This is a genomic window from Phyllobacterium sp. T2-21 (genome assembly GCF_055378485.1).
In genome coordinates this window covers 1,290,528-1,345,655 of the sequence record NZ_AP027912.1, presented here as the reverse complement: position 1 = coordinate 1,345,655, position 55,128 = coordinate 1,290,528, and the positions used below count along the sequence as shown (strand labels likewise).

Genomic DNA, 55,128 nt, shown 5'->3' with positions numbered 1-55,128 from the left:
CGTCGGTCATCCCGGCGACCGGCTCATCCACCAGCAGCAATTTCGGGTCCTGCGCGAGCAGCATCCCGATCTCCAGCCATTGCTTCTGGCCGTGCGAGAGACTGGCCGCCAGCCAGTGGCGCTTTTCAAACAGCCGGATCGTGTAGAGGATTTCGTGGATACGGTCGGCTTCATCCTGGCTCTGGCGATGAAACAGCGCTGACAGGGCCGAGCGCGGCCCGGACAGTGCCAGCACCAGATTGTCCTCAACCGTGTGGCTTTCGAAGACGGTCGGCTTCTGGAACTTGCGGCCGATGCCGAGCATGGCAATGTCGGCTTCGTCATGCCCGGTCAGGTCGACCGTGCCGTTGAAATAGACATCGCCGCTGTCCGGCTTGGTCTTGCCGGTGATGATATCCATCATGGTGGTTTTCCCCGCCCCATTCGGACCGATGATGGCGCGCATCTCTCCCGACTGAAGCACGAGCGAAAGGTTGTTGATGGCACGGAATCCATCAAAGGAAACCGAAACGCCGTCGAGATAAAGCAATGTGTCCTTGGCCTTCATGGGGCTACTCCGCAGCCTGGGGTTCAGGTACCGGGGCGAGCTTGCCGCCCTGTTTCACCACCGGCGACAGCACCTCCTCGTCTTTGCGTGCCGCATGGCTGGCTCTGCGGGCTTGCCACGAGCCGTAGAGCCCGAGAATGCCCTTGGGCAGGAACAACGTGACGAGGATGAACAGCGCACCGAGGGCAAACAGCCAAATCTCCGGAAACGCCGCGGTAAAGTAGGTCTTGCCGAAATTGACGAGGATCGCGCCGATGATCGGACCGATGATCGTGCCACGCCCGCCGACCGCCACCCAGATGACCGCTTCGATGGAATTGGCGGGTTCGAACTCGGACGGGTTGATAATGCCCACCTGCGGCACATAAAGCGCCCCGGCAATGCCCGCCATCATGGCAGAGACCGTCCAGACGAACAGCTTGTACCGGTCAACGCGATAGCCGAGGAAGCGCATGCGGCTTTCCGCGTCACGCACACCGACCAGCACCTTGCCGAGCTTCGAGCGAATGATGAAACTGGACACAAGAACGGCCAGCGCCAGAAACAGGGCGGTTGCTGCGAACAGCGCTGAACGGGTCGTTCCCGCCTGCACATTGAAGCCGAGAATATCCTTGAAATCCGTGAGGCCATTATTGCCGCCAAAGCCCATGTCGTTGCGGAAGAAGGCGAGCAGCAGCGCATAGGTCAAGGCCTGGGTGATGATGGAGAGGTAGACACCCGTCACACGCGAGCGGAAGGCCAGCCAGCCGAAGCCGAAGGCCAGCACCCCCGGCACCAGCACGACCATCAGGGCCGCGAACCAGAAATTGTCGAAACCGTACCAGAACCACGGCAGTTCCTTCCAGTTGAGGAACACCATGAAATCCGGCAGGACCGGATCCGCATAGACACCGCGCGGGCCGATCTGGCGCATCAGATACATGCCCATGGCATAGCCGCCGAGCGCAAAGAACGCGCCATGGCCAAGCGAAAGAATGCCGCAGAAACCCCAGACCAGATCAAGCGCCACGGCGAGCAGCGCATAGGTCAGGTATTTGCCGAGCAGCGAAACCAAATAGGTCGGGATATGCAGGGGCGAGGTGTCCGGTACCAGCAGATTGAGGACGGGCACGAGACAGGCAACCGCCACCAGAATGATGACCGCAATCCGGCTGCGCCGGTCGCCATGTCTGAAAAACCATTGGGTGATCATGCCTCGATGGCCCTTCCCTTGAGTGCGAAGAGACCGCGCGGACGCTTCTGAATGAACAGGATGATGAGCACCAGCACGAGAATTTTGCCAAGGACGGCTCCGGCAAAGGGCTCGAGGAACTTGTTGGCAATGCCGAGCGACATGGCGCCGACCAGCGTTCCCCAGAGATTGCCGACACCGCCAAAGACCACGACCATGAAACTGTCGATGATATAGCCTTGGCCCAGATTGGGACTGACATTGTCGATCTGGCTGAGCGCAACGCCGGCAATGCCGGCAATACCGGAACCAAGACCGAAGGTGAGCGCGTCGACCCATGGCGTGCGGATGCCCATGGAGGACGCCATGCGCCGGTTCTGCGTGACCGCCCGCATGCGCAGGCCGAGCATGGTTTTCTTCAGCACCAGTTGCAGCACGGCAAAGACCGACAAGGCGAACACGATGATCCAGAGGCGTGACCATGTCAGCGTGAGCATGCCGACATCGAAGGAGCCCGACATCCATGACGGGCTGCTGACCTGAACATTCGAGGCACCGAACCACGACCGCGTCGCCTGCTGCAGCACCAGCGATATACCCCAGGTGGCCAACAGGGTCTCCAGCGGCCTGCCATAGAGAAAGCGGATGATCCCGCGCTCAATGACGACGCCGATGGCGCCGGAGACGAGAAAAGCGGCGGGCAAGGCAAACAGAAGCGAATATTCGAACAACCCCGGCATCGATGTGCGGATGATCTGCTGCACCACGAAGGTCGTGTAGGCGCCGATCATCACCATTTCGCCATGGGCCATGTTGATGACACCCATGACACCGAATGTGATCGCAAGGCCGATAGCCGCGAGCAGCAGGACCGAGCCAAGCGACAGGCCGTAAATGACATTCTGGATACCGTTCCAGATTTCGAGTTCTGCGTTGATGCTGGATATGGCGGCACTGGCGGCTTCGCCGACCGGCCCCGGAACACCGGCGAGCGGCGTCAACAGACCGAGCGCCTCGCGCCCGTTCCCGGATTTGATTGCGGCGATGGCGGCGATCTTCACATCGTCTGCCGCGCTGGAACTGAGAACAGCAGCAGCCTTGGCCCGCTGCATCAGCGCCTTGATCCCCGCATCCTTCTCCGCCGACAGGGCCTGGTCCAGCAACGGAATGGATTCAGGATCGCGGTTCTTCAGGATTGCTTCGGCAGCGGACCGGCGCTCTGCCGCGTCGGTGCTCATCAGTGTCAGGCCGCCGATGGCAGCGGCGATATCGCGGCGCAGCCGGTTGTTGACCTTGATCTTGTCGGCCGTATTGCGCGGAACGGGAGGCAGTTTTGCACCGCTCAGCGGATCCGTTGCGGCATAATCCGCGCCATCGCGCGTACCGATAAACACCGCTTTGTCAGCCTTCGAAACATAGAGATCGCCGGCACTCAATGCGTTGAGAATGGCAGCGGCGCGCGGCGTACCGCTTTTGGCAAGTTCTGAAACGGCCTTGCTCGTCTCGTCGAAATTATCACCGGCCAGCGCCTGCACCAGCGATGTGAGTTTGGCGTCGTCCATGCCTTGCGCACCGGCGGCCGCAGGAAACAGGCAAAGCCCGAGTATCGCGATGATGGACAGGAAGCGGCTCAATGACATTCAACAATCCTGCATTTGAAATTCCTGGGAGGAGCTCCATCCCCGCCACGCGACGGGGATGGAGTTGGCTTCGGTGTTGTCGCCCCCGACCCGAAGCCGGAGCCTGATTTTAGCGCTTAGTTCGTCTTGGTCGCGCCGCCGCACTTGCCGGTGACAACGTTGAAATTGCCGCACGACATCGGCTTGCGCCAATCGGAGATCAGGTCCTTCGAGCCTGGCAGATAGTCGGACCATTCATCGCCGACGACGAGGCCCGGCGTCCTGTAGACGATGTCGAACTGGCCATCGGCCTGCACTTCGCCGATGAGGACCGGCTTGGTGATATGATGGTTCGGCATCATCGCCGCGTAACCGCCGGACAGGTTCGGGACGGAGACGCCGACGATCGAATCGATGACGGCATCCGACTTGGTGGTGCCGGCGGCTTCGACGGCCTTCACCCACATGTTGAAACCGATGAACGTTGCTTCCATCGGATCATTGGTCACGCGCTTGTCGTTCTTGATATAGGCATGCCATTTTTTGATGAAGTCGGCATTGGCGTCGGAATCGACGGATTCGAAGTAATTCCAGGCGGCGAGATGGCCGACCAGCGGCTTGGTGTCGAGACCGGCCAGCTCTTCCTCGCCCACCGAGAAGGCGACAACGGGAATGTCTTCGGCCTTGATGCCCTGGTTGGCGAGTTCCTTGTAGAACGGCACATTGGCATCGCCATTGATGGTGGAAACAACGGCGGTCTTCTTGCCGGCCGAGCCGAACTTCTTGATGTCGGACACGATCGTCTGCCAGTCGGAATGACCGAATGGCGTGTAGTTGATCATGATGTCCTCATCCTTCACGCCCTTGGCGTTGAGGTAGGCCTTCAGGATCTTGTTGGTGGTCTGCGGATAGACATAGTCGGTACCAGCGAGAACCCAGCGCTCCACACCTTCCTGTTTGGCGAGATAATCCACGGCGGGAATAGCCTGCTGGTTCGGTGCAGCACCCGTGTAGAAGACGTTGCGCGAGCTTTCCTCGCCTTCATACTGAACCGGGTAGAACAGCAGGGAATTCAGTTCTTCGAAAACCGGAAGCACGGATTTGCGCGAGGACGATGTCCAGCAGCCGAAAACCGCCGCGACCTTGTCCTGTTCGATCAACTGACGGGCTTTTTCTGCAAACAGCGGCCAATCCGACGCCGGATCGACAACGACGGCTTCAAGCTTCTTGCCGAGAACCCCGCCCTTCTTGTTCTGCTCGTCGATGAGGAAGAGCATCGTATCCTTGAGCGTGGTTTCGGAAATCGCCATCGTACCGGACAATGAATGCAGAATACCGACCTTGATTGTGTCCTCGGCTGCCTTTGCCGGTGCAAGGGTCAGTGTCGCTCCCACGGCGGCGGCCGCCAAGGTTCCAATAAATCTGGCTGTTAGACTGAACATTCAGGTAAACCCCTCTTTATGGTTGTTTGTACCGAGGGAATACTATGCAACGACCGTGCCAACTGCGGATTGCAGCGCCCTGCTCGTGTGAAATCTTTGGATTAGCCCGAGATTACAACGGTCAAGCGCCACAGGCCTTGAATATTACGAAGACCGCAGCGGCGGAAACAAGGGTGCGGCCGGCACCGTTTCGGCAATCAAATGCCTATATTATTATCAATTAGTCGCATATGCCTATTTATGGAGCAATGCTCGCAATTTGCGGCCCCGATCAATCGGCTTTGATGTGGCATTGGTCAGCGTTTGATGTATGGTGCTGCCACCAATCACATTCTCAAGGAAAGAAAATGGATATCCGTCAGATTGACGAAGGCTTTGCCGTGACCGGGCAGATTTCACCCGACGATGTACGCGATATTGCTGCGGCAGGCTACCAGACCCTGATCTGCAACCGCCCGGATGGTGAATCACCGGATCAGCCGGAATTTGCCGAAATCGCCAAGGTCGCCGAAAAGGCAGGCATCCCGATCTACTACGTCCCCGTGGTTTCAGGCCAGCTGACCCAGGACGACGTGGATGCAATGGCCGCCGCACTCGAAGAAGCGGACGGCCCGGTGCTAGCCTATTGCCGCTCCGGCGCCCGTTCGACCAATATTTACGGCATCGTTCAGCAGCAGAAAGGCTGACCATGCAAGGGCGGCTGCGGACCCCGCAGCCGTCTTACCGTTGACCTCCCCAAGCCTATAGACAACAGAGCTGACCTTCCCATGAGCCGTATTGCCGATCTGAACAGTGACGATTTCGCCGCCCTGCGCCAAAAGACTTTGAAGGAATACGAGGCCTTCCGTGCCCGTGGACTGAAAATCGACATGACCCGCGGCAAACCGAGCCCCGAGCAATTGGCGCTCGCCAACGGCATGTTGACCCTGCCCGGCAATGGCGATCACTTCAGCGAAGCCGGTGAAGATGCCCGCAATTACGGCAATCTGCAGGGACTGGCGGAAGTGCGCACGCTGTTCGCGCCAACGCTCGGCACGTCGCCGGATCGGATCGTTGTCGGCGACAATTCCAGTCTGGCGCTGATGCACGACTGCCTGCTCTGGGCCTGGGTCAAGGGCGTTCCTGGCGGCATTGAACCCTGGCAGAAGACGGAAGCCCCGGCTTTCATCTGCCCGGTGCCCGGCTATGACCGGCATTTCTCCATTCTGGAGGAATACGGCATCCGCATGCTGCCCGTACCGCTCAAGGGCGATGGGCCTGACATGGACATGGTCGAGAAACTCGCTGCCGATCCGAGCGTCAAGGGCATGTGGTGCGTGCCGAAATACTCGAACCCCTCCGGCGAGACCTATTCCGATGCGGTGATCGAACGTCTTGCCGCGATGAAAACCGGTGCTCCTGATTTCCGTCTGTTCTGGGATAATGCCTATGCGGTGCATCATCTCACGGAAACCGAGCATCAGATCCCCGATATTCTCGACCTGTGCGAAAAGGCCGGACATCCCGACCGGGCCTTTGTCTTCGCCTCCACGTCCAAGGTAACGCTGGCGGGTGCCGGCCTTGCCTTCTTCGCCTCGTCAGCAGCCAATGTGCGCTGGTACCTTGCCAGCGCCAGCAAGCGGACAATCGGACCCGACAAGCTGAACCAGTTGCGGCACGTACGGTTCCTCAAGAACGAGCACGGCATACGCAAGCACATGGCGGCGCATCGCGCCCTGATCGCGCCGAAATTCGACATGGTCAACGCTGCCCTGGAAAAGCGCCTCGCCGGCACGGGCGTCGCCGAATGGTCGAAGCCGCAGGGCGGCTATTTCATCTGCGTCGATGCCATGGAAGGCACGGCCAAGCATGTGGTCGAACTGGCCAAGCAGGCAGGGGTGACCTTGACGCCGGCAGGATCGACCTCACCGCACGGCAAGGACCCGCACGACCGCACTTTGCGGCTGGCGCCGACATTCCCTTCCCTGCAGGAAGTGGAACTGGCCTCGCAGGGTATCGCGCTGTGCATTCTGCTGGCGGCACTGGAAAAGCTGCATTCGGCCCGGAATGGCTGATGTCTAGAGCGGGATGACCAGACCGTCGCGACCGACGGTCAATCGGCCATCCCACTTGCCATCCAGAGCTTTTACCCAGTCGGCTTCGCCGAATTGCGGATCGTCGGCAGGAATGAGGTGATGCAGCACAAGATGCTTCACCTCAGCGGCCACCGCGATCCGCGCGGCATCTTCAACCAGCGTATGGCTGGCGAGAAGATGTTCTTTGAGGCGTGCGCCGTTGCCCGTCCGCGCGACGAGACGGTCCACGCCTTCCGGCAGCATCGCTTCATGCACGAGAAGATCGCTCTCCCGGGCAAAACCGGACAACGGCGGGAAATAGGCCGTATCCGCCGAAAAGACGATGGATTTGCCTGCCGCTTCGATCTTCAGCGCAAAACAATCGACAACCGGCGGATGATCGACGCGCAAGGCGGTGATCGTCAGGCTCGCGTCCTGATAGACCAAACCATCGGCATAGACCTTCAGATCGACAAGATCGCGCAGATCGGGCCGACCCTCGTCCTCGATGCGCAGATCAATGTCGTAGCGCATGGATTGCAGGAAGCCTGACCAGTAGTCTTCAATTCCGGCCGGGCCGTAGACCGTGACTTTGTGCGAAAGCCCCGACGTCCATGCCGTATGCATGAGCGGGCCGAGTTCGAGCACATGGTCGGAATGCAGATGCGTGATCAGGATCATATCGAGATCCTTCAGTGACAGATCCGCGTTGACCAGCGCGCGAGTCACACCAAGACCGCAATCGATGACGATCCGCCGTCCTGATATGTCCAGCAAGGACGACGTGGGCGACGGGCCGCCCGGACGGATTGCCGGGCCACCCTTGGTTCCAAGCAGGACGAGCCTGTCGGCCATTCCTAGAAGAATGCCTGAATGCCGGTCTGGGCGCGCCCGAGAATGAGCGCGTGCACATCGTGCGTGCCCTCATAGGTGTTGACCGTTTCAAGGTTCTGCGCATGGCGCATGACGTGATAGCCGATCTGGATGCCGTTGCCGCCATGCATGTCACGGGCAACGCGGGCAATATCCAGCGCCTTGCCGCAATTGTTGCGCTTGACCAGACTGATCATCTCCGGCGCCATCCGGTCTTCATCCATGAGACGCCCGACCCGCAGGCTCGCCTGCAGGCCCAATGTGATTTCCGTCTGCATGTCGGCGAATTTCTTCTGGAACAGCTGGGTAGCCGCCAGCGGCTTGCCGAACTGCTTGCGGTCGAGACCGTATTGCACGGTGCGCTGCCAGCAATCTTCCGCGGCCCCCATCACACCCCAGGAAATGCCGTATCGGGCACGGTTCAAGCAACCGAACGGGCCCTTGAGGCCTGAAACATTGGGAAGAAGGTGTTCTTCGCCAACGACAACGCCGTCCATGACGACTTCGCCGGTGATAGACGCGCGCAGCGAAAGTTTGCCGCCGATCTTTGGAGCGGAAAGCCCCTTCATGCCCTTCTCGAGCACGAAGCCGCGAATCTGGCCGTCATGCGCATCGGACTTGGCCCAGATTACGAAGACATCCGCGATGGGTGAATTGGAAATCCACATTTTCGAGCCGGAAATCCGGTACCCGTCGGCAACCTTTTCGGCGCGCGTTTTCATCCCGGCCGGATCGGAACCGGCATCGGGCTCGGTCAGGCCGAAGCAGCCGATCCACTCGCCCGAAGCCAGCTTCGGCAGATATTTCTTGCGCTGTTCTTCCGAGCCATAGGCGTAGATCGGATACATGACCAGCGAGGACTGCACGCTCATCATCGAGCGATAGCCACTGTCGACGCGCTCGACTTCGCGCGCAACCAGACCATAGGCGACATAGGACGCACCGGCGGTGCCATACTCTTCCGGCAGCGTCACTCCGAGAAGCCCGGCCTCGCCCATCATGCGGAAAAGCGCCGGATCGGTCTTTTCCTCGAGATAGGCTTCCTCGATACGCGGTGCCAGCTCTCCCTGCGCGAAGGCGCGCGCACTGTCCCGGATCATCCGTTCGTCTTCGGTCAACTGATCTTCCAGCAGAAACGGATCCGTCCAGACAAAGGAAGCTTTGGAATGCGCCATGTAATTTCCTCCATAATGCTTTTCCCAGACCTAGCACCAAAATCGCGTCGATGGCCAGATAGTTTTGGCTTAAAATATATTCCGGTGCGCTTTGGCAGCGAACAATTTCCGTCGCCGGACGAATCCCCTATATGTATGGCATGGCCATCAAACAGCTTACCGAAACCATCATCAACCAGATCGCTGCGGGTGAAGTCATCGAACGCCCCGCAAGCGTGGTGAAGGAGCTTGTCGAAAACGCCATCGATGCCGGGGCAACCCGCATCGAAGTGGTGACGGCGGGCGGCGGCAAGAACCTCATCCGCATCACCGACAATGGATCGGGCATCCCTTCGGATGAACTGACGCTGGCCGTTTCGCGCCATTGCACATCGAAACTGACGGATGACGTGCATGATATCCGGGCGCTGGGTTTTCGCGGCGAGGCCCTGCCCTCCATCGGTTCGGTCTCGCGGCTGTCGGTCAAATCCCGCACGGCACAGGCCGATTCCGGTTTCGAGATCAGCGTGCATGGTGGCCACATGGACGGACCGCGCCCGGCGGCGATGAACAACGGCACGATCGCCGAGGTGCGCGATCTGTTCTTTGCTACACCCGCACGCCTGAAATTCATGAAGACCGACCGGGCTGAGGCCTCTGCCATCAGCGATATCGTCAAGCGGGTTGCCATTGCCTTCCCGCATATCCGCTTTTCCCTGGCGGGCAGCGACCGTACGCCGCTCGAGCTTGCGGCGACGGGCATTGGCTCCGCCAGCATGCTGGAACGGATTTCGCAGGTGCTGGGCAGGGAATTCCCGGAGAACGCGCTTGCCATCGATGCGGAGCGTGACGGGGTGCGCCTGACCGGGTTTGCCGGGATACCGGCCTTCAACCGCGCCAACAGCCTGCATCAGTTTGCCTATGTCAACGGGCGGCCGGTGCGCGACAAGCAGATATGGGGCGCCATCCGCGGCGCCTATGCGGATGTTATCTCGCGCGACCGGCACCCGGTCGTGGTGCTGTTCCTCAACCTCGATCCGGCGCTGGTCGACGTCAATGTGCATCCGGCCAAGGCCGATGTGCGCTTCCGCGATCCGGGTCTGGTGCGCGGGCTGATCGTCGGTGCAATCCGCCAGGCGCTCGGCCAGTCCGGCATTCGCGCCGCCACCAGCGGAGCGGAAGCCATGCTGCAGTCCTTCCGGCTCGGCGGAGCGGAGCCTTTGCGCCCGGCCCAACCGGCACAGCACTGGCAGGGTTCGCCAACGGTCAACCAGAACTATACAACCCAGCAGTCTGCCTTTCGTCCCGTCACACCGGACCCGGCGCCATTCCATGCGGGCAACGGATTTGCGGAACCGCCACGCGGCTTCCTGGCTGAAGCGGACGTGCTGGCTACCGATACGCGGGCCAGCACAACGGAGGTGCCGCAAGCCCTGCTGGCCGCACCGCTCGGCGCTGCACGCGCGCAGATACATGCGAACTACATCGTCTCGCAGACGGAAGACAGTCTCATCATCGTCGACCAGCACGCGGCACATGAGCGGCTTGTCTACGAGGCATTGAAGACGGCGCTGCATTCAAGACCCCTGCCCGCGCAGATGCTGCTCATTCCCGAGATCGTCGATCTGCCGGAAGAGGACGTGGAGCGGCTGGTGGCGCATGCGGAGACCCTGTTGCGCTTCGGTCTGGGCGTGGAGGCCTTCGGTCCCGGTGCGGTCGCCGTGCGGGAAACCCCGTCCATGCTGGGCGAGATCGACGTGCAGCAGCTCATCCGCGACCTTGCAGACGAGATTGCCGAACACGATACATCCGACGGTTTGAAGGCCATTCTCGACCATGTTGCCGCCACGATGGCCTGCCATGGCTCCGTGCGTTCCGGCCGGCGGCTGAAGCCGGACGAGATGAACGCACTGTTGCGCCAGATGGAAGACACGCCCGGCTCAGGCACGTGCAATCACGGCCGGCCCACCTACATCGAACTGAAGCTCACGGATATCGAGCGGCTTTTCGGCAGGCGCTGACGTCTTGACCCGCGGGGCATCTGCCGCCTAAATGAGCTGACGAAAAGAATTGGAAACCACCGGACAATGAACAGGTTTGAAGGCCCCGGCTCACGCGAAGCCAAGATACGCTACCTCGACGGCGACTTTCAGGTCCTGTCGCCGGGCTCCTATGTGCTGTGCGCCGTGACGTCGGAAAAAATCGCGCTGGATGAGCTGCGGTACTGGAGCGTTGCCCGCCAGGAAGCCTATGCGGATGCAACGATTTCGCTTGAGCGCGAGCTTGAAATGAACCCGTCGCTGCGCCAGCGCAGCAAGGCCTGACCGGTGATCAATCGCCGGTCCACGCTTTTGGCCCTTGCCGCGACCGCGCTTCTGGCCGGCGGCTGCACCACGGTGGGCGCCAAACGCGAACCGGCCTATAGCGGACCGACCAAGACGATCAAGGGCTATCTGCGCGGCTCGCCGCTGGCACGGCTTTCACCAAGCTCCGTCGTTTACATCACCGCCTATGATGCGACCAACGGCAACTCGAAACCCATGCCGGTGATCGGCGAGACAAGCTTCACGCTGGGCCGCAGCGGCTATTTCCCCATTGCCTACGAGATTGAAATCCCGGCGGCGAAATCGGCGCCAAAGGTAGCCCTGTCCGTGCAGATCGGCACGCCAGGACGAATTCTCTTTTCCAACGACCGGCAATACAGCCAAACAACCGGCCGCTCCATGGATATACCCATGGGTGAAACGCCGCCGCGCATACGCAACTTCCGCCGCGGACTATAGGCGCCGGATCATTCGCAGGCGCGCCCTTTCCCGGGTTTCATTGATGACGCGCGATACGGTCCGCGGGTGCGCAAAAACCAGCTCCACATCCAGAACCTGCGTTCTCGCGGCGAATGCCCTGGCGATTTCGCTGCCATCGAGCAGGCGAACATGATCCTTCGCCGTGGTGATCAGGGTCAAACCGTCCGCATCGGCACTTTTGAGGAGATCGGCGATTTCCTCATCCGTATAGGGATGGTGATCCGGAAAGGGGCGTGCCTCTTTGATCGTTCCACCGGCTTCTTCCAGCGTGCGGAAGAATTTGGCGGGATCGCCGATGCCGGCAAAGGCGAGCAGCGTTTTGCCCGCAACCGCAAGCGCCGCCTTGGGCCGGAGCATGGCTTCATATACCGGCTTGGCCGCGCGTGCAGCGTTCCTCACAAGCTGGTCCGCGCCATTGGCCGAACCGATCTTGAGCAGGGCATCGGTGCGCACCAACTGATCCGTCAGCGGCGCGCGCAGCGGGCCGCCGGGAATGACGTGGCCATTGCCGATACCCCGCCCCGCATCGACGACCATGAGCGCATAGTCGAAATGCAGGCGGGCACTCTGGAACCCGTCATCCATGATGATGAAATCGCATCCCGCCGCCTGCAGCGCAGTGGCCCCGGCAAACCGGTCGGCGCATACAACCACCGGCGCATGGCGGGCGAGCAGCATGGGCTCATCGCCGACATGCCGGGCGCTGTCGTGATCGGGATCGACCCGGTGCAGTCCGGAGAAGGCGCCGCCATAACCGCGTGAGACAATGCCGGGTTTCAGACCAGCGGCAACAGCGGCCTGCGCGAAGGCAATGGAGGTGGGCGTCTTGCCCGCGCCGCCGACGGTGAAATTACCGATGCACAGAACGGGAATGGGAACGGCAGGCGGCTTGGCGCGGCGGATGCGCCGTCCGGCAACCATACCGTAAATCTTTGACAGGGGGCTGAGGGCCCGCGCGCGCCAATCCGGCTTTTCCCACCAGAAAGGAGGCGCTTCGCTGGTCATTTCCAGCCACCTTCACGCGCGCTCAACCGCGCCTTCAGCACCAGGGGCTGGATGAAGGGCTCGAGCGCCGTCATGGTCAGATCAAGCGAACCGCGCATGTCCTCAACCGTCTTCGTTCCCGCATCAATCATCACCTGGCGTTCAGCCGGATTGTTGAAGAGGTAGTTGACGGCCCCAGCCAGCATGTCCTTGTCACGGATGAGCTTGGCTGCGCCATTCTTGATCAGGCGCTGGTAGGAATCGCGGAAATTCTGCACGTTGCGGCCCGAAAGGATTGCCGTCTTCAACATGGCGGGTTCCAGCGGATTCTGGCCGCCCTGCGCCATGAGCGACCGCCCGACAAAGGCGATTTCCGTCAGCCGCAGATACAGGCCCATCTCGCCGATCGTATCGCCGAGATAGATGTCGGTATCCGGCGCGATGACATCGCCGCGGCTGCGCAATGCCACCTTCATGCCGAGCTTTTCGATTTCTTCGGCAATTGCCGGGGCGCGGTCGGGATGACGCGGCACGATAATGGTCAGGAGGTCGCGATGCCGGACCTTCAGCATGTGATGAACCTGTGCGACGACATCTTCCTCACCCTGATGGGTGGAAATCGCTGCCCAGGTCTTGCGCTTGCCGATCTGCCTCTGCAGAGCCTCGAGTTCCGACTCCACGACCGGCGGGATTGCGGTGTCGACTTTGAGATTGCCCGATACCGTGACCGGACGGGCCCCGAGCGCGCGGAACCGTTCGCCGTCAATGTCGGACTGGGCCACCACATGGGCGAGATTTTCAAACAGCGCTTCCGCGATGGACGGCCGTTTCTGCCAGGCAGCAAAGGATTTGTCCGACAGGCGGCCATTGACCAGAACCTGCGGCACCCGCCGCAGCCCCAGTTCAAGAATGGTCATCGGCCAGATCTCGGATTCGCAGATAACGGCGAGATCGGGCTGCCAGTGGCTGAGGAACCGGTCGACCGCCGGCTTCAGGTCGAGCGGCACATATTGATGGATGACCCGGTCACCCAGACGTTCCTGCACCATCTTGGCGGAGGTCACGGTCCCGGTGGTGAGAACGACGCTGATTCCCATGTCGACGATGGTTTCAACCAGCGGCGTGACGGCAGAGGTTTCGCCGACGCTCGCCGCATGGACCCAAACCAGCGGTCCCGCCGGCCGTGCAACGCTGGCCACGCCATAACGTTCGCCCTGACGTCCGCGTTCTTCCTTGCCCTTGCTGGCGCGGAAGGCGACATAGGCGCCAACAGCCGGAAAGACCATTGCACCCACCCAGCGATAGGTGCTCAGGACAATGCGCGCCCACCGTTCGCTCATGCCCGGCCATCCACAAGCGCCTGCACCCGTACCGTATTGGCGTTCAGGCTGGCGGTCAATTCGACACGCTTGGCTTCAAGCATTGCATCATCGGCATCCTCGGGGACAAAGATCGGGTCGCCGACAATCAACCCTGACCTGCCGAATGGCAAGGGAATGGTTGTCTTATCCCAGCTCTTCTCGAGAATTTTCCTGCGCGATGTCATATAGCAGATGGGAATGATCGGGCGGCCCGACAGTTTGGCAAGGAGAATGACACCCTGACCGGAATCGCGGGGTGTCCCATGGGGAATATCAGCAATCATTGCCGCCGTCTTACCGTCCTTCAATGCCTTTTTCAGGGCGAGCAAGGCCCTTACCCCACCCTTTTCGATGCTTTTCGTCGGCTCCCGCCCGCCGGAACCGCGGATGATCTCGACACCGAACCGTTCGGCTACCCGCGCGTTGAGTTCCGCATCCTTGCTCTTGGAGAACATGGCGGCGAAGCGCACGCCGCGCGGCATCAGAAAGGGCGCCATCAGATGCTGGCCATGCCAGGCCACGGCAATGAACGGCTCACCGCCCCGCTTCATATCCTCCAGATCGGACGAGCCGGGCAGACGCGGGTTGGTGGCATTCACCAGCCGGAAGAACTGGGTGATCAGCCAGACCACGAGGAAGCGGACGAAACGCGACTTCGCCAGCGGGCCCCGGATGGAACGCCAAAACCGTTTCAGCACCCCGTTCTTCTTGCGGGGCGCCTTGGCGGTTGCTGTGCTGTTATCAATCATGCCGTTGTCAATGCGCGACCGGAGAACCGGTCAGCTTGCCTTGCCCGTGTCGGGATCGAGCAATTTGTGCATGTGCACGATGAAATAGCGCATATGTGCGTTGTCGACGGTCTGCTGGGCCTTGGACTTCCAGGCGCGCTGTGCCGTTTCGAAATTCGGGTAGATGCCGACGATATCCAGCTTTTCCAGATCGCGGAATTCAACACCGCCGAGCTTCTTCAGTTCGCCGCCAAAAACCAGGTGAAGCAACTGCTTCGGTTCTGCTGTATTTTCGCTCATGGTCGCCCATCCGTTCAGTGATCAATCGTTGAATTTTCAGTCTGTTTAGCCGAAGGCGGTTTCGGCGACAACGTCCAACATGTTGTCCATCAATAAACCACTGGCCGCGACAAGCGCGCCATGGCGATAATCGCCCGTCTCGTTGTTGCGCAAACCATAGGTCAGCGGCTTGCCGTTCGCCGTCAGGACATGACCGCCCGCCTCCGCAAGAATGAGATCGGCCGCCGCCAGATCCCAGTCATGGGAATTTGGCCGGACGAAGGTCCCGGCAATATCACCCCGGGCAACCATGGCAATGCGATAGGCCAGCGAAGCGATGTAGGGCGCGGCAATCATGGATTGCTGGAAATGATCCGGCAGCTTCTTCAAGAAAGGCCCCGGGCCCGCCACCTTGAACGGAATGCCGCTGGTGCTGACATGAATGGCTGTGCCGTTCTGTTCAGCCCCCTGCCCTGGAAGCGCTGTGATCGTCTCGCCGCGCGCCGGACATTCCAGCACACCGGCCACCGGACGGCCATCCTCGATAACCGCCACGCTGACGCACCAGACATCCGACCCTTCGATGAAGGCGCGCGTACCGTCGATGGGATCGACGACGAAAAAGCGCCGGCGCGCTGTCGCCACGCGGTCATCGAGGGTTTCCTCGGAAATCCAGCCATAATCGGGCCGGGCCGTCAGAAGCATGTCCTTGAGATATTTGTCCGCCGCAAGATCTGCCTCGCTCACCGGCGAATTGCCGGTCTTCATCCAGACCTGCGGGTCCTGGCGGAAATAGGACAGGGCGATACGCCCGGCGCCTTCCGCCGCTTCCCGGATCAGGGCTAGATCATCGCGATTTTTTTCACTTGCCGGCAAGAGTCATGCCTTCGATCAGGAGTGTCGGACTGGCGACGCCAAAGTTACGGTCAATATCGTTCGCCGCAACCATGTTCAGGAACATATCCTTCAGGTTGGAGGCAAGCGTGACTTCACTGACGGGATAGGCCAGTTCGCCATTTTCAATCCAGTAACCGGATGCGCCACGGCTGTACTGCCCGGTGATCATATCGACGCCCTGGCCAAAAAGCTCCGTGACATAGAAGCCATTGCCGACAGCGCGGATCAGGGCCTCCGGCGTTTCATCCCCCGGCTCGATGGCAAAATTGGTGGACGACGGAACAACGGTCGATCCTGAACGCACACCGCGGCCATTGGTGCTCAGCCCCAATTCCGCAGCCGTTGACGTGGACAGGAACCAGTGCTTCAAAACACCGTTCTCGACCATGGTCAGTGCTTCGCCCTCAATTCCTTCGCCGTCGAAGGGCCGCGAGGACGAGCCGCGGATGCGCAGCGGATCATCCGTGACATTGATGCTGTCCGCGAGAATCTTCTGGCCCATGCGGTCCTTCAGAAAACTGGTCTTGCGCGCAACGGATGCGCCATTGATGGCGCTGGAAAGATGGGACGCGATGCCGCGTGCCACGCGCGGATCATAAACCACATTGACCAGGCCGGTCTTGGCCTGCCGGGCGCCCAGGCGTTTGACCGCGCGCGCGGCGGCAGAACGGCCGATGGCTGCGGGGTCCTCGAGCGCATCGAAATGCTGGCGCGAGGAAAAATCATAGTCGCGTTCCATCCCGGTACCCGTGCCGGCGATGGCGCTGACCGAACGGGAAAAGCGCGACCCCATGTAATGGCCGACAAAACCGCCCGATGTCACCAGAACCATGCCGCCGAGCCCGGCGGAAGCCGACGCACCGCCGGAATTGGTAACGCCGTCAACTTCAAGGGCGGCAGCCTCCGCAGCCAATGCATCTTCGGTCAGCCGCGCTGCCGCAACGACGGTCGGATCATAGAGATCAAGATCACGGATGGTGCGCACCAGTTTGGCCGGATCAGCCAGGCCTTCAAACGCATCGTCCGGCGAAACCCTGGCCATGGCGACGGCGCGCTCGGCCAGAATTTTCGGGTCGGAACCGGCGGTTGCCGATATGCTTGCCACTTTCCTGCCAACAAAGACGCGCAGGGAGAAATCGTCACTTTCCGACGATTCGGTCGCCTCGACCTTGCCAAGCCTGACGCTGACACCCGTGGACCGCGAACGCACGACAACCGCATCGGCGGCGTCGGCTCCGGCCCGGCGGGCGGCTTCGACAAGCGCAGCAGCATTGTCAACGAATTCGCGGGAATTGGCCGGCTCGATCATATTCATCCCTAGAGTTGATTGCATGATAGGATGCAAGGACATATCTGACCAATGATCAGACAATGCACTGCCTCCTATATGGTGCAAATTGGGGTCTATCAAGGCAAACACTGGTAACATTCGCAACAGACTGGGTCAGGCTCATGCTTTCACAAAGCGGCAATCTCTACTTTCAGGCTCTGGCTCTGTTGGCTGGGGCGATCATTGCCGCCCCGTTGTTCAAACGGCTCGGGCTTGGGACGGTGCTGGGTTATCTCGCGGCGGGCCTGCTGATCGGGCCGCTGGCGAATCTCATCACCGATGGCGAACAGGTCCTGCATTTTTCCGAACTGGGCGTGGTTTTCCTGCTGTTCGTGATCGGCCTCGAATTGAAACCCACGCGCCTGTGGAACATGCGCCATGCGATTTTCGGCCTCGGCGCGGCGCAGGTCATTGTTTCCGGTGCGGCATTGACCGGGCTCATCCTCGCCTTCCATCTCGTCAACTGGCAGGCGGCTCTGGTCATCGGCTTCGGCCTTGCCCTGTCGTCCACGGCGTTCGCCATGCAGATCCTGGAAGAGCGCGGCGAGACCAATATGCCGCACGGGCAGACATCCTTCGCCATCCTGCTGTTCCAGGATCTGGCGATCGTTCCCTTGCTGGCCATGATTCCCGTGCTTGCACCCGGTTCCGCCCAGCATCAGGCTGATCCGCTTGGTAAATTCCTCATCGCCGTCGTCTGCATCGGCGCCATCGTTGCGGTGGGCCGCTATCTCCTCAATCCGCTGTTCCGGTTCATCGCCAATACCGGCGCGCGGGAAGTGATGATTGCCGCCGCCCTGTTCGTCGTGCTCGGCGCCGCGCTGCTGATGCAGTTTGCCGGGCTGTCCATGGCCATGGGCGCGTTCATCGCCGGCGTCCTTCTGGCCGAATCGTCCTACCGGCACGAGCTGGAGGCGGACATCGAACCGTTCCGCGGTATTTTCCTCGGCCTGTTCTTCATGGCCGTCGGGCTGTCGATTGACCTCAAGGTCATCCTTGCCGACTGGGAGGCGATTCTTCTTGCGGTGCCCATGTTCATGGCGGTGAAGGCACTTGTCGTCTACATCCTCGCGCGGCTCTTCCGATGCAATCACAATGATGCGACCCGCATCGCCTTCTTCCTGCCGCAGGGCGGTGAGTTCGGCTTCGTCCTGTTCACCACGGCGGCGGCGGCCGGATTGCTCAGCACCTCGACGGCATCGGAGATGATCGCGGTGGTCACGCTGTCCATGGCCGTGATGCCGCTGTCGGTCGCCCTTGGCAACCGCTTCCTTGTCGACGCCCACGCGGAAGAACAGATCGACGAGGATTTCGACGGTGCTGCCGGTGCCGATGTGCTCATGATCGGCTTTTCCCGCTACGGGCAGATCGCAGCGCAGATCCTTTTGGCGGGCGGCACCAGCGTCACGCTGATCGATGCCTCGGCCGACCGCATCCGCGCCGCCTCGAAATTCGGCTTCCGCATCTATTTCGGCGATGGCACGCGCAAGGAAGTGCTGGAGGCAGCCGGTATCCGCCAGGCGAAAATCGTTGCCATCTGCACGCACAAGAAGGAGACCACCGACCGGATCGTCGAGCTCATCCAGTCGGAATATCCCGATATCAAGCTGTTCGTGCGGTCCTATGACCGGGGCCACACGCTGAAACTGCGCGCCCGCGGCGTGCAGTACGAATTGCGCGAGACCTTTGAATCAGGCCTGCTGTTCGGCCGCCGCACGCTTGAAGAGCTCGGAACCAGCGAAGATGTGGCCTACGAGATCATGGAGGACATCCGCCGCCGTGACGAGGATCGGCTGCACATCCAGGCGGCCGAAGGCCTGATGGCGGGCAATGACCTGTTGCTGACACGCCCGGTCACGCCGGAGCCGCTGATCAAGCCGACCCGCGAATCCAAGCGCATCGACACGGAAGAGATGCTTCCCGATCCTGAGCCGGCGGAGTGAGGTCGGTAAGACTACGGATTCTGATAAAACCGTGATCCTGATAAAAAGCGACGAATGTACACTCAGTCAGGCTCATTTATCATGGTGACATTCGCACTTGCAGCCGCCGACAAACCAAAACCCGCCCTGCATCGCGGGTTTTGGACAGGAAAGCGCAACCGTTTTGCCATGGCACTCCTGTGGTATGGTATGGCAGCGCTCGGAATAGGTTTCTGGTGGGCCGTCTATCTCGAGGTATTGTCGTTCCTGTGAATAGACGCGGCCAACGGAACAGGCCACCTCTTGAGTATAAGCCGCTATTCCTGTTCGGCATGTTCCGTATAGGCAATGGCGGCATCAACAGCCCGCTTCAATTCATCCTTGATACCAATCGACTCGTTCAGCACCTGTTCGACCCGCAGAAAATCCAGCACGCCAAACCGGGCAACGCTGGGCCGCAGGAAAATTGCAGGCGGATCGGTCCGCAACCGCGTGGCGATGATCGACTGCATCATCAGCTGGCTCGCGCCGAACATCGCGTCAATCGATGACGGAAACTTGCGGCCGTCGCCTTCCGGGCCGCCGACCACATCGATACCGATGACGAACTGGGCCCTGTCCTTGAGATGATCGAAGGGCACCGGATTGTAGATGCCACCGTCGATCAGCACACGGTCGTCGCGGCGCACCGGACGGAACAGCGCCGGGATGGCCGCGGAAGCGGCTATGGCGCTGAAGAGATCGCCCTGATGGATGGGAATTTCCCGTTGACCGTAAAAATCCGTTGCGGTGACGCTGAGCGGAATGGGCAGTTCCTCGAACGTATCGGGTATCTGTTCCGGCAGGAATGTCTTGAGCAGCTTTTCGATGTTGAACTGGCTGAAGCGGATGCCGCCGCCGAACATTTCGCCAAAGGTCGCCGGGCGCAGGCGCCAGAGCCGCGCGGCGATTTCGGCGCGCCGCGACAATGTTGCCACCGCATAGTCGCGTATGTCCCGGCCGGACATGCCCGCTGCCATGCCCGCGCCCATGATGGCGCCGATGGAGGAACCGGAAATGGCGACCGGCCTGATGCCGAGCTCGTCCAGCGCCTCGATGACGTTGATGTGCGCCAGTCCCCTCGCCCCGCCGCCGCCAAAAGCAATCGCAAAGCTTGGCGAACTGCTGACGACGCCGGTTCCCGCAGAACCGGAAACACTTTCGAGATCGCGTGCGCTCATGTCATATCCCCGGCTGATCAGGATTGGGGCGGCCCGATGATCAGAATGGCCGGATCGGTTTCAAGCAGTTTCCGCGCCGCTGCCTTCACCTGATCCAATGTCACAGCATTGATCAGATCCGCGCGCTTGTCGATATAGTCGCGGCCCAGATGCTCATCCTGCAGGCCGATCAGCGTGCTGGCGACGGCCGATGACGAATCCAGATTGTTGATGGCATAGGAGCCGACGAGATATTTCTTGGCCTCGACCAGTTCCTGCTCGGTCGGACCGTCCTTGGCCATGCGGGCAACCTCATCCTTGAGGATCTGCAGGGTTTCCCCGGACCGGTCGGAGCGGGTTGCCGTGGATATGGTCAGGGCGGCCATGTGATCCCTGCTGATGAGGGCTGAACCGGCGGAATAGGCAAGGCCGCGCTTCTCGCGCACTTCGCTGTAAATTCTCGAGGAGAAGGTACCGCCGCCCAGAATGTGATTCATGATGTAGGCCGGGAAGAAATCCGCATCCTGACGCCGCACGCCCGGATAGACCATGGAAATGGATGTCTGCGGCAGGGGATAGTCGACGCGGGTTGTCTTGCCCAAGGCCAGCTTGGCATCGCCAATCGGATCAAGCTGGGCCTTGTCCGGCAGATCACCAAACACCTTGTCGAGCAGCGGTCCCAGCTGTTCCGGACTGATTGCGCCGACAACACCGACAATAAGATGGTCACGGGCAAAGACCCGCTTGTGATAAGCGGCGAGATCATCACGGGTGATCGATGCCAGGCTGGCTTCGGTGCCCTGCGACTGGCGGCCATAGGGATGATCGCCATACAACGCTTCGGCGAACTTGCGGCCGGCGATGGTGTTCGGATCGCGCTCGGCGGCTTTGATGTTGGCGACCACCTGCTGGCGGATCCGGTCAATCGGCGCCTGATCGAAGCGCGGCTTATTGACGGCGAGCGCCAAGAGATCGACCGCTTCATCGCGCTTGTCGGCAAGCATGCGCATGGCGCCGGAAATGCGGTCGTCCCCGGCACTGAAGCTCATTTCAGCGCCGACATCGTCAAGCTTTTCCTGAAACGTATCGGAATCGAGATCGCCGGCACCTTCATCGAAAAGGCCGGTCATCAGATTGGCGAGGCCTTCCTTGCCCTTGGGATCCTGCGCCGAACCGCCCTGAAAGGAAAACCGCAGGGCAATCAGCGGAACGAAGTCATCCTGCACCAGCCAGGCGCGAATTCCCTTGGGAGAAACGACTTCCTTGATTTCCACGGCATAGACCGGCGCCACGGCGAGGATGACCAGCAGCAAGGCGGCGGCCATCCGGTTGAAAGCGGGTGTCAACAGGCGGATCATTGGATGACTCCCTCGGTCTGTGGTTGCATCGGCGCGGTCTCACCCGTCGACGGCATCTTCTCGTCAGGCTTGCCGTTCTCCGGCATCAGGTAACTGGTCACCGAGCGCGAATCGACGAGATAGCGCTTGGCCACGTCCTGAATATCCTGAACCTTCACCGCCTGGATGCGATCCGGCCATTCCTGAATGTCCTTGATCGTCTGACCGGTCGACAGCGTCGAGCCATAGATGCGGGCCATGCCCGCCTGGCTGTCACGGGCAAAGATAACGCTCTTCAGAAAGCGGTTGCGGGCTTTCTCCAGTTCATCTGCTGTAATGCCGTCCTTGATGATGCGGGCAATCTGCGCATCCACGCCGGCTTCCACCTGCTGCAGGGAGGCTGAACCGCGCGGTGCGCCATAGACGGCAAATGTGCCGTCATCGAGCGCGCCGCCCTGGTAATAGACGCCGGCGCTGGCGGCCAATCCATCCTGCACGACCAGTGCCTGATAGACGCGGCTGCGCGTGGACCCGCCGAGGATTTCGCTCAGGAGGTCAAGCGCCTCGGCTTCACCGGGCTTGGCATTGTTATAGGATGGCACCAGCCATATTTTCTGAAAACTTGGCTGCGATACGCGCGGGTCGGCAAGGGATACGGTGCGCTTGGTGTTCTGTTCCGGTTCCTGCGGCCGCATGCGTTTGCCGGGTTCCGAACGGCGCGGCACCTTGCCATAGGTCTTTTCCGCCAGCGCCTTGACCGCCGCTGCATCGACATCGCCCGAGACAACCAGCGTCGCATTGTTTGGCGTGTAGAATTTTTCGTAGAAGGCGAGCGCATCCTTGAGGTTGAGCTGCTGCATCTCGTGCAACCAGCCGATAACCGGGAAGCGGTAGGGGTGGTTCTGATAGAGCGTCGCGTTGACCTCCTCCGACAGCAGGGCGGCGGGATTGGTATCGGTGCGCGACCGGCGCTCTTCGAGCACCACGTCGCGCTCGGTCTTCACCACATCCTCGTTCAGGATGAGGTTTTCCATGCGGTCCGCCTCATAGGTCATGACCATTTCAAGCGCCTGCGGCGACACCTGCTGGAAGAAGGCGGTGTAATCATAGGAGGTGAACGCATTCTCGCGGCCGCCGATTTCAGCCACCTTGCGGGAGAATTCACCGGCCGGATAGGTCTTGGTGGCCTTGAACATCAGATGTTCGAAGAAATGCGCAATGCCCGACTTGCCCGGGTCTTCGTCGGCTGATCCGACATGATACCAGAGCATATGGGTAACGACCGGCGCGCGATGGTCGGGTATCACCACCACTTCGAGACCATTGTCCAAACGGAAGGACGAGACACCGGCACTATCGGCCTTTTGGACCTCCGCGGTGAGCTGCGCCATCGTCTGGGCATATGCGGGAAGAATGAAACCGGCGGTCGATACTGTTCCGGCCAAAACCAATGCCGCAATGGTACGGCTCACTATTTGCGACATCAATCTTCCTTCGCAATTCTGTTCAAAGCCGGAAGTTTTCCGGTCCGGTCGTTTGCTTAGCCGTTCAACGTGACAAATCGTATGATTGTTCCGCCGTAGTGGCGTTCTTCGGCCACCGAGAATCGCGAATCCAGGTTGATCACGGCCTCGGCTTCTTCTTCAAGCACGAGAAGTGTGTCGGGATTGAGCCAGCCGCCTTCAAGAGCGGATTTGAAGGCGAGTTCGCCCAGGCCCTTGCCATAGGGCGGGTCGGCAAAAACGAGATCGAACGGCTCGATCGTGCCGGCATCGCCGAGTTTGGCGGCATCGCGGCGGAAAATCTTGGTGTTGCCCAGCAAACCGAAGGCTTCGACATTGGTGCGGATCAGGCCGCGCCCTTCCGTCGACTCCTCGATGAAGACGCCATAGCGCGCGCCCCGCGATATGGCTTCAAGCCCCAGGGCGCCCGTGCCGGCGAAAAGGTCCAGCACGCGCGTCGCTTCAAACTTTTCCGGATAATTGTGCACCAGAATGTTGAACAGGCTTTCCCGCGTCCGGTCCGTGGTCGGCCGGATGGCATTGGTATTCGGCGTCGCCAATGCCCGCCCGCGAAATTTGCCGCCGACAATCCGCATCAAGTCCACGCCTATGGCTTGGGCTTGCGTGGCGGACGGCCTGCGCCACCGCCGGAACCGCCGCGCGGGCCTTTGGGAGCGCCCGATGGCGCACCACGCGGTGCCGCGCCTTTCGGTCCGCCATAGGGCCGGTCACCGGAGCGGCCATCCTGCCGGGTTGGGCGGCCACTGGTGCCGTATGGACGTTCGGCGCGATTGGGGCGCTCGGACTGGAAGGACGGCTTGCCGCCGGCGGCTTCCCGCTCCTTCAGTTCGGCGCGTTCGCGCTTGCCCACCCGTGGCGGGCGCGGTGGACGCGGGCCATCGCGAGAACCTTCCGGCCGATCCGATCCGAAGGAACGCTTCGGACGCTCGGCCCGCTCGTCATCGCCGCGAGGCGGGCGCGGGGAATAGCTGCGCGGCTTGTCGCCGCCCGCATAGGCACCGGCAGGACGTTCACGCTGCGGCCGGTCACCCGCAGGACGCGCGGAACCTTCCTCGAAACGGCGCGGCCGTTCCGTGCGTGGTGCATCGGAGTGGCGGCGCTCGCCCCGCGGTTCGCCGGTCTTTGCCTTGGGTTTGCCAACCGGGCGCGCGCCCGGCGCCATCCAGACATTGGCCGAACGGGCACGTGGAGGCGCGGCCTCTTCAGCCTTTGCGCCGCGCGCACCCTTGGGGCCAGCGGCATCGCGCGGCTTGCGGTCGTCCGCACGCGGTGCACGGGCCGGACGTTCGTCGCGGCCGCCGCGTGCGTCGCGCGAGGCTCCTGGCCGTTCGCTGCGATCGGTCGTCAGGCGCGACAGGCCTTCCTCGCGCCTTTCGTCCTTGGACTTGCGCGGGCCACGGCTTTTCGCCACCGGCGCACTCGATATCCATTCGGAGGAACGGCGCGCCGGACGATCGGCAGCCGGCTGCTGTACCGCTTCGCCCTTCACCGCATCGTTGGAAAAGACATTGATGATCGGCGCTTCGAAATCGGCACCGGATTCTTCGATCAGGCGCTCGCCAAGCTGGTCGCGCAGCGTACGGCCGTTCATTTCCCGCACCGAACCCTCGGGCAGATCGCCAAGCTGGAACGGGCCATAGGAAATGCGGATCAGGCGATTGACGGACAGGCCAAGCGCACCGAGCACATTCTTGACTTCGCGGTTCTTACCCTCGCGCAGTCCCATCATGATCCAGACATTGGAGCCCTGCTCGCGTTCGAGCGTGGCTTCGATCGCGCCGTAGAACACGCCTTCGACGGCAATGCCGTCCTTCAGCGTATCGAGCTTTTCCTGGGTCACGCTGCCATGGGCACGCACGCGGTAGCGGCGCAGCCAGCCCGTGGACGGCAGTTCAAGCGCACGCGACAGGCCGCCATCATTGGTCAGCAGCAGAAGACCTTCGGTATTGATATCCAGACGTCCGACGGAAAGGACACGCGGCATATCCTTCGGCAGGGATTCGAAAACCGTCTGGCGTCCTTCCGGATCGCGGTTGGTAGTCACCAGACCGGCCGGCTTGTGGTAGAGCCACAGGCGCGTGCGTTCTTTCTGCGGCAACGGCTTGCCGTCGACTTCGATGCGGTCTTCACGCTTGACATTGATCGCGGGGCTGGCAAGCACCTTGCCATTGACCGAGATACGGCCTGCAGCAATCATTGTCTCGGCTTCGCGGCGCGAGGCTATGCCTGCGCGGGCAAGGCGCTTGGCGATGCGCTCGCTGTCGTCGACCGGCGCTTCCTCATGCGATGATCTGCGCGGACCGCGCGTCGCGGGATCCCGCGCTCCGTCATCGAACTTGCGCGGAGCCGGACGGCCACCGCGGCCGCCATCGGCGCCCTTCTTGTCGAAGCTGCGCTTTTCAAAGGGACGTTTACCGCCCTTTCCGTCATCATTTGAACTGGTCATGGAATGTTTGCCTTTCAGCGGGGCTAACTACCAGCTATGACGGCAGCTTGCGAGTAAATTCTGGACCATGAGTGCAGCGTGAACCAAAAAACTGATCCTATGGGCCCCATGGACCTTGCCCTGGCCGAGGCGAAGGCAGCGGCAAAACGCGGCGAAGTGCCCGTCGGTGCCGTTCTGGTGAAGGACGGCGTGGTTCTGGCCCAGGCCGGAAACCGCACCCGGGAACGCAACGATCCCACCGCCCATGCGGAGATTCTGGTCATCCGGCAGGGCTGCGAAGCGCTGAACGATGAGCGTCTGACGGGTTGCGATCTCTATGTCACGCTCGAGCCGTGCACGATGTGCGCTGCCGCCATTTCCTTCGCCCGTATCCGGCGATTGTACTACGGGGCGCAGGACATCAAGGGCGGCGGCGTGGAAAACGGCGCGCGATTTTTTGCCCAGCCCACCTGCCATCACGCGCCGGAGGTCTATTCCGGCTTCCGCGAACAGGAAGCTGAAACCATCCTCAAGGAATTCTTCCGCGCAAAGCGGCTCTAATTATCGACGCGTATCCGGGCGGTAAAGTCTTCCGCCTTGTCGGCATCCATGGCGCGCTGATTGATCAAAGCCGCCTCGATCTCCGCTTCGAGCGGCTTGCTCCGGTCGATGGCACCAAGATCATAGAGATAACCGGGCAGGTAACCGGAAAGGATGACGCGGTAGTCCAGCGGCACTCCGGGCGTGATTGCCCGGATCATGTCAAAGATCACCGTCGTGCAATTGGCCGTCACCGTGTTGTAGAATTGCGCCTGCTTGGACAGCCGGTTGCCGGTGTCGAGGTAGGACAGAAACAGCGCCTGCCGCATTTCCGGTGTCAGGTTGACCCGATACCGATACACATCCTCCTTGCGGATATTGCTGCGCAGCCGGATGATGTCGCGCTCGTCGGCGGCGATCATCGCCAGCTCGAACTGTTTGAAAAAGCCGCCGATTTCCGAGAACTGCTCGTGCCGCTTCTTGCGGATCTCGGCCGAGAAAACCACCTGATCACCATTGTTGAAACCGAAACTCACCAGCGTATGCGCAATGGCCGGGCTCGACCAGTACGACAGAAACACATCCACCGAAGCCAGATTTTCCAGATCATAGGACCGGACTTCCCAGCGCGGCGTGTAATCCGTCTGGCTGCGCCATTCGAAATTGCGGACATTGGCCAGCGTCACATGATTGCCCACCAGTGTTCCCGTAACGGTCTGCGCCACGTCATCCGCCCAGATGCGATTGAGCGACGGAGTTATGGTGCTCCACCAGAACAGGAGGGCCGCCATGACCGGAATGAGCACAATCAGGGCGCGCCGAACCCGCCCCGTCACCTCGAGCCAAAGAACCACAAGCCCGATCAGGACCCAGACAATCACACCGCCCGTCACACCGGGCAGGTCCAGAGGAAGTTGATACCAGAGCGCAAATCCGCCCCAGAAAAAACCGAAGGCTGTCAGGAGAATGAGAATAATCAATCCGGGAAGACGCAAAAGACGCAAGATCGGTGGCCCTCAACTGACAAGCTGTGACGCAATAGTCTCGGTACATCAAGGCAAAGGCAAGACGCTTTCTGACGTCCCAAAAAAGAAAGGCTCCCTGAAGGAGCCTTTCACGTGTCATGCAGCGGTTCAAATTCCGGTGGCATCAATTCCAGGGAATGAGGTTCTTGAAGCTGAAGCCCTTGTCCTTGCGGGCAGCGGCCTTGCGGTCGCGTTCCTTCTTGGCTTCGTCTTCGCCAAGCTCATCGGCAGCGGCCGTCGCCGCCGGCGCGCGATAGGCCAGCGGCGGCTCGCTCAGATAACGCCGCGTGGTCGCCGAACCGGCGGTCGAAGCAAGGCGGCGGGCGCGGAATTCCGCAGACTGCTTGCTTGCCGTGCTCACGCCCGAGGGAGGCGGGTTTCTGTCGTTGTAGACGCCATGCTCGCCATTATCGACAGCCCGTGTTGCGGGCGGCGTGTCATTTTCGATCTGCGGCACATAGTTGGGATTGTTCTGATTGGCCGTAGCGTCATCACGCAAACGCTTGCGCCGCTGTTCCGGCGATTCCGGCCACTTCGTAGCGTTCGCGGCGACGGCATTTTCCTGCGGCGCAGGCAACTGGCCTGGCTTGCCAGCGACAGGGCGAACGAGATCCGGGCGCGGATTATAGGTTATCGGGTCTTTTTTCTTGGGACTGAACGAAGCGATATTGGAAACGTCGTCCAGCAACTGGCTTCCAGATGTCTTGTTGGTGCCATAGGTTGGTGACGACATGCACCCGGCCAGCGTCAAGGACGCTAGCATTGCACCAAGAACCGTAATACGTCCGTTCAAATCCATACTCGCCACTTTCGCCTCAAGCTCATATTGCCGACTCCGCCGAGTCAATATGCTTGATCAATGCCCTGCCTGTTAAATCAGGCAACTCAATGGCAAGCCTTTTACATGAGGCCCGTCCCAATAAGCAAGCCGAAGCAACCTATTGTTAAGCAAAATGCGGATCATCCAGAGAATGATCCGCATTTATACACTTAAATGGCGAGTTTGCCGAGTTTTGCCAGTTCATGCAGTGCCGCCGCGTCACGGGCCGAGACATCCGGGTAGGCCGGATCGGAGCCAACATCATGGGTATAACGCCATGAACGGGCACATTTTGTACCCGATGCGCGCTCGGGAACGACCGCCACGCCCTTCACGTCCTCGGCAATGAATGCGCCAGCCGGAGCCGCTTCGTTCCTGATCGTGATGGCGCTGGTGATGCAGATTTCGGCCATATCGAGATCGGAAACGGCAGCAAACAGTTCCGGATCGCTGACAAAAACCACCGGCGCCGCCTCGAGCGACGAACCGATGCGCTTGTCCGCGCGCTCCAGTTCCAGTGCACCGGTGACGGCGCGCCGGACGTCCCGCACCTTGCGCCACTTCTCGGCCAGGGCTTCGTTCTTCCATTCGGCCGGCGTCGCACGGAACTGCTCGAGATGAACAGAGACGGCGGCGGGATACTGGTCGAGCCAGGCTTCCTCCGTGGTGAATGGCAGCATGGGCGCAAGCCAGGTCACCAGACGGTCGAACAGGTGACGCACAACCTGCAGGGACGCACGGCGCTTGATGCTGGACGGCGCGTCGCAATACAGCGCATCCTTGCGGATATCGAAATAGAACGCCGACAATTCGACGTTCATGAAATCGATCAGGGAACGCGTGATGCGCTTGAATTCGAAGGCATCATAGCTCGAGCGGACCACCTCATCGAGCTCGGCGAGACGGTGCAGCATCAGCTTTTCCAGTTCCGGCATATCAGCATAGGCGATTTCATCCCCGGCATCGTGGGCCAGGGTGCCAAGCATCCAGCGGATGGTGTTGCGCAGCTTGCGATAGGAATCGATGTTCGTCTGGATGATGTTCTTGCCCAGACGCTGGTCTTCCCAATAATCCGTGGTCATGACCCACAGGCGCAGGATATCGGCGCCGGAATCCTTGATCACATCCTGCGGCGTGACCGTATTGCCGAGCGACTTCGACATTTTGCGCCCCTCCTCGTCCATGGTGAAACCATGGGTGACGAGGGTGTTGTAGGGCGCACGGCCGCGGGTACCGCAGCTTTCCAGCAGCGACGAGTGGAACCAGCCGCGATGCTGGTCGGAGCCTTCCAGATAGACATCGGCAGGCCATTTCAGGTCAGGACGATCTTCCAGCGTGAAGACATGGGTCGAGCCGGAGTCAAACCAGACATCGAGAATGTCGCGCACCTGCACCCACGGCTCGTTTGCCTTTTCGCCAAGGAAACGCGCGCGCGCGCCTTCGGCAAACCAGGCATCGGCGCCTTCCTGTTCGAATGCTTCGAGAATGCGGGCATTGACCGCATCGTCCTTGAGCACGTTGCCATTCTCATCGGCAAACACGCAGATCGGCACACCCCAGGCGCGCTGGCGCGACAGGACCCAGTCGGGACGGTCTTCGATCATGGCACGCAGCCGGTTCTGGCCGCCCGCGGGTACGAAACGGGTCTCGTCGATCGCCGCCAGGGCGCGCGAACGCAATGTGGTCAGATCGCCCAGATCCTTGTCCATATAGACAAACCATTGCGGCGTGTTGCGGAAGATGACCGGCTTCTTCGAACGCCACGAATGCGGATATGAGTGCTTCAGCCGGCCGCGGGCAAACAGTGCACTGCGCGCGATAAGCTCCTCGATAACGGCCTTGTTGGCATCGCCTTTCTTGCCGTTGTCGTCGATGACGCGCGCGGCTCCGCCTTCGCGGTCCGGACCAAAGCCCGGAGCGTCCTTGGTATAGAAACCGGCATCATCAACGGTGAAGGGGATAGCCGGAGAAATACCCTTCGCCTCAAGTTCACGCGCTGCAGCGGTCCAGGCGTCAAAGTCCTCGCGGCCGTGGCTTGGGGCGGTATGCACGAAGCCAGTACCGGCATCGTCGGTGACGTGATCACCGGCAACCAGCGGAACCACAAATTCATAGCCGCCGCCCAGCCCCTTGAAAGGATGCGCCAGGGTCATGGCGGCAAACTCGCCGGCCGCAACGGTCTTGATCCGCTTGAAGGTCAGCTTGGCCTTGGCCGCGGATTCCTCCGCAAGCGCGTCGGCGAAGATCAGCCTTTCGCCCGGCCGGGGTCCAAAATCATTTTCAGCGGTTTCGACCTCGTAAAGCCCATAGGCAATGCGCGGGGAATAGCTGACCGCACGGTTTCCCGGGATGGTCCATGGTGTCGTGGTCCAGATCACCACATGCGCCGCGCCGAGATCGCCCGCGCCATTTGCGACCGGGAATTTCACCCAGATGGTGTCGCTTTCATAGTCCTGATACTCGACCTCGGCTTCCGCCAGCGCCGTGCGCTCGACCACCGACCACATGACCGGCTTCGAACCGCGATAGAGCTGGCCCGACATGGCGAATTTCAGCAATTCCCCGGCGATGCGGCTTTCCGCATGGAAAGCCATCGTCGTATAGGGATTGTCGAAATCGCCCTCGATGCCGAGGCGCTTGAATTCGGCGGACTGGATCTTGATCCAATTGGCGGCGAACTCACGGCACTCCTTGCGGAATTCGTTGATCGGCACGTCGTCCTTGTCCTTGCCCTTGGCGCGGTACTGTTCCTCGATCTTCCATTCGATCGGCAGGCCGTGGCAATCCCAGCCGGGAACATAATTGGAATCGAAACCGCGCATCTGGAACGAGCGGGTGATGACGTCCTTGAGGATCTTGTTCAGCGCATGGCCGATATGGATATTGCCATTGGCATAGGGAGGACCGTCATGCAGCACATAGAGCGGGCGCCCCTTCCCGTCTTCGCGCAATTTCCTGTAGAGATTCATCTCGCCCCAGCGCTTGACGAATTCCGGCTCCTTGGCGGGCAGGCCGGCGCGCATCGGAAAATCGGTCTGCGGCAGATAAAGTGTTTTCGAATAGTCGAGTGGGTTGGCGGTGTCGGTCATTTTTCCAGCTTGTGAACAGGCCCGCGCGTGATCGCAGCAGGCAAAGATGTGACGAAAATCAAAAAAGAGCGCGATGGCGCATCCGGAAAACCCGGACCTTCCGCACCCGCAAGCCTAGGCTTCAGGCAAACCGGAAGGCCGGGCCAGTAATTCGTGGTGTCTGAAGCGGTATGGACTGTGCAAGGGTCCAGGAAACAGTTTTCATGAGCGCGCTTTTAGCAATCACTGCTTCCAGAATAAAGGGGCTGACGCAATAAACTTCGCATCAGCCCGATATATCGGTCAAAGCGCGAAGTCGAAGCGGTAGGTTGCCTGCAGGCCGAAGGTCGCCTGATTGGCCGACCCGCGCTCCTTGACGATGCTGGAATCGGCTGCCGGTCCCATCAGGCGGCTATACTCCGCATAGGCACTGGTTTCGATCTTGTCCGTCGCCTTCCAGGTGATCTGGCCGCCGAGACCAAGCGATTTCAGACCGCCGCCATCGGGACGGTAGGTCGACAGGCCGGATGCAGCCGCTTCCGTCGGGTTCACCCCATAATACTGCTTGAAGTAATCCCGCGACGCCACGGTGGCGCGCGGCCCGGCCGAAACGCGCACGGTCGGCGTCAGGTCCTTGAAGGCATCGACGGCAAAGTCGGCAACGACGCCGTCATGCGAACCGATACCCCGGCGCACCTCGACACGGCCGCGAATATTGTCCGTCGGATAGAATTCGGCGAATCCGCCCACTTCCACACCCCAATCGACATCATGCACGCCCTTGAGATTCGCGTCGCCGCTGTCGCGGCCGGTGATCAGCTTGCCGGTGATACCGGTGCGGAACACGCCCGTATCGATCAGGCCGATCGACGCATTGTCATTGAGGGAGCTGAAACGGGCGGCGGCTCCGGCACGGCCCAGCGAGATAACCGGCGCGGCCCGCAGAAGATAGTCCTTTGCGCCTTCATAGCGCGGGGCGATGAAGCCCTTGGCGCCGAGGGTCAGATACCAGTCACCCGACCACCAATGCTGGCGAGGCGCAGCCGCCGTCTGGTTCTGCTGGCCTTCGTAATAATAATCATCGGCAGAGCCCGGGACGGCACCGGCAAGTATAAGGGCGCCCGAAAGAGCGGCGACGAGACGAACATGCATGAAATCACTCCAAAATTTCGCCTGGGAGGGCGGCAGATTTGAGAATGACGCTAGCGAAGGATAGATAAAATTGGATTTATTCTTATGGTAAACAATTTACCGTTTCATCGAAAATTAATCGTGTCGTCCAGAGCGGATAACGGTTTCACTCCCTGCAACAGAGCACGCGCTTCTTCCTCGTCGCGCCTGATCTGCTGCATCATCGGCTCAAGCCCATCGAACTTTTCCTCGCCGCGCAAATAGCCGAAGAACGAAACCGCGCAGATTTCGCCGTAGAGATTGCCGGTGAAATCGAAGACATAGGTTTCGAGCAGCGGCGCGCCATCGGTATCCACGGTCGGCCTGCGGCCAAAGCTGGCCACACCGTCATGGAGCGTGCCGTCCGCACGGCGAAAACGCACGGCATAAATGCCTTCCTGCAGATGCGTCTCGGGTGGCAGCACCATATTGGCCGTGGGGAAGCCGATCGTGCGGCCAAGCTGCTTGCCATGCACCACTTCCGCGCGAATCCGGTGGCGGTACCCCAGAAGCCCCGACGCTTCGACAATGTCGCCCGCACCCAGAAGTTCGCGAATGCGGCTGGATGAAATGGCCTGTCCGCCCTCGTCACGGAATGCATCGACGAGCGTGACCTGAAAGCCGCGCTTTTCCCCGGCATCCATGAGAAAGGCCGGACCGCCCTGCCGTCCCTTGCCGAAGTGGAAGTCAAACCCCGCCACGATACGGCTCGCTCCAAGACCGGCAACGAGAATCTCGTCCACGAACACATCGGCCGTGAGCTGCGAGAAATCCCGGGTGAAATGGCACTCCACCACGGCGTCGAAACCGAGCGCTTCCAGGATGGAAGCTTTTTCCGCCGCGGGTGTCAGCCGGTCGACCGGCTGATCCGGCACGAAGACGCTGCGCGGATGCGGCTCGAAGGTCAGAACCAGCGAAGGCTTTCCGGCGGCGTGGGCGGCATCAAGCGCCCGCCCCAGAACAGCCTGATGGCCGCGATGCACACCGTCAAAATTACCGATCGCCACCACGGCGCCCTTCAGATGCTGCGGCAGATGCGAAGGGTCGGTCAGGCGTAGAATCGGCATGGTGCGTGTACCTCAGGCGAGAGCCGGCATGGTGGCAACGGGGTTGCTGCCATGCTTCTTGAGAAAGCCGAGCAGCTTTTCCAGATCAAATATGCCGCCTCTCACATAATCGCCGGCGTGAATGCCGCCGGAAATATAGAGCACGTCGATTCCGAAGAGATCGGCGCCCTTCACATCCGTCAGCATGCCGTCACCAATGGCGAGCACGCGCGCGAGGTCGACCGGCTCGCCGCGCACGGCCTCCGCCGCGGCAATGGCCGCTTCGTAAATGGGGCGATGCGGCTTTCCGGCAATGAGCGTGCGCCCGCCCAACTGGCCATAATCGCGCGCGAGGGCACCCGCGCACCAGATCAGCCGGTCGCCGCGCTCGACGACGATGTCGGGATTGGCGCAGATGAACGGCAGGTTGCGCGAGCGAAAGCGCGTGAGCATGTCGGCATAGTCGTCCGGACCTTCGGCATCATCATCGAAGAAGCCGGTGCAGACCACGACATCCGCTTCACGCTCTTCGGTCAGCTCGACATCAAGCCCTTCATACAACGTTTCATCGCGTTCCGGCCCCAGATGGAACACACGGCGCGGCGCGTTGCGGATCAGGTCGCGCGTGACATCGCCCGACGTGACGATGCGGTCATAGGCGGCATCCGGCACACCGAGCATCTTGATCTGCTGGGCCACACCGGCGAAGGGACGCGGCGCATTGGTGATCAGGATCACCGTCTGCCCGGCTTCCCGTGCCCGCTGCAACGCGTTGGACGCGGCCGCGAAGGAATCAATACCATTGTGCAGAACACCCCAGACATCACACAGGAGAACATCATATCGGTCTCTGAGCGCATCGAGACGCTGCAAATGTACCATGTCGGTCATGCCGATCCTTTCAGATTGCCGGAGCGAATAAGATGGCATCGCTTAGCCGATAGCGGCAATCGTGTCACCTGTGATTGTCGCTTCTGGCTCTTCAGTTCATCTGGAATGTGGCAGAACAATCGTGCGTGGTTCGACAAGCTCACCATGAGAGAGGTGGTTTGATTGCAGCCCGCAAACTTCCCTCATGGTGAGCTTGTCGAACCACGCACCTCTGGTAATTACGCTGCAGCCTTGACGTAGCCGCGGCTGGCCAGCCGGTCACCGCATTCGCCGAGCACATCGACCAGCGTCTTGAGATGCCGCCCCTCCTCCGTCAGGCTGTATTCGACACGCACCGGAACCTGCGGGATGATCGTGCGGGTCACGTAACCGGCCTCTTCGAGGGCGCGCAGGTCCAGGGTGAGCATGCGCTGAGAAATTTTCGGCATGTCACGGCGCAGTTCGCTGAAACGCTTCGTTCCCTCCAGCAGATAGTAGATGAGCAGGATGCGCCAGCGCCCGCCCAGCACCAGCATGGCATTTTCGACGGGGCATTCGGAAACCAGGTCTTTCATGACGACCATTCCATCTGATTGTTGGTATAAAATTTGTACCAACATGACATTTTTGTGCCTTCTTTACAATAGTGACCGATATCGCCATCTTCATTTTCACCGCGGTATGACATTCAAAAATGAGGAAATGAAAATGGAACCCGTATTGTTTTATGGCGTGCCGCATGGCTGCTCGTTCGGTTCAATCGTCGCGCTGGAATGGCTCGGCCAACCCTATCGCCTTGCCCGCGTCGACATGCTGGCCAAGTCGAAGAGCGCTATCTATGGCCGCGTCAACAGCATGCACCAGACACCGACGCTGCTTCTGGAAAACGGCAGCAGCCTGCGCGAAAGCTTTGCCATTCTCCACAACATCGCCGCACGCGATCTTGGGAAGCAGCTGGGGTTTGCCCAGGGCACCGAGACGCATGACAGGCTCAACCAGATGCTGGCCTATCTGCACACCAGCTTTCACTCTGCCTTTGCGTCGGCCTGGACCGCCTACAAGCTGAAAGAGGGCGATCCGGCGATCAAGATACTGCGTGACCTGGCACGGGAGAAAGCCGCCTCCTGCTATGCCTATCTGCAATCCCATCTGCAGGGGCGGGATTGGCTTGTCGGCACCAACAGGACGATTGCCGATGCCTACATGATCGGCATCGCCCGCTGGGGCGAGGATCTCGGTCTCTTTGACCTCAAAACGGAGTATCCCGGCCTTCATGCCTATCTGCAGAAGCTGGAAGCCGACAAGGCCGTGATTTTTGCCCATGCCATCGAGGACGAAACTCCGGCTGTCACCAGCGGCCAGTTTCTCGGCCACATCACATTGGATGAGGCTGGAACGCGGCTGGCCGCCTGATCGCGCCGATGACGATCCGCCGGGGCCCTTCCGGCGGACCGAACAAACCACCGTTCGGACGCGCTGCGATTGACATAAAACATATGAACATGTATTTATATGATGTATGTCATCAACGGGACGAGCCGGAACAATGTCGCAGTCGCACGCAGGGCACGACCATGGCCCCAAAATAACCAATGACAATCAGCGCAAGGTGCTGATCGCCTTCATCATCACGTTCTCCTATATGATCATCGAGGTGATCGGCGGCGTAATGTCCGGTTCGCTGGCGCTGATTGCCGATGCGGGACACATGCTGACCGATGCCGGTGCGCTTGCCCTGTCCTATGCCGCGTTCCGCTTTGGCCAGCACGCGGCAGACCAAAGCCGCACCTATGGCTATCTGCGCTTCGAGGTTATTGCCGGCCTCATCAATGCCATCGCGCTCTTCGCCATTGTCGTCTGGATCGCCATCGAAGCGATCAACCGCTTCCGCTCACCCGGTGAAATTCTGGCGGGCCCCATGTTCCTGGTGGCCTTCGTTGGGCTGCTCATCAACATGCTGGTGTTCTGGATCCTGACCCGCGGCGACAAGGAACATGTGAACATCAAGGGCGCCGTCCTGCACGTCATGGGCGACCTTCTCGGCTCCGTCGGCGCCATCAGCGCAGCCATTGTCATCTATTTTACCGGCTGGACGCCCATCGACCCGATTCTCTCCATCCTGGTTTCCGTGCTGATCCTGCGCAGCGCCTGGGCCCTGCTGCGCAATGCGCTGCACATCCTGTTGGAAGGCGCGCCTGAAAATGCCAGGCCGGAAGAAATCCAGACATATCTCATGGGAGCGGTTGCAGGGCTTGCCGCCGTCAGGCACGTGCATGTCTGGCTCATCACGTCAGGCAAGGCGCTTGCAACGCTGCATGTCCAGCCAGAGGACGGAACCGACCCGCGCCGTCTTGTGAAGACTGTCGAGGCCGAGCTCGCCAAACGCTTCGACATCCAGCACGCCACCATCGCCATCGATTGGCCGGATATGCCGCATGACGAAGGCGAAATCGGGCAACAGACCGCATCCGCCTCGGCAGATCACGAGACGGACGGCAATCACGCCGGCCATGATCACAGCCACGCGGGACACAAGCATTGACAGCCATGACGATGCCAACGGAATCCGACACCGCAAGCCTGGCTGAAACCTTCAAACTCCTTGGCGATCCGACCCGCCTGCGCATTCTGTTCTATTGCCTCGATGCGCCGCGATCCGTCGGCGATATCGCGGAGAGCCTTCACCTGTCGCAATCGCTGGTCAGCCATCATTTGCGCCTGTTGCGCAGCGCTCGCATCGTGCGCGGCGACCGGCGTGCCAGGCAAATCTTCTATGCGCTTTCCGACGCGCATGTCAGCGGCATGCTGATGGATATGGCCCATCACGTGCGCGAGGACGGTTGAACGCTCCTGACACAAACCGTCAGGGTCGTCATATTCACTGCAAAGATTTTGCAATAACCTTGTGGCATTGATCCACCACAAGCCTGTTTTCGCCCCATGCAATTCATCACGCTACTCCGCCGACGCTCCATCGGTTTGCTCTGGTCCGGCCTTGCCTTGTCCGCTGTCGGCGACCAGCTCTATACGGTCGCGCTGAGCTGGATTGCCGTTGATATATTCGGCCCGGCCGCCGGTTATATCGCCGCGGTCAAATCGGCGATCATCCTTGCCGTCCTGTTCCTGGGCGGCGCCATGTCGGATCGCTGGGACCGCCGCCGCACGATGATCGGCGCCGACCTTTGCCGCTGCGCCGTGCTGGTTCTCGTGGTTCTCGTCTGGATGATCGAAGGACAACCGGACGCCTGGGTGCTTGCCTTGGCCGTCGCGGTTCTTGCCGCCGGTGAAGCCCTGTTCCTGCCGGCGCTGCAGACCATTCTGCCGCAGCTGATCGCCAATGAACCGGGCCTGCTGGCCGGCACCAATGCGTTGCTTGATGCGACGAACCGGCTGGCGCGATTGCTTGGTCCCGGACTGATTGCATTGGCTGGCGCGATCATTGCCCCCATTCATTTTTTCACCGCCAATGCCCTGAGCTTCCTGCTTTCAGCGGCAGCGATCATGGCATTGCCTTTGTCTTCGACAGCGGTCGCGCCGCCCGTGAGCCAGCGGAAAAAACACCCGCTCGCCAGCCTGTCCTACGGTTATCGCGCCATGCACAGGCAACCGCTGCTCGGCTTCCTGCTCGACAGCAATGCCTTCATCGGCGGCGCATGGTATGTGGCCTTCTTCCTCGCTGTTCCCCTGATCATCTCCAGCCAGTTCGATGCGTCGCTGACAACCGGTTTCGGGCTCTACGGTCTGGTGATCGCGGCATTCGGGGTGAGCAATCTCATCGCCAATCTCGTTGTCGGCAACCGTCCCATGCCGGAACATCCGGCGCGGATGATCTATCTCGGCGTGTGTACAACCGGTACTGGTATCCTGCTGATGGCGCTGGCCGCCCTTGCCCCCATGCCTGTGCACTGGCGTCTCATCGGCTTTGTCATCGCTTCGGGAGTGTCGGGTTTCGGCGGCCCTTTCAAGGACGTCGCCTTTGCAACCCTGCGCCAGACCCTGCTGCCGTCAGCCGATATCGCACCGGCCACACGCATCTATATCGTGACCTCACACGCCGGCATGCTCTTCGGTATGCTGGTGGCCCCGATGATGAGCAGCCGCGTCAGCCCCGGCGATCTCCTCCTCATCTGCGGCGGCACCTATCTTGCGGTGGCCATCATCGGCTGGCTGCGGTTTGCGCGATAACGCTATAGCGGGCAGAGCATGGACGCCCTGCCCGCCGCCGTTGTTTAAAAGCCGGTCAGGACAATCTTGCCGCGGGCTCGCCCGCTTTCAATAAGCGCATGGGCCTTCTTCAGATTGGCGGCTGAAATCGGGCCGAGATCGTCGGCAAGGGTGGTGCGCAGCGTGCCGGCATCCACCAGTTCCGCCACCCTGTTGAGCAGCTTGCGCTGCTCCTCGATATCGGCGGTATCGTAACGCGAGCGGGTGAACATCACTTCCCAGTGGATGGAAACACTTTTCCATTTGAACGGCATGATATCGTAGCTTTTCGGATCATCGATCAGGCCGAACCGGCCCTGCGGCGCAATCAGCGCCGCAATCTCCGTGCGATGCGTATCGGAGTTCGTCGTCGCAAAGACAAAGGCGGGGGCGCCGAGACCGAGCGCTTCCACCTGCGCGGCGAGCGGCTTTGAATGATCGATGACATGGTGTGCGCCCAGTTCCTCCACCCATTGGCGGGTTTCCGGGCGCGAGGCCGTGGCGATCACCGTCAGGTTGGTCAGTTTGCGCGCAAGCTGCACGGCAATCGAACCGACTCCACCGGCACCGCCGATAATCAGAATGGCGTTGGCTGCGCCAACCACCGGAATGTCGATGTGGAGCCGGTGAAACAGCATTTCCCATGCGGTAATCGACGTCAGCGGCAGGGCAGCCGCGGCGCTGAAATCGAGGGATTTCGGCTTCGTGCCAACGATGCGCTCATCGACAAGATGATACTCGGCATTGGTTCCCGAGCGATCCACCGCTCCCGCATAGAACACCTCGTCCCCAACCTTGAAGTGCCGGACATCCGGCCCCACCGCTGTAACGATACCGGCCGCATCCCAGCCGAGAACTCTTGGCTGGCCCGCTTCCGGCTTTGCACCGGCGCGGATTTTCGTATCGACGGGATTGACCGATATGGCTTTCACTTCGACCAGAAGGTCGCGCCCCTGCGCTTCGGGCTTGGGCAGATCGATATCGACGAGTGAAGTTTCCGCAGTGACCGGCTGCGGTTCATAATAGGCGACAGCGCGCATAGGCATTCTCCAGATAAGTTGACGCTGTTCAAATGCGCGCTATGTTCGAACAGTGCAAGAATGCACATAAATTGCATATAGTGTCATAAAGGATACCGTGATGCCGCGCATCCGCCATACGAATTTTGATTGCGCCCCGGGTTGTCCCGTGGAAGGAACGCTCAATCTCATCGGCGGCAAATGGAAGGGCATGATCCTTTTTCACCTGATGTCCGGTACGCTGCGCTTCAACGAAATCCGCCGTCACCTGAACAGCGTTACCCAGCGCATGCTGACCAACCAGCTGCGCGAGCTGGAGGCCGACGGCTTCATCACACGCAAGGTTTATGCACAGGTACCACCCAAGGTGGAATACTCCCTGACGGAACACGGCCGCAGCCTGGAGCCGATCATATCGGCCCTCAAGGTCTGGGGAGATACCCATCTGCGTTCCGAAGCGGCAAAGGCTGCAACGGTGCGGTCGCGGGCCGCATAACCGCGGACGCGTCATCATTGGTTCACAATTGCATGGGATGATTTCGCATGGGCTGAAGACGCGCCAGCGTGCATTGCTTTTCAGTCATTCGCCGAAAATTCGGCAAACCTCTCCCTTGACTCTTCCATGGCTGCCCACTATTTCCGAGCCCAGTTAGCACTCGTCACTTGTGAGTGCTAATAACGCGGACGATCACTCGTTCGCTTCACCGTTTTGACACCAACATCAAGGGTTCTAACCATGGCCAAGACCAAGTTCCGCCCGCTTCACGATCGCGTCGTCGTACGCCGTATCGAATCCGAAGCAAAGACTGCAGGCGGCATCATCATTCCGGATACTGCCAAGGAAAAGCCACAGGAAGGCGAAATCGTCTCCGTCGGTACCGGCGCTCGTGACGAAGCCGGCAAGCTCATCCCGCTCGATGTCAAGGCAGGCGATCATGTCCTGTTCGGCAAGTGGTCGGGCACGGAAGTCAAGATCGGCGGCGAAGATCTGCTGATCATGAAAGAATCCGACATTCTGGGCATCCTCGGCTAATCAGCCGGTTTTCCCTTTAATCAACGAATTTCGATCAAACCGGGTTCAATCCCAGGAGAGATAAAATGGCTGCCAAAGAAGTAAAATTCGGCCGCGACGCGCGTGAGCGCATGCTGCGCGGTGTCAATATCCTTGCGGACGCTGTCAAGGTAACGCTCGGCCCGAAAGGCCGCAACGTCGTTATCGACAAGTCCTTCGGCGCTCCGCGCATCACCAAGGACGGCGTAACCGTTGCCAAGGAAATCGAACTTGAAGACAAGTTCGAAAACATGGGCGCACAGATGGTCCGTGAAGTCGCTTCGAAGACGAACGACATTGCCGGTGACGGCACCACGACTGCGACGGTTCTGGCCCAGGCAATCGTTCAGGAAGGCGGCAAGGCTGTTGCTGCCGGCATGAACCCGATGGACCTGAAGCGCGGCATCGATCTTGCTGTTGCAGAAGTCGTCAAGCAGCTCGGCAAGAGCGCCAAGAAGATCAAGACTTCGGAAGAAGTTGCGCAGGTTGGCACGATCTCTGCCAATGGCGAGACTGAAATCGGTGAAATGATTGCCAAGGCAATGCAGAAGGTCGGCAACGAGGGTGTTATCACCGTCGAAGAAGCCAAGACCGCTGACACCGAACTCGAAGTCGTCGAAGGCATGCAGTTCGACCGCGGCTACCTCAGCCCATACTTCGTCACCAACCCTGAAAAGATGGTTGCTGACCTCGAAGACGCCTACATCCTTCTGCACGAGAAGAAGCTGTCGAACCTCCAGGCTCTCCTGCCGGTTCTCGAAGCTGTCGTCCAGACTTCCAAGCCGCTCGTCATCATCTCCGAAGACGTCGAAGGCGAAGCTCTTGCAACGCTCGTCGTCAACAAGCTGCGCGGCGGTCTGAAGATTGCTGCCGTCAAGGCTCCTGGCTTCGGCGATCGCCGCAAGGCCATGCTGGAAGACATCGCGATCCTCACCGGTGGTCAGGTTATTTCCGAAGATCTCGGCATCAAGCTCGAAAGCGTTACGCTGGACATGCTTGGCCGCGCCAAGAAGGTGTCGATCACCAAGGAAAACACCACGATCGTTGACGGTCATGGCAAGAAGGGCGAAATCAACGCCCGCGTCGGCCAGATCAAGCAGCAGATCGACGAAACCACTTCCGACTACGACCGTGAGAAGCTGCAGGAACGTCTTGCCAAGCTCGCTGGCGGTGTTGCCGTTATCCGCGTTGGCGGTGCAACGGAAGTTGAAGTGAAGGAAAAGAAGGACCGCGTCGACGACGCTCTCAACGCAACACGTGCTGCTGTTGAAGAAGGCATCGTTCCCGGCGGTGGCGTTGCCCTACTCCGCGCTTCGGCAAACCTGACACTCAAGGGTGCAAACTCCGATCAGGACGCTGGCATCAACATCGTTCGTCGTGCGCTGCAGGCTCCGGCTCGCCAGATCGCAACGAACGCAGGTGACGAAGCTTCCATCGTTGTCGGCAAGATCCTTGAGAGCAAGAAGGAAACCTACGGCTACAATGCGGCCAATGGTGAGTATGGCGATCTGATCGTCATGGGCATCGTCGACCCGGTCAAGGTTGTTCGTACGGCTCTGCAGGACGCAGCATCGGTTGCCGGTCTTCTTGTTACGACAGAAGCCATGATCGCCGAAGCTCCGAAGAAGGACAATGGCGGCGCTCCCCAGATGCCAGGCGGCGGAATGGGCGGCATGGGCGGTATGGACTTCTAATCAGTCCACGCCAATCACATACGGAAAAGGCGGGCCTTGGCCCGCCTTTTTTGTTGTCTGTATTTCAAGCAGCGTTCTATCGAAGCGGATTATCGCTCGGTTACGGCCTGTTAAGCTGATAGGAGCTTTACCGACACGCCACTTGCTCCAACGAGAGTGGCAGCAGTTTTATCGAAAGTGACGAATACTTCACCGCCCAATCGCTGCCCTTCGAAGGCGATCACGCCATCGGCAAAGTCACCACCCGCGTCGAGCACCGCAAGACCGGCCTCGACGGCAGCTTTGGTGGATGCCACATTTTCGCTTTGGGTCAATGCACGCACGGCTCGCGCAATATCGCTTCGATCAAACTTATAGCCTCTGGCGAGCACCCAGCAGAATTCACACAGGGATGTCGTGCTGACAGCCACCAATTCAACGTCTCTGAGGAGGTTGGCTGCGGTGGCGGACTGGACCGGATCGTCTTGGACAACGGCCCTGAGGAGAACGTTGGTATCAAGCGTGGCCTTCATTTTTTGAGACCAGCCCATCCGTCAGCAATGATCTCATTGATCTCTTCAACGCTGAGCGGTTTTTGATCCGGGCGGCTTAGAAGTCCGATAAAATTCTCGATAGAACCAGACCGCTTGGCGGCATGAACCTCAACTTTTCCATTAGGCAGAAGCTCCGCCACGATTTTGTCGCCGGGCTGTACACCCAGATGCTGAAGGACATCTTTTCGAAGAGTAACCTGGCCCTTTGCCGTCACTGTCAGTACGCTCATCACATCGCCACCTGTTTAACCCGCAACAAAGTAAGGCATTTTTACCTTACTTTCAAGAGTGGTGGTGAACGCGTTACTCAGCTGCGTGGGCAAATGAGGCGGCGATGTCAGCCACGCCGGTGGCGTTGTCGAACCGAGCCCGCGCATTGGCGATACGTTGCTCGTTCTGAATGGCAAAATCTGCCAGCCCGCGCACCGGCACCAGCAGTTCACGGCCAAGATCGGTCAGCTCGTAGTCCACGCGCGGCGGAATGGTCGGATAGACGGTCCGGGTGACGAAGCCGTCACGCTCAAGCCCGCGCAACGTGCTGGTCAGCATCTTCTGCGAAATCCCGTTGATGGTTCGCTTCAGCTCGTTAAAGCGCATTGAACCATTGCCGAGATAGTTGATAACCAGCACGGTCCATTTGTCACCGACACGGGCCAGAATGTGATTCACCGCCGTACAGGCAGAGGTTACTTGGAAGTGCTTCGGTTTCAAAAAAGTGCCTCCTTGCGGGTATTTTCAACAGTCACTTATATAGCGCCAGTAACCAATAGTTACCACAGCAAAAACCTGAGGAATTCTGAATATGACGAAACTGAAGATCGGCATCATCGTTGGCAGCACGCGCATTGGCCGCTTTGCCGAGTTCCCGGCGAAATGGATCGCCGACGTTGCGGGCAAACGCGACGATGTCGCGGTCGAAATCCTCGATCTCATCGACTATCCGATGGCGTTTTTCGGTGAAGAGCGCACAACCACGGAACAGAGCGAGACGGCGGAACGCTGGAAGAAGAAGCTGCGTGAATTCGATGCCTATGTCGTTACGGTCGCCGAATACAACCACGCGCCAACGGGCGTTCTGAAAAACGCGATCGATCTTGGCGACTTCATCCACAAGCCGGTCGGTTTCGTCGGTTATGGCGGTGTCGGCGGCGCACGGGCCATCGAGCACCTGCGCGGGATTTTCGTCGAGATGAGTGCAGCCTCGGTTAAGACAGGCATCCACATCTCGTTCCCGGAATATCTGAGCGTGGTCAAGGGCGAAAAGACGCTTGGCGATTATGCCCATCTGAATGAGGCAGCCACCAACCAGCTCGATCAGCTCGTCTGGTGGGGCAAGGCTCTGAAGGCAGCGCGCTCCGCATAAATTCCAAAGGGCGGCCGTTTCGACGGTCGCCCTTTTTGCTTGTTCAGCCATCACGAATAGGGAGACCCGCCATGACCAAGAAACTTACCCTGATCAGCCATCTCCTTTGCCCCTACGTGCAGCGCGCGGCGATTGCACTGGCGGAAAAAGGCGTGCCCTTCGAAAAGATCTACATTGATCTCAATGCCAAGCCGGACTGGTTCCTCAAGATATCGCCGCTGGGCAAGGTCCCGCTGCTGAAGGTGGAACAGGACGATGGCTCCGAGGCTGTCCTGTTCGAAAGCACGGTCATTGCCGAATATATCGAAGAGACCGAAGGTGAACCGCGCCTGCATCCGGACAATGCCCTCGAGCGTGCCCGCCATCGTGGCTGGATGGAATTCGGCTCGACCATCCTTTCGGATATCTGGTCGCTGGAAACCACAGGGGATGCGGCGCTGTTCAACGACAAGCTTGCGACACTGAAAGCCAAGTTCGCCCGGCTCGAAGAGGTTCTCGGCGACGGGCCGTTCTTTGCCGGCAAGACATTCAGCCTTGTCGATGCGGTGTTCGCCCCGGTCTTCCGCTATTTCGACACCTTCGACACACTCACGGAACATGGCGTGTTTGCCGCTTACCCGAAGGTCCGGGCGTGGCGCCAGGCCCTGTCGGAGCGTCCGAGCGTCAAGGCGGCGGTCACGCCGGAATATCCGCAGCTGCTGCGCCAGTTCATGGAACGCTACGACGCGCACATGCTGAAACTGGCCGCCTGAACGGCCCGCCTATTTGTCGGACCAGACCGCGAGTTCATAGCCATCCGGGTCGGCGAAGTGAAAGCGCCGCCCGCCCGGGAAATCAAAAACAGGCTTGACGATTTTCCCGCCGGCGCTTTCGACACGTTTCTGGGCATCGGTAAGGTCATCGGCGAACAGAATGACCAGCGGGCCGCCGGTTCGCACGTCACCGCCGGCAGCAAAGCCGCCCGTGAGATTGCCATCGGAAAATTCGCAATACTCCGGACCGTAATCCTTGAAGGTCCAGCCGAACGCCTCGCCATAGAATGCGCGCATGCGGCCGATGTCGCTGACGTTGAATTCGATATAGTCGATCCGCTTGTCCCTGCCCGATTGAGCCATCATCCGTCCTTCATATCTGCTGCGTTTCCAAAACGGCTTTCAATGCCGTCAAATCTCTCAAAACCCACGCGGCGTCTTCCGCAAACTTGCCCTCGCTCATGTCAGGCATGCGGAACAGCGTGAAACTGACCTCGCAGCCGTCATTGTTCGGGATCACGCGCAACGGCACATAGACCTCCTCGCCGGTTTCCGTCACAACCCAATGATCCAGAACCCCATAGGCGTTCAACGGGGCGAAGCGGATGCGTAGTCTCCCGACCGGCCCGTCCGCAAGCCACTCATCTCCGAGCTTTTGCAAACCGGATGCCAGCCCGGATGCCCATTTCGGCACATTCTCCGGATTGGACGCGAAGTCGTAGACCGCATGCCAATCCCGTTCGATGGAAACCTGTAGAGTTCGCGAGTCACGCGTCACCACGGCCTGTCCTCCCCATTTGCATGTTACCTATCGCTTATCGCACCGGCCTGTCTTGAACAAAACGGCCAATCAGGCCGCCATCTGCTGCACGACATCGCCGGGCGATATGCCCGCCAGCGCTTTTACCTCCCGGCTCAAATGCGCCTGATCGGCATAATCCGCCTCAAATGCCAGCATGCCAAGGCTGCTTTCCGGCGTGCACTGTGCCAAACGAAGGAAATGCTGGAAGCGCAGGATGCGTTCGAGTGTTTTCGGACCATAGCCGAAATGTGTCCGGCAGTGCCGCCGCAAGGTGCGTTCGCTCATATCGAGAAGCCTGGCGAGCCGGGAAACGTGCGACCCCTCACCCACCCGGCCGAGCGCCGAAAAGGTACGGGACATGGCCTCATCGGGCTGGTCCATCGAACCCGCCATTGCGGCAATAGCCGTTTCCAGCCGTTGCATTGCCTCTGTCTCCGATTGTGCCGGGCTCAGCGTGTCCACAAGCGCCTCGGCTTTTGCACCCCACAATTCACCGAGATCAACCCGCAATCCCACGAGCTCGGACATGGGCAGGCCGAGCCATTTTGCGGCAGCACCCGGCGCGAAACGCATGCCGACAACGCTCGTAATACCCGGATCAACCACATGGGGTGCGATATCGGGACCGGCCACGCTCAGACGGCCTTGCGACCACAGAATATCGACGCAACCATCGGGAACAACGGTCACCGGCTTTCCCCAGACATGCGGGCTTACATGGCTCCAGACACAGAGAAAATGCGGCCTCAGCGCCGCCTGGGGCACCGACTCACGATACTGTCCCGAGCAATTGGCAAGAACAGGCGTCTCCTGGGGTGAATTCATGGGTAACCTTGCCGAAATTTTCATTTGCGCAGAACGCCGTATAATCGATTTTATCCCATTGCCGAACGATTTCCAGAACAACATTCTCCTGGCAAACCTTGCCTCGCGCGGAGGTTAGCAGTAGTTCTTCCGGCAACTTCCAACAGGATAGAAAGCACGATGAGCAATACCCGCACCGAAACAGATACGTTTGGTCCCATCGAAGTCGCCGCGGACAAATACTGGGGCGCGCAAACCGAGCGCTCGCTGCATAATTTCAAGATCGGCGGCGAAAGAATGCCGATCCCGCTCGTCCGCGCCCTTGGCATCGTCAAGCGCGCTGCCGCAGAGACCAACATGGCGCTCGGCAAGCTCGACGACGTGACCGGCCGCGCCATCACGGTCGCAGCGGAAGAGGTCATCGAAGGCAAGCTGGACGATCATTTTCCGCTCGTCGTCTGGCAGACCGGTTCCGGTACCCAGTCGAACATGAACGCCAATGAAGTCATCTCCAACCGCGCCATCGAGATGCTCGGCGGGGAAAAGGGCTCGAAGAAGCCGGTTCATCCCAACGACCACGTCAACATGAGCCAGTCGTCGAACGATACGTTCCCGACCGCCATCCATATCGCCACTGCCGTCGAGGCGACCAAGCGGCTCTATCCTGCCCTTGACCATCTGACCACCGCCCTGGCGAAGAAGGAAAAGGCCTTTGCCGACATCATCAAGATCGGCCGTACGCATACGCAGGATGCGACACCAGTCACGCTCGGCCAGGAATTCTCCGGCTATCGCGCCGCTTTGGAATATGCCCGCAAGCGCATCGAACAGAGCCTTGCCGATGTGTTCCTGCTGGCACAGGGCGGCACAGCCGTCGGCACCGGCCTCAATGCCCCTGTTGGTTTCGATACGGGTTTTGCCGAAGCCGTGTCGGATATCACCGGTCTCAGCTTCAGGACGGCACCGAACAAGTTCGAAGCGCTTGCCAGCCATGGCGCGCTCGCCAACTTCCACGGCAGCCTGAACGCGCTTGCCACCGACCTCTTCAAGATCGCCAACGACATCCGCTTTTTGGGTTCAGGCCCCCGCTCCGGCCTCGGTGAATTGAAGCTGCCGGAAAACGAACCGGGCTCGTCGATCATGCCGGGCAAGGTCAACCCGACGCAGGCGGAAGCGCTGACGATGGTCGCGGCACAGGTATTCGGCAACCAGACGACAGTTACCGTCGCCGCCAGCCAGGGCCATTTCGAGCTCAACGTGTTCAAGCCGGTCATTGCGCTCAACGTCCTGCAGTCGATCCGCCTGCTTGCGGATTCGATGGTGTCCTTCGCCGACAATTGTGTCGAGGGCATCGAAGCGGACGAAGTGCGCATCAAGGACCTGCTCGAGCGTTCCCTGATGCTGGTCACGGCGCTTGCGCCCGCCATCGGCTACGACAATGCAGCCAAAATCGCCAAGACCGCCCACAAGAATGGCACGACCTTGCGCGAGGAAGCACTGGCCAGCGGCCACGTTTCGGCTGAGGATTATGACCGTCTCGTTCGCCCGGAACGCATGATCGCACCGGAATGAGAAGAGAAAATCATTTCATTGTGAACAATGCGTCGAGAAAATAGTGGCTTTGTTTGACAATCGAATTTAGGTATTCGGTTGTCACGACAAACTCTGGAGAACGATCCCATGTCAGACAACGCACTTGCCAACTCAACAACGTCCAGCAATGCCATCGCCACACTGATCAGCCGCATTCTGCTGACCCTTTTGTTCATCCCGGCGGGATATGGCAAGCTGACCAACCTGGCCGGTACGGCTGAATATTTTGCAGCCAAGAGCCTGCCGCTGCCAACGGTAACAGCTGCTGTCGTCGGTCTCGTCGAACTCGTGGGCGGCCTTGCCGTTCTCTTCGGCTTCCAGACGCGCTACGCAGCCATTCTTCTCGGCCTCTTCACGCTCGGCGCCGCCTATGTCGGTCACTGGGCACCCTTCGAAAGCATCCAGTTCTTCAAGAACCTGGCTATCGCAGGCGGTTTCTTCGTTCTGGCCCAGCATGGTGCAGGCACGCTTTCGGTCGATGCCAAGCTTCGCTGAAATCGATCCAAGTTGCATGGAAAAGGCCGCTTAACGCGGCCTTTTTATTGTCCCGGTTTCCCGTCAGTCTGACGCTTTCGCCTCGCTGACCAGAACAGGTTTGTCCCGGTAGTCCTGTGGGAAGAGTTTGCTGAGGCCCTCGATCTTCGGCAGATCATAATAGGCGATATAGGGCTGCGAAGGATGCAGCGTCGCGTAATCCTGATGATAGCCCTCCGCGGGATAGAACTTGTCCAGAGCGGAAATCTTGGTGACGATCGGTCCCGAATAGGCCTTTGCCTTGTCCAATTGGGCGATATAGGCGCTGGCAATCTTCGCCTGATCCTCATTCGTGGTGAAAATCGCCGAGCGATACTGCGTTCCCGAATCCGGGCCCTGCCGGTTCAACTCTGTCGGATTGTGCACCACGGAGAAATAAACCTGCAGGATCTTGCCGAGGCTGACCACCTTGGGATCGAACGTCACCTCGACGGATTCCGCATGGCCTGTGTTGCCGGAACTGACAATCTCGTAGCTCGCGGTTTCCTTCTTGCCGCCGGAATAGCCGGACACGGCATTGGTGACACCCTTCAGATGCTGGTAGACACCCTGCACGCCCCAGAAGCAGCCGCCGGCGAGAACGATCGTTTCCGTCTTCGCGGTTGCCGTCTGGTCCATGGCGGGTGGCGGAACCATGGTGATGCTTTCGGCAAAGGCAGTGACCGGCGTGAAGATGAGGCAGGAAGCGAGCAGAATTTGACGCAATTTCATATCGATAATCCTTTCCCGGATATCAGGCGGCGGCTGGTTTGAAGGTAAGGGCCACGCCGTTCATGCAATAGCGCAGACCGGTCGGCTGCGGCCCGTCGTCAAAGACATGGCCCAGATGGCCGCCGCAGCGGTGGCAGTTGACGGCGGTGCGTGTCATGCCGAAGGAACTGTCCGACACTTCCGTCACAGCACCCTTGATCGGCGCCCAGAAACTCGGCCAGCCGGTGCCGCTGTCAAATTTGGTGTCGGAATCGAAGAGCGGCAGATCACACCCGGCGCAGGCAAATGTCCCCTTGCGCTTTTCGTGGTTGAGCGGGCTGGTGAACGGGCGCTCCGTGCCTTCCTTGCGCAGCACGTCATATTGGTCTGAGGTGAGCAGCTTCTTCCATTCGGCATCCGTATGCTCGACTTCAAAAGTACCGGCTGCATAGGCTTTGGCCTGGGAGGAAAAGCGCGCGGCGATCAGCGCTCCAAGTCCCAGAACAGCTCCGCCAAAAAGCGATCGGCGTGTCATCATGACAAAGTCTCCCTGAACAGGATGACCGAAACATATCAGTCATCTCGTTGGGAAATACGTATGAGCGGCCGTAAAAGTTACAAAGCCACGTGATATCACGGATAGTTGATGCTTAGCCGCGCGCTATCGCCGCCTGTATGCGTTGCGCCAGAGCCGCACCCCCCGCGGGATCGGCACTGCGGCGCGAGGAAACGAGGCACGCCTCGGATTTGAGGATGATGCCGTCTTCCAGAACCTTCAGGTGATTGGCCTGCAGGGTCGAGCCCGTCGAGGTGATGTCGACGATGATATCCGCAGAACCGGATGCCGGAGCGCCCTCGGTGGCGCCAAGGCTTTCAACGATGCGGTAGACCTGGATACCGTGCATCTGCGAGAAAAACTGCTGGGTCAGGCGCCAGTATTTGGTGGCGATCCGCAAACGCCTGCCGTGACGCTGGCGATACTCGGCAGCCACGTCGTCGAGGTCAGCCATCGTCGACACGTCGTACCAGACCTCGGGCACGGCCACGACCACATCCGCATGACCGAACCCCAGCCGCGCTTCGATCTGCACGCGCTCATCGGCTGCCGACAGGCTCTCACGGATGAGGTCCTCGCCGGTTACCCCGAGATCAACGCTGCCATAGCCAAGCTCACGGGCGATTTCCGAGGCCGACAGGAACAGGATGTCGATCCTGCTGTCACCCTCGACCTGCGCGCGATAGTTGCGCTGATCCTTGGGCAGGATGACTTTCAGCCCGGCTTTTTCAAGTACCTCAAGGGCCTGTTCCTTAAGGCGGCCCTTGGAGGGAAGCGCAAGGGTAATGGTCATCGCGCACCTCCGGCAATTTTCTCCAGCCGGTCGAGCCAGATCGAAAAACCGACGCCGGGAATGGAATCGACGGCGCCAAGCATGGTCAAAAGCCGGTCATAGCGCCCGCCGCCGACAATGGCGCCAAGATCAGGACTGGCGAGCGCGCGGGTCTCGTAGACAAGCCCGGTATAATAATCGAGCGGACGGCCAAAAGCGGCATCGTAGACGATGTTTTCCTGCTCGATCCCCGCTTCGCGCACGGCGACAACCCGGGCTTCGAACTGGTCGAGCGCCGGTCCGAGGTCGAATTCATTGGCCCGCGAGAAAGTGTGCAGGTGTGTTGAAGCCGTCTGCAATGGCACCCGGATGGCCAGGAATGTCTCCAGTGCGGCAAAGGCCTGCGCCGGCAGCTTGACCGAGGCCAGATTGGCTTTTTCGATCAGACGGCGCGCAATTTCCTGCGGACTGCGCCCGGCGCCCGGCGAAATACCGGCGACCTGCATGTCCTGTTCCAGCGCGGCGGCAAGTCCGGTCTCGTTACCGTCCGCTACCAGCGCAGTGAGACGGTCGGGCAGAGAACCGTTCTTCTGGCTGGACGAGAGATCGGCGAGCAGGCTCTTCAATTGGCCCGGATTGCCAAAGGCGCGCGCCAGCTTTTTCTGCCAGCCGCGCGGCAGGCCGAGTGCCGCAAGAACCGCTTCGAATATCGCCTGATCGCCGAGCAGCGTTTCAAGCTCGGCTTTCGGCGCGACAAGCCGGATGGAGGCAATGGCATCGGCCAGCGAACGGGCATCCGCACGGGCGCGGTTGGCATCGCCCAGATCCTCGATCCCGGCCTGAAAGAACTCGTTGCCGCCCTCGCGCCGCTGGCGAAACACTTCCCCCAGATAGGCATAACGCTTGGGCGTGGCGGCATTGAGCTCGATATGGTTGCGGCAGACCGGAATGGTGAATTCCGGGCGCAGGCACAGGCTCTGGCCGTTCTCGTTCTCGGTGAGGAAAATCCGGCGGCGCAAATCTTCGCCCGCCATATCCAGAAACTGGTCAGCTGGTTGAATGACCGGAATATCCACAAGCTCCGCATCCCGCGCGGAAATCAGCGCGGCAAGGTCACGGGCAAAGACAGGAGCGCGGGAACCGGTCATAGCGGATCAGCCAGCCTTCAAGGCGTTGGCGCGATCCTCAGCCTGGGCTTCGAGAATCTTGCGCACTTCCGCGACGAGATCGCTTTCCCTGGCGGTGATCTGCGCCTGACGGCCTTCACGCCACACGGTATTGTCCTCGATCTCGGCCGAAAGACGCGCACCTTCGATCAGGTCCTTGATCTGCACTTCGCCATTGTCGCGTTCCTGCGAACCCTGAATGATCACACAGGGTGCGCCACGCCGATCCGCATATTTCATCTGCGGCTTCATGCCGGAACCGCCGAGATACATTTCGGCGCGAATGCCCGCCTGCCGCAGGTCCGAAACCATCTTCTGGTAGCGGCCGAGGCTTGCCGTATCGCGGTCCATGACCAGCACGACCACCGGCCCGACATTATCCGACGTGTCAAGCTTGCCAAGGTTCTTCAGGGCCGTCATCAGACGCGATACACCGATGGAAAAGCCCGTTGCAGGTGTGGGCTCGCCGCGGAAACGCGACACCAGACCGTCATAACGGCCGCCGCCGCCAACGGAGCCGAAAACGACCTTTTCGCCCTTCTCGTTGGTGACATCAAAGGTCAGTTCGGCTTCAAAGACCGGGCCGGTGTAATATTCGAGACCGCGCACCACGGACGGATCGATGCGGATGCGCGCGCCATAACCGGCAGCCGAGGACAGAGCCTCGATGGTAGCCAGTTCGGCAACGCCTTCGACACCCTTGTCGTTTCCGGCGACAACGGCTTCCAGATTGGCAATGGTCTCACTGCCGTCGGCACCACCGGCTGAGGTAAATGCCAGCACCTTGGCGATCGCCGCCTCGTCAAGGCCCGCGCCCTTGGTGAAGTCGCCACTTTCGTCGAGACGACCTTTACCGAGCAAGAGACGCACGCCATCGACGCCGAACTTGTCGAGCTTGTCGATAGCGCGCAGCACGACCAGACGCTGGCCCATCTTGTCGCCGCCGCCCAGCCCGATGGATTCCAGCACACCGTCCAGCACCTTGCGGTTATTGACGCGGATGACATAATCACCGCGCTTGATGCCGACAGCTTCCATCACGTCAGCCATCATCATGCACATTTCCGCATCCGCCGAGACGGAGGGCGCGCCGACCGTATCGGCATCGAACTGCATGAACTGGCGGAAACGGCCGGGACCCGGCTTCTCGTTGCGGAACACCCAGCCCGCGCGATAGCTGCGATAAGGCTTTGGCAGGCTCTCGAAATTCTCGGCCACAAAGCGCGCCAAAGGCGCCGTCAGATCGTAGCGCAGCGACAGCCACTGCTCGTCATCGTCCTGGAAGGAAAACACGCCCTCGTTCGGCCGGTCCTGGTCGGGCAGGAACTTGCCGAGCGCATCGGTATATTCGACGAGCGGTGTTTCCACAGGCTCGAAACCGTAGAGGTCGTAGACCTTGCGGATGTCGGCCATCATCGTTTCGGCAGCACGCAGATCATCGGGAACCCGATCCACAAAACCGCGCGGCAGCCGCGCCTTCAACCTGTCTGCCTTCGTTGTCATGATTTTGATCCGATGCCTTGAAGTATCAACTTTGAATTGGAGTTTGCTCTAACCGATCAGGGCATGGAGGGCAAGGAATTACCGGCTCGCAATTGCCGCAGCAAAGCAAGCCCGCATGCCGTTTTCAGTTTACTACAGGTGGATTAGACAGGCCGTTTGAAATTGGCGCGGATTTTTTCGATCTCCGCCCGGCACTTGCAGCCTTCCACATGGTCGTTCACCAGCCCCATGGCCTGCATATGCGCATACATGGTGGTGGGTCCGACAAAGCTGAAACCGCGTTTCTTCAAATCCTTGGAGAGGCGCACCGACGCCGGTGTCGTGGGATTGGCCATCAGCGTGCCATAGTCGACAATTCTGGGCCGCTCCTCAACAGGCGGTTCAAAGCTCCAGAAATAGGCGGCAAGCGAACCTTTCTCCGCAAGGAGTTCAAGGACGCGTCTGGCGTTGTTGATGGTCGAGGTGATCTTGCCGCGATGGCGGATGATCCCGGCATTGGCCAGCAGCCGCTCGATATCCTTCTCGCCATAGCGGGCGATGCGCTCGAAATCGAAGCCGTCGAACGCCTCGCGGAAGTTTTCGCGCTTGCGCAGGATGGTCAGCCACGACAATCCCGATTGAAAGCCTTCCAGGCATATCTTTTCAAACAGGCGGCGGTCGTCCGTGACGGGACGTCCCCACTCGTGATCGTGATAGTGGATATATTCCGGCAGCGCTCCGGGCCAGGAACATCTGGTCTCGCCGTCCTCGCCCGTCATCAAACCTGTCTTTACCGGCGCTTCGTCTGTCATCTGCCTGTCCTTCCGGAACATGTTCACCTGGCATTAACCAGTGACCGAAACCATCCGGTAACCACAACAAATAGTTTCCGGAAAGAATCGCTTTTTATTGATCCTCGTTCACTTTTTTCTACCGCCACGCGCGCAAACTCAATCCGAAACCTGACAAATCCTGTCAGGAGCGTTGATTGCCAAGAGAATTGCCCGATGAAGACCGCATTGCTGCTTGTCACCTCCTGCCTGACCGCCTTTACAGTCCACGCCAATGCCAGCGAGCGCTACGCGACCCGGCCGCCGGTGGTGATGAGCCCCGACCTGTCCGCGCCGTGGGTGATGCAGCTGCGGGAACGCCCCGTTGGCACCTCGGTCAATATACGCGACCGCGTTGTCCTGAGCGACCCGCCGGCACGCGGCTCAAGCGTGCATCGCCGCGAGGCACGCCGTCCCGTCCGGACCGAAGAGGCGGCCAACCCGGCCGTGCGCGAAGTGTCGTTCCGCCGCCCGGCAGAACCTGCCGCCGAAGCGCAGCCCAAAAAGCGCGCCATGGACCCGAAATTCCTGCCGCAGACCGTTGCCTATAGTGGCCCGCAGGCACCCGGCACCATCGTTATCGATACGTCCCAGCGGTTCCTATTCCTCGTCGAAGCCGATGGCCAGGCCCGCCGCTATGGCGTTGGCGTCGGCAAGGAAGGCTTTGGCTGGAACGGCACCAACAACATCACCCGCAAGGCGGAATGGCCGGACTGGCGCCCGCCTGCTTCGATGATCGAGCGCGAGAGAGAAAAGGGCAAGATTCTCCCGGTTCACATGGAAGGCGGCCCGGCCAACCCGCTCGGCGCCCGCGCGCTTTATCTGGGCAATACATTGTATCGCATTCACGGCACCAACGCGCCCTGGACGATCGGCCACGCCGTCTCCAGCGGCTGTATCCGCATGCGCAATGAGGATGTCACGGATCTCTACGAACGCGTCAAAGTCGGCACGAAAGTCGTTGTGATGTGAGAGTTAGTGGGGACGGCACCGGGGGCGGTGCCGAAACTGGGCGGTGGTTCCGATGGAGCCACCGCCTTTCTTTTGCCTACTCGGCAGCGCGCAAGACAGGCGCAGGCACACCTTCCGGCCGCGG

Annotated in this window: 58 protein-coding genes (2 of these 58 running past the window's edge); 20 read left to right on the top strand and 38 right to left on the bottom strand. The window is 60.2% G+C overall.

The genetic code is table 11. The features are described 5' to 3' along the window. The 4 genes from urtD to urtA form a co-directional block, all read right to left on the bottom strand. On the bottom strand, window positions 1-547 hold the 5' portion of the coding sequence (urtD, locus tag ACZ5FP_RS06715; protein WP_464662834.1) for an urea ABC transporter ATP-binding protein UrtD. The gene continues 200 nt to the left of window position 1, outside the view; the window shows 547 of its 747 coding nt (coding positions 1-547); its start codon is at window positions 545-547; the stop codon falls past the left edge of the window. 4 nt (window positions 548-551) lie between these two features. Next, complete coding sequence (urtC, locus tag ACZ5FP_RS06710; RefSeq protein ID WP_464662833.1) at window positions 552-1,739, bottom strand: urea ABC transporter permease subunit UrtC; 1,188 nt, start codon at window positions 1,737-1,739, stop codon at window positions 552-554. Then, window positions 1,736-3,358 (bottom strand): urea ABC transporter permease subunit UrtB, encoded by a 1,623-nt coding sequence (gene urtB, locus ACZ5FP_RS06705; protein WP_464662832.1) that lies wholly within the window; start codon window positions 3,356-3,358, stop codon window positions 1,736-1,738. The genes urtC and urtB overlap by 4 nt, the downstream gene beginning before the upstream one ends. Window positions 3,359-3,474: 116 nt before the next feature. Further along, complete coding sequence (urtA, locus tag ACZ5FP_RS06700) at window positions 3,475-4,779, bottom strand: urea ABC transporter substrate-binding protein (protein WP_223611646.1); 1,305 nt, start codon at window positions 4,777-4,779, stop codon at window positions 3,475-3,477. A gap of 347 nt (window positions 4,780-5,126) precedes the next feature. Between urtA and ACZ5FP_RS06695 the strand changes: the two genes are divergently transcribed. Then, entirely contained in the window at window positions 5,127-5,465 is a 339-nt protein-coding gene (locus tag ACZ5FP_RS06695; RefSeq protein WP_130268767.1) for a protein tyrosine phosphatase family protein, read from the top strand. A gap of 81 nt (window positions 5,466-5,546) precedes the next feature. After that, window positions 5,547-6,833 (top strand): aspartate aminotransferase type Ic, encoded by a 1,287-nt coding sequence (locus ACZ5FP_RS06690; protein WP_464662831.1) that lies wholly within the window; start codon window positions 5,547-5,549, stop codon window positions 6,831-6,833. A 3-nt stretch (window positions 6,834-6,836) separates the two neighbouring features. Here the strand turns inward: ACZ5FP_RS06690 and ACZ5FP_RS06685 are convergent, their stop codons facing one another. Together ACZ5FP_RS06685 and ACZ5FP_RS06680 are read right to left on the bottom strand one after the other, a co-directional pair. Continuing rightward, window positions 6,837-7,688 (bottom strand): MBL fold metallo-hydrolase, encoded by an 852-nt coding sequence (locus tag ACZ5FP_RS06685; RefSeq protein WP_464662830.1) that lies wholly within the window; start codon window positions 7,686-7,688, stop codon window positions 6,837-6,839. A gap of 2 nt (window positions 7,689-7,690) precedes the next feature. Continuing rightward, a complete protein-coding gene (locus ACZ5FP_RS06680) occupies window positions 7,691-8,881 on the bottom strand; it encodes an acyl-CoA dehydrogenase (RefSeq protein ID WP_426136772.1) in 1,191 nt (396 codons plus the stop codon). Window positions 8,882-9,021: 140 nt separating this feature from the next. On the opposite strand from ACZ5FP_RS06680, the gene mutL reads away from it, so the two are divergent. The 3 genes from mutL (at window position 9,022) to ACZ5FP_RS06665 (ending at window position 11,643) form a co-directional block, all read left to right on the top strand. Continuing rightward, window positions 9,022-10,881: a DNA mismatch repair endonuclease MutL gene (gene mutL, locus ACZ5FP_RS06675; RefSeq protein ID WP_464662829.1), complete on the top strand. Its 1,860-nt coding sequence runs from the start codon at window positions 9,022-9,024 to the stop codon at window positions 10,879-10,881. Window positions 10,882-10,947: 66 nt separating this feature from the next. Beyond that, window positions 10,948-11,184 (top strand): DUF2093 domain-containing protein, encoded by a 237-nt coding sequence (locus ACZ5FP_RS06670; protein ID WP_223611652.1) that lies wholly within the window; start codon window positions 10,948-10,950, stop codon window positions 11,182-11,184. Window positions 11,185-11,187: 3 nt separating this feature from the next. Further along, window positions 11,188-11,643: a hypothetical protein gene (locus tag ACZ5FP_RS06665; RefSeq protein ID WP_464662828.1), complete on the top strand. Its 456-nt coding sequence runs from the start codon at window positions 11,188-11,190 to the stop codon at window positions 11,641-11,643. Here ACZ5FP_RS06665 and lpxK read toward each other — a convergent pair. The 6 genes from lpxK to ACZ5FP_RS06635 are packed head-to-tail and all read right to left on the bottom strand — an operon-like array spanning window position 11,638 to window position 17,222. Further along, on the bottom strand, window positions 11,638-12,669 hold the full coding sequence (gene lpxK, locus ACZ5FP_RS06660) for a tetraacyldisaccharide 4'-kinase (RefSeq protein WP_464662827.1): 1,032 nt from the start codon (window positions 12,667-12,669) through the stop codon (window positions 11,638-11,640). The two genes, ACZ5FP_RS06665 and lpxK, sit on opposite strands and share 6 nt — an antisense overlap. Beyond that, window positions 12,666-13,988, bottom strand: coding sequence for a lipid IV(A) 3-deoxy-D-manno-octulosonic acid transferase (gene waaA, locus ACZ5FP_RS06655; protein WP_463011663.1), 1,323 nt, complete (start codon window positions 13,986-13,988; stop codon window positions 12,666-12,668). Before waaA ends, lpxK begins: the two co-directional genes overlap by 4 nt. Further along, window positions 13,985-14,758 (bottom strand): lysophospholipid acyltransferase family protein, encoded by a 774-nt coding sequence (locus tag ACZ5FP_RS06650; protein WP_223611656.1) that lies wholly within the window; start codon window positions 14,756-14,758, stop codon window positions 13,985-13,987. Before ACZ5FP_RS06650 ends, waaA begins: the two co-directional genes overlap by 4 nt. 30 nt (window positions 14,759-14,788) lie before the next feature. Next, window positions 14,789-15,037 carry a DUF4170 domain-containing protein gene (locus ACZ5FP_RS06645; protein ID WP_105736221.1) on the bottom strand — a complete coding sequence of 83 codons (249 nt, stop codon included), beginning with the start codon at window positions 15,035-15,037 and terminating at the stop codon, window positions 14,789-14,791. A 45-nt stretch (window positions 15,038-15,082) separates the two neighbouring features. Continuing rightward, window positions 15,083-15,892, bottom strand: a complete 810-nt coding sequence (locus ACZ5FP_RS06640) for a 3'(2'),5'-bisphosphate nucleotidase CysQ (RefSeq protein WP_464662826.1) — start codon at window positions 15,890-15,892, stop codon at window positions 15,083-15,085. Then, on the bottom strand, window positions 15,879-17,222 hold the full coding sequence (locus tag ACZ5FP_RS06635; RefSeq protein WP_464662825.1) for a TldD/PmbA family protein: 1,344 nt from the start codon (window positions 17,220-17,222) through the stop codon (window positions 15,879-15,881). Before ACZ5FP_RS06635 ends, ACZ5FP_RS06640 begins: the two co-directional genes overlap by 14 nt. A 143-nt stretch (window positions 17,223-17,365) precedes the next feature. On the opposite strand from ACZ5FP_RS06635, the gene ACZ5FP_RS06630 reads away from it, so the two are divergent. Continuing rightward, window positions 17,366-19,186, top strand: a complete 1,821-nt coding sequence (locus ACZ5FP_RS06630) for a monovalent cation:proton antiporter-2 (CPA2) family protein (RefSeq protein WP_464662824.1) — start codon at window positions 17,366-17,368, stop codon at window positions 19,184-19,186. Between the two features lie 81 nt (window positions 19,187-19,267). Next, entirely contained in the window at window positions 19,268-19,438 is a 171-nt protein-coding gene (locus tag ACZ5FP_RS06625) for a hypothetical protein (protein ID WP_464662823.1), read from the top strand. A gap of 44 nt (window positions 19,439-19,482) precedes the next feature. Here ACZ5FP_RS06625 and ACZ5FP_RS06620 read toward each other — a convergent pair whose 3' ends face one another. From ACZ5FP_RS06620 to ACZ5FP_RS06600, 5 genes are read right to left on the bottom strand one after another with little or no spacing between them, the layout of a single operon-like run. Further along, window positions 19,483-20,385, bottom strand: coding sequence for a patatin-like phospholipase family protein (locus ACZ5FP_RS06620; RefSeq protein WP_464662822.1), 903 nt, complete (start codon window positions 20,383-20,385; stop codon window positions 19,483-19,485). Between the two features lie 17 nt (window positions 20,386-20,402). Next, complete coding sequence (locus tag ACZ5FP_RS06615; RefSeq protein ID WP_464662821.1) at window positions 20,403-21,722, bottom strand: M16 family metallopeptidase; 1,320 nt, start codon at window positions 21,720-21,722, stop codon at window positions 20,403-20,405. Next, the gene (locus ACZ5FP_RS06610; RefSeq protein WP_464662820.1) at window positions 21,719-23,185 is read right to left on the bottom strand and encodes a M16 family metallopeptidase; all 1,467 of its coding nucleotides are present in this window, start codon (window positions 23,183-23,185) and stop codon (window positions 21,719-21,721) included. Before ACZ5FP_RS06610 ends, ACZ5FP_RS06615 begins: the two co-directional genes overlap by 4 nt. 56 nt (window positions 23,186-23,241) lie before the next feature. Beyond that, complete coding sequence (rsmD, locus tag ACZ5FP_RS06605) at window positions 23,242-23,799, bottom strand: 16S rRNA (guanine(966)-N(2))-methyltransferase RsmD (RefSeq protein ID WP_223611663.1); 558 nt, start codon at window positions 23,797-23,799, stop codon at window positions 23,242-23,244. A gap of 11 nt (window positions 23,800-23,810) precedes the next feature. Continuing rightward, a complete protein-coding gene (locus ACZ5FP_RS06600; protein WP_346307505.1) occupies window positions 23,811-25,670 on the bottom strand; it encodes a pseudouridine synthase in 1,860 nt (619 codons plus the stop codon). Between the two features lie 108 nt (window positions 25,671-25,778). Between ACZ5FP_RS06600 and ACZ5FP_RS06595 the strand changes: the two genes are divergently transcribed. Next, the gene (locus tag ACZ5FP_RS06595; protein ID WP_223612392.1) at window positions 25,779-26,210 is read left to right on the top strand and encodes a nucleoside deaminase; all 432 of its coding nucleotides are present in this window, start codon (window positions 25,779-25,781) and stop codon (window positions 26,208-26,210) included. Here the strand turns inward: ACZ5FP_RS06595 and ACZ5FP_RS06590 are convergent. From ACZ5FP_RS06590 to ACZ5FP_RS06560, 7 genes are all read right to left on the bottom strand, one after another. After that, window positions 26,207-27,193, bottom strand: coding sequence for an Lnb N-terminal periplasmic domain-containing protein (locus tag ACZ5FP_RS06590; RefSeq protein WP_464662819.1), 987 nt, complete (start codon window positions 27,191-27,193; stop codon window positions 26,207-26,209). The two genes, ACZ5FP_RS06595 and ACZ5FP_RS06590, sit on opposite strands and share 4 nt — an antisense overlap. 145 nt (window positions 27,194-27,338) lie before the next feature. Continuing rightward, window positions 27,339-28,013, bottom strand: coding sequence for a hypothetical protein (locus tag ACZ5FP_RS06585; protein ID WP_464663201.1), 675 nt, complete (start codon window positions 28,011-28,013; stop codon window positions 27,339-27,341). 191 nt (window positions 28,014-28,204) lie between these two features. Continuing rightward, the gene (gene ileS / locus ACZ5FP_RS06580) at window positions 28,205-31,123 is read right to left on the bottom strand and encodes an isoleucine--tRNA ligase (RefSeq protein ID WP_464662818.1); all 2,919 of its coding nucleotides are present in this window, start codon (window positions 31,121-31,123) and stop codon (window positions 28,205-28,207) included. A 282-nt stretch (window positions 31,124-31,405) separates the two neighbouring features. Further along, window positions 31,406-32,254, bottom strand: coding sequence for a MipA/OmpV family protein (locus ACZ5FP_RS06575; RefSeq protein ID WP_346307509.1), 849 nt, complete (start codon window positions 32,252-32,254; stop codon window positions 31,406-31,408). A gap of 104 nt (window positions 32,255-32,358) precedes the next feature. After that, window positions 32,359-33,339 (bottom strand): bifunctional riboflavin kinase/FAD synthetase, encoded by a 981-nt coding sequence (locus tag ACZ5FP_RS06570; protein WP_464662817.1) that lies wholly within the window; start codon window positions 33,337-33,339, stop codon window positions 32,359-32,361. 12 nt (window positions 33,340-33,351) lie between these two features. Then, on the bottom strand, window positions 33,352-34,200 hold the full coding sequence (locus tag ACZ5FP_RS06565) for a TIGR01459 family HAD-type hydrolase (protein WP_464663199.1): 849 nt from the start codon (window positions 34,198-34,200) through the stop codon (window positions 33,352-33,354). 227 nt (window positions 34,201-34,427) lie between these two features. Next, window positions 34,428-34,763: a winged helix-turn-helix transcriptional regulator gene (locus ACZ5FP_RS06560; RefSeq protein ID WP_464662816.1), complete on the bottom strand. Its 336-nt coding sequence runs from the start codon at window positions 34,761-34,763 to the stop codon at window positions 34,428-34,430. Between the two features lie 133 nt (window positions 34,764-34,896). Between ACZ5FP_RS06560 and ACZ5FP_RS06555 the strand changes: the two genes are divergently transcribed. The 4 genes from ACZ5FP_RS06555 to ACZ5FP_RS06540 all read left to right on the top strand — a co-directional run bounded on the left by ACZ5FP_RS06555 (window position 34,897) and on the right by ACZ5FP_RS06540 (window position 38,373). After that, on the top strand, window positions 34,897-35,601 hold the full coding sequence (locus ACZ5FP_RS06555) for a glutathione S-transferase family protein (RefSeq protein ID WP_464662815.1): 705 nt from the start codon (window positions 34,897-34,899) through the stop codon (window positions 35,599-35,601). Window positions 35,602-35,734: 133 nt separating this feature from the next. Beyond that, on the top strand, window positions 35,735-36,730 hold the full coding sequence (locus tag ACZ5FP_RS06550) for a cation diffusion facilitator family transporter (protein ID WP_464662814.1): 996 nt from the start codon (window positions 35,735-35,737) through the stop codon (window positions 36,728-36,730). A 5-nt stretch (window positions 36,731-36,735) separates the two neighbouring features. Next, on the top strand, window positions 36,736-37,032 hold the full coding sequence (locus ACZ5FP_RS06545; protein ID WP_464662813.1) for an ArsR/SmtB family transcription factor: 297 nt from the start codon (window positions 36,736-36,738) through the stop codon (window positions 37,030-37,032). Between the two features lie 96 nt (window positions 37,033-37,128). Next, complete coding sequence (locus ACZ5FP_RS06540; protein WP_464662812.1) at window positions 37,129-38,373, top strand: MFS transporter; 1,245 nt, start codon at window positions 37,129-37,131, stop codon at window positions 38,371-38,373. 44 nt (window positions 38,374-38,417) lie between these two features. Here the strand turns inward: ACZ5FP_RS06540 and ACZ5FP_RS06535 are convergent, their stop codons facing one another. Next, a complete protein-coding gene (locus tag ACZ5FP_RS06535) occupies window positions 38,418-39,431 on the bottom strand; it encodes a zinc-binding alcohol dehydrogenase family protein (RefSeq protein WP_464662811.1) in 1,014 nt (337 codons plus the stop codon). 100 nt (window positions 39,432-39,531) lie between these two features. On the opposite strand from ACZ5FP_RS06535, the gene ACZ5FP_RS06530 reads away from it, so the two are divergent. From ACZ5FP_RS06530 to groL, 3 genes are all read left to right on the top strand, one after another. Beyond that, window positions 39,532-39,906 carry a winged helix-turn-helix transcriptional regulator gene (locus ACZ5FP_RS06530; RefSeq protein WP_288191981.1) on the top strand — a complete coding sequence of 125 codons (375 nt, stop codon included), beginning with the start codon at window positions 39,532-39,534 and terminating at the stop codon, window positions 39,904-39,906. Window positions 39,907-40,146: 240 nt separating this feature from the next. Then, window positions 40,147-40,443 carry a co-chaperone GroES gene (gene groES / locus ACZ5FP_RS06525; protein ID WP_105736255.1) on the top strand — a complete coding sequence of 99 codons (297 nt, stop codon included), beginning with the start codon at window positions 40,147-40,149 and terminating at the stop codon, window positions 40,441-40,443. A gap of 65 nt (window positions 40,444-40,508) precedes the next feature. Continuing rightward, on the top strand, window positions 40,509-42,155 hold the full coding sequence (gene groL / locus ACZ5FP_RS06520) for a chaperonin GroEL (RefSeq protein ID WP_105736257.1): 1,647 nt from the start codon (window positions 40,509-40,511) through the stop codon (window positions 42,153-42,155). Window positions 42,156-42,265: 110 nt separating this feature from the next. On the opposite strand, the gene ACZ5FP_RS06515 is transcribed toward groL, so the two are convergent. From ACZ5FP_RS06515 to ACZ5FP_RS06505, 3 genes are all read right to left on the bottom strand, one after another. Then, on the bottom strand, window positions 42,266-42,667 hold the full coding sequence (locus ACZ5FP_RS06515; protein ID WP_464662810.1) for a type II toxin-antitoxin system VapC family toxin: 402 nt from the start codon (window positions 42,665-42,667) through the stop codon (window positions 42,266-42,268). Next, window positions 42,664-42,918 (bottom strand): AbrB/MazE/SpoVT family DNA-binding domain-containing protein, encoded by a 255-nt coding sequence (locus tag ACZ5FP_RS06510; protein ID WP_464662809.1) that lies wholly within the window; start codon window positions 42,916-42,918, stop codon window positions 42,664-42,666. Before ACZ5FP_RS06510 ends, ACZ5FP_RS06515 begins: the two co-directional genes overlap by 4 nt. Window positions 42,919-42,991: 73 nt before the next feature. Next, the gene (locus ACZ5FP_RS06505; protein ID WP_223611684.1) at window positions 42,992-43,399 is read right to left on the bottom strand and encodes a winged helix-turn-helix transcriptional regulator; all 408 of its coding nucleotides are present in this window, start codon (window positions 43,397-43,399) and stop codon (window positions 42,992-42,994) included. Window positions 43,400-43,490: 91 nt separating this feature from the next. Here ACZ5FP_RS06505 and ACZ5FP_RS06500 point away from each other — a divergent pair, with 91 nt between their 5' ends. Together ACZ5FP_RS06500 and ACZ5FP_RS06495 are read left to right on the top strand one after the other, a co-directional pair. After that, the gene (locus tag ACZ5FP_RS06500; RefSeq protein ID WP_464662808.1) at window positions 43,491-44,051 is read left to right on the top strand and encodes an NADPH-dependent FMN reductase; all 561 of its coding nucleotides are present in this window, start codon (window positions 43,491-43,493) and stop codon (window positions 44,049-44,051) included. A 71-nt stretch (window positions 44,052-44,122) separates the two neighbouring features. Continuing rightward, window positions 44,123-44,803, top strand: coding sequence for a glutathione S-transferase family protein (locus ACZ5FP_RS06495; RefSeq protein WP_223611686.1), 681 nt, complete (start codon window positions 44,123-44,125; stop codon window positions 44,801-44,803). A 9-nt stretch (window positions 44,804-44,812) separates the two neighbouring features. On the opposite strand, the gene ACZ5FP_RS06490 is transcribed toward ACZ5FP_RS06495, so the two are convergent. From ACZ5FP_RS06490 to ACZ5FP_RS06480, 3 genes are all read right to left on the bottom strand, one after another. Beyond that, on the bottom strand, window positions 44,813-45,166 hold the full coding sequence (locus tag ACZ5FP_RS06490; RefSeq protein WP_464663197.1) for a VOC family protein: 354 nt from the start codon (window positions 45,164-45,166) through the stop codon (window positions 44,813-44,815). A 10-nt stretch (window positions 45,167-45,176) separates the two neighbouring features. Next, window positions 45,177-45,584, bottom strand: a complete 408-nt coding sequence (locus ACZ5FP_RS06485; RefSeq protein ID WP_464662807.1) for an SRPBCC family protein — start codon at window positions 45,582-45,584, stop codon at window positions 45,177-45,179. Between the two features lie 69 nt (window positions 45,585-45,653). Then, window positions 45,654-46,430 carry a helix-turn-helix domain-containing protein gene (locus ACZ5FP_RS06480; RefSeq protein ID WP_464662806.1) on the bottom strand — a complete coding sequence of 259 codons (777 nt, stop codon included), beginning with the start codon at window positions 46,428-46,430 and terminating at the stop codon, window positions 45,654-45,656. 159 nt (window positions 46,431-46,589) lie between these two features. On the opposite strand from ACZ5FP_RS06480, the gene fumC reads away from it, so the two are divergent. Together fumC and ACZ5FP_RS06470 are read left to right on the top strand one after the other, a co-directional pair. Continuing rightward, window positions 46,590-47,981: a class II fumarate hydratase gene (fumC, locus tag ACZ5FP_RS06475; RefSeq protein ID WP_464662805.1), complete on the top strand. Its 1,392-nt coding sequence runs from the start codon at window positions 46,590-46,592 to the stop codon at window positions 47,979-47,981. Between the two features lie 108 nt (window positions 47,982-48,089). Then, window positions 48,090-48,497, top strand: a complete 408-nt coding sequence (locus tag ACZ5FP_RS06470) for a DoxX family protein (protein WP_464662804.1) — start codon at window positions 48,090-48,092, stop codon at window positions 48,495-48,497. A gap of 63 nt (window positions 48,498-48,560) precedes the next feature. On the opposite strand, the gene msrA is transcribed toward ACZ5FP_RS06470, so the two are convergent. The 6 genes from msrA to ACZ5FP_RS06440 form a co-directional block, all read right to left on the bottom strand. Further along, on the bottom strand, window positions 48,561-49,247 hold the full coding sequence (gene msrA, locus ACZ5FP_RS06465) for a peptide-methionine (S)-S-oxide reductase MsrA (protein ID WP_464662803.1): 687 nt from the start codon (window positions 49,245-49,247) through the stop codon (window positions 48,561-48,563). Window positions 49,248-49,269: 22 nt separating this feature from the next. Then, the gene (gene msrB, locus ACZ5FP_RS06460) at window positions 49,270-49,764 is read right to left on the bottom strand and encodes a peptide-methionine (R)-S-oxide reductase MsrB (protein ID WP_464662802.1); all 495 of its coding nucleotides are present in this window, start codon (window positions 49,762-49,764) and stop codon (window positions 49,270-49,272) included. 112 nt (window positions 49,765-49,876) lie between these two features. Beyond that, a complete protein-coding gene (gene hisG / locus ACZ5FP_RS06455) occupies window positions 49,877-50,575 on the bottom strand; it encodes an ATP phosphoribosyltransferase (protein WP_464662801.1) in 699 nt (232 codons plus the stop codon). Continuing rightward, complete coding sequence (locus ACZ5FP_RS06450) at window positions 50,572-51,702, bottom strand: ATP phosphoribosyltransferase regulatory subunit (RefSeq protein WP_464662800.1); 1,131 nt, start codon at window positions 51,700-51,702, stop codon at window positions 50,572-50,574. Before ACZ5FP_RS06450 ends, hisG begins: the two co-directional genes overlap by 4 nt. 6 nt (window positions 51,703-51,708) lie before the next feature. Continuing rightward, a complete protein-coding gene (gene hisS, locus ACZ5FP_RS06445; RefSeq protein WP_464662799.1) occupies window positions 51,709-53,223 on the bottom strand; it encodes a histidine--tRNA ligase in 1,515 nt (504 codons plus the stop codon). A gap of 143 nt (window positions 53,224-53,366) precedes the next feature. Next, window positions 53,367-54,014 carry a DNA-3-methyladenine glycosylase I gene (locus ACZ5FP_RS06440; RefSeq protein ID WP_464662798.1) on the bottom strand — a complete coding sequence of 216 codons (648 nt, stop codon included), beginning with the start codon at window positions 54,012-54,014 and terminating at the stop codon, window positions 53,367-53,369. A gap of 195 nt (window positions 54,015-54,209) precedes the next feature. Between ACZ5FP_RS06440 and ACZ5FP_RS06435 the strand changes: the two genes are divergently transcribed. Further along, complete coding sequence (locus tag ACZ5FP_RS06435) at window positions 54,210-55,004, top strand: L,D-transpeptidase (protein ID WP_464662797.1); 795 nt, start codon at window positions 54,210-54,212, stop codon at window positions 55,002-55,004. Window positions 55,005-55,080: 76 nt separating this feature from the next. Here ACZ5FP_RS06435 and glcF read toward each other — a convergent pair whose 3' ends face one another. Continuing rightward, a protein-coding gene (gene glcF / locus ACZ5FP_RS06430) for a glycolate oxidase subunit GlcF (RefSeq protein WP_464662796.1) crosses the window boundary here: on the bottom strand, window positions 55,081-55,128 show its end. The gene runs 1,278 nt beyond the window's last position; 48 of the gene's 1,326 nt are visible here — the last part of the coding sequence; its start codon lies off the right edge, out of view; it ends in the stop codon at window positions 55,081-55,083.

Excerpts from the sequence above, each read along its gene's own strand:
- ACZ5FP_RS06625 (WP_464662823.1), top strand. The coding sequence starts at position 19,268 with ATGGTGACATTCGCACTTGCAGCCGCCGACAAACCAAAACCCGCCCTG.
- ACZ5FP_RS06560 (WP_464662816.1), bottom strand. The coding sequence starts at position 34,763 with ATGAAAGACCTGGTTTCCGAATGCCCCGTCGAAAATGCCATGCTGGTG.
- ACZ5FP_RS06490 (WP_464663197.1), bottom strand. The coding sequence starts at position 45,166 with ATGGCTCAATCGGGCAGGGACAAGCGGATCGACTATATCGAATTCAAC.
- ACZ5FP_RS06595 (WP_223612392.1), top strand. The coding sequence starts at position 25,779 with ATGGACCTTGCCCTGGCCGAGGCGAAGGCAGCGGCAAAACGCGGCGAA.
- ACZ5FP_RS06685 (WP_464662830.1), bottom strand. The coding sequence starts at position 7,688 with ATGGCCGACAGGCTCGTCCTGCTTGGAACCAAGGGTGGCCCGGCAATC.
- fumC (WP_464662805.1), top strand. The coding sequence starts at position 46,590 with ATGAGCAATACCCGCACCGAAACAGATACGTTTGGTCCCATCGAAGTC.
- ACZ5FP_RS06545 (WP_464662813.1), top strand. The coding sequence starts at position 36,736 with ATGACGATGCCAACGGAATCCGACACCGCAAGCCTGGCTGAAACCTTC.
- ACZ5FP_RS06575 (WP_346307509.1), bottom strand. The coding sequence starts at position 32,254 with ATGCATGTTCGTCTCGTCGCCGCTCTTTCGGGCGCCCTTATACTTGCC.
- mutL (WP_464662829.1), top strand. The coding sequence starts at position 9,022 with ATGGCCATCAAACAGCTTACCGAAACCATCATCAACCAGATCGCTGCG.
- ACZ5FP_RS06690 (WP_464662831.1), top strand. The coding sequence starts at position 5,547 with ATGAGCCGTATTGCCGATCTGAACAGTGACGATTTCGCCGCCCTGCGC.
- ACZ5FP_RS06535 (WP_464662811.1), bottom strand. The coding sequence starts at position 39,431 with ATGCGCGCTGTCGCCTATTATGAACCGCAGCCGGTCACTGCGGAAACT.
- ACZ5FP_RS06695 (WP_130268767.1), top strand. The coding sequence starts at position 5,127 with ATGGATATCCGTCAGATTGACGAAGGCTTTGCCGTGACCGGGCAGATT.
- urtB (WP_464662832.1), bottom strand. The coding sequence starts at position 3,358 with ATGTCATTGAGCCGCTTCCTGTCCATCATCGCGATACTCGGGCTTTGC.
- ACZ5FP_RS06515 (WP_464662810.1), bottom strand. The coding sequence starts at position 42,667 with ATGAAGGCCACGCTTGATACCAACGTTCTCCTCAGGGCCGTTGTCCAA.
- ACZ5FP_RS06450 (WP_464662800.1), bottom strand. The coding sequence starts at position 51,702 with ATGACCGGTTCCCGCGCTCCTGTCTTTGCCCGTGACCTTGCCGCGCTG.
- lpxK (WP_464662827.1), bottom strand. The coding sequence starts at position 12,669 with ATGACCAGCGAAGCGCCTCCTTTCTGGTGGGAAAAGCCGGATTGGCGC.
- hisG (WP_464662801.1), bottom strand. The coding sequence starts at position 50,575 with ATGACCATTACCCTTGCGCTTCCCTCCAAGGGCCGCCTTAAGGAACAG.
- ACZ5FP_RS06500 (WP_464662808.1), top strand. The coding sequence starts at position 43,491 with ATGACGAAACTGAAGATCGGCATCATCGTTGGCAGCACGCGCATTGGC.
- ACZ5FP_RS06540 (WP_464662812.1), top strand. The coding sequence starts at position 37,129 with ATGCAATTCATCACGCTACTCCGCCGACGCTCCATCGGTTTGCTCTGG.
- ACZ5FP_RS06650 (WP_223611656.1), bottom strand. The coding sequence starts at position 14,758 with ATGATTGATAACAGCACAGCAACCGCCAAGGCGCCCCGCAAGAAGAAC.
- ACZ5FP_RS06550 (WP_464662814.1), top strand. The coding sequence starts at position 35,735 with ATGTCGCAGTCGCACGCAGGGCACGACCATGGCCCCAAAATAACCAAT.
- msrA (WP_464662803.1), bottom strand. The coding sequence starts at position 49,247 with ATGAAATTGCGTCAAATTCTGCTCGCTTCCTGCCTCATCTTCACGCCG.
- ACZ5FP_RS06620 (WP_464662822.1), bottom strand. The coding sequence starts at position 20,385 with ATGAGCGCACGCGATCTCGAAAGTGTTTCCGGTTCTGCGGGAACCGGC.
- ACZ5FP_RS06470 (WP_464662804.1), top strand. The coding sequence starts at position 48,090 with ATGTCAGACAACGCACTTGCCAACTCAACAACGTCCAGCAATGCCATC.
- msrB (WP_464662802.1), bottom strand. The coding sequence starts at position 49,764 with ATGATGACACGCCGATCGCTTTTTGGCGGAGCTGTTCTGGGACTTGGA.
- ileS (WP_464662818.1), bottom strand. The coding sequence starts at position 31,123 with ATGACCGACACCGCCAACCCACTCGACTATTCGAAAACACTTTATCTG.
- waaA (WP_463011663.1), bottom strand. The coding sequence starts at position 13,988 with ATGAGCGAACGGTGGGCGCGCATTGTCCTGAGCACCTATCGCTGGGTG.
- hisS (WP_464662799.1), bottom strand. The coding sequence starts at position 53,223 with ATGACAACGAAGGCAGACAGGTTGAAGGCGCGGCTGCCGCGCGGTTTT.
- ACZ5FP_RS06435 (WP_464662797.1), top strand. The coding sequence starts at position 54,210 with ATGAAGACCGCATTGCTGCTTGTCACCTCCTGCCTGACCGCCTTTACA.
- ACZ5FP_RS06610 (WP_464662820.1), bottom strand. The coding sequence starts at position 23,185 with ATGTCGCAAATAGTGAGCCGTACCATTGCGGCATTGGTTTTGGCCGGA.
- ACZ5FP_RS06440 (WP_464662798.1), bottom strand. The coding sequence starts at position 54,014 with ATGACAGACGAAGCGCCGGTAAAGACAGGTTTGATGACGGGCGAGGAC.
- ACZ5FP_RS06585 (WP_464663201.1), bottom strand. The coding sequence starts at position 28,013 with ATGGATTTGAACGGACGTATTACGGTTCTTGGTGCAATGCTAGCGTCC.
- ACZ5FP_RS06565 (WP_464663199.1), bottom strand. The coding sequence starts at position 34,200 with ATGGTACATTTGCAGCGTCTCGATGCGCTCAGAGACCGATATGATGTT.
- urtA (WP_223611646.1), bottom strand. The coding sequence starts at position 4,779 with ATGTTCAGTCTAACAGCCAGATTTATTGGAACCTTGGCGGCCGCCGCC.
- ACZ5FP_RS06680 (WP_426136772.1), bottom strand. The coding sequence starts at position 8,881 with ATGGCGCATTCCAAAGCTTCCTTTGTCTGGACGGATCCGTTTCTGCTG.
- ACZ5FP_RS06600 (WP_346307505.1), bottom strand. The coding sequence starts at position 25,670 with ATGACCAGTTCAAATGATGACGGAAAGGGCGGTAAACGTCCCTTTGAA.
- ACZ5FP_RS06645 (WP_105736221.1), bottom strand. The coding sequence starts at position 15,037 with ATGAGCGAAAATACAGCAGAACCGAAGCAGTTGCTTCACCTGGTTTTT.
- ACZ5FP_RS06635 (WP_464662825.1), bottom strand. The coding sequence starts at position 17,222 with ATGATCGAGCCGGCCAATTCCCGCGAATTCGTTGACAATGCTGCTGCG.
- groL (WP_105736257.1), top strand. The coding sequence starts at position 40,509 with ATGGCTGCCAAAGAAGTAAAATTCGGCCGCGACGCGCGTGAGCGCATG.
- ACZ5FP_RS06670 (WP_223611652.1), top strand. The coding sequence starts at position 10,948 with ATGAACAGGTTTGAAGGCCCCGGCTCACGCGAAGCCAAGATACGCTAC.
- rsmD (WP_223611663.1), bottom strand. The coding sequence starts at position 23,799 with ATGCGGATTGTCGGCGGCAAATTTCGCGGGCGGGCATTGGCGACGCCG.
- ACZ5FP_RS06510 (WP_464662809.1), bottom strand. The coding sequence starts at position 42,918 with ATGAGCGTACTGACAGTGACGGCAAAGGGCCAGGTTACTCTTCGAAAA.
- groES (WP_105736255.1), top strand. The coding sequence starts at position 40,147 with ATGGCCAAGACCAAGTTCCGCCCGCTTCACGATCGCGTCGTCGTACGC.
- ACZ5FP_RS06630 (WP_464662824.1), top strand. The coding sequence starts at position 17,366 with ATGCTTTCACAAAGCGGCAATCTCTACTTTCAGGCTCTGGCTCTGTTG.
- urtC (WP_464662833.1), bottom strand. The coding sequence starts at position 1,739 with ATGATCACCCAATGGTTTTTCAGACATGGCGACCGGCGCAGCCGGATT.
- ACZ5FP_RS06615 (WP_464662821.1), bottom strand. The coding sequence starts at position 21,722 with ATGATCCGCCTGTTGACACCCGCTTTCAACCGGATGGCCGCCGCCTTG.
- ACZ5FP_RS06495 (WP_223611686.1), top strand. The coding sequence starts at position 44,123 with ATGACCAAGAAACTTACCCTGATCAGCCATCTCCTTTGCCCCTACGTG.
- ACZ5FP_RS06555 (WP_464662815.1), top strand. The coding sequence starts at position 34,897 with ATGGAACCCGTATTGTTTTATGGCGTGCCGCATGGCTGCTCGTTCGGT.
- ACZ5FP_RS06480 (WP_464662806.1), bottom strand. The coding sequence starts at position 46,430 with ATGAATTCACCCCAGGAGACGCCTGTTCTTGCCAATTGCTCGGGACAG.
- ACZ5FP_RS06570 (WP_464662817.1), bottom strand. The coding sequence starts at position 33,339 with ATGCCGATTCTACGCCTGACCGACCCTTCGCATCTGCCGCAGCATCTG.
- ACZ5FP_RS06530 (WP_288191981.1), top strand. The coding sequence starts at position 39,532 with ATGCCGCGCATCCGCCATACGAATTTTGATTGCGCCCCGGGTTGTCCC.